The 57,671-nt window shown below is 62.7% G+C and carries 51 protein-coding genes (2 of these 51 cut by a window edge); 42 read left to right on the forward strand and 9 right to left on the reverse strand.

Annotated features, from left to right (window positions below; genetic code table 11):
• The 10 genes from KGB06_RS28225 to KGB06_RS28270 all read left to right on the forward strand — a co-directional run.
• Nucleotides 1–756, forward strand: partial view of a bifunctional MaoC family dehydratase N-terminal/OB-fold nucleic acid binding domain-containing protein gene (locus tag KGB06_RS28225; protein ID WP_223521590.1) — the 3' portion only. It extends 213 nt beyond the left edge of the window; only the last 756 of its 969 coding nucleotides appear in the window; its start codon lies beyond the left edge, outside the window; it ends in the stop codon at nt 754–756.
• A gap of 8 nt (nt 757–764) precedes the next feature.
• Entirely contained in the window at nt 765–1,898 is a 1,134-nt protein-coding gene (locus KGB06_RS28230) for an acyl-CoA dehydrogenase family protein (protein WP_223521592.1), read from the forward strand.
• Nucleotides 1,870–2,289, forward strand: a complete 420-nt coding sequence (locus tag KGB06_RS28235) for a MaoC family dehydratase (protein ID WP_223521594.1) — start codon at nt 1,870–1,872, stop codon at nt 2,287–2,289. Before KGB06_RS28230 ends, KGB06_RS28235 begins: the two co-directional genes overlap by 29 nt.
• Before the next feature lie 17 nt (nt 2,290–2,306).
• On the forward strand, nt 2,307–3,485 hold the full coding sequence (locus KGB06_RS28240; protein WP_223521596.1) for a lipid-transfer protein: 1,179 nt from the start codon (nt 2,307–2,309) through the stop codon (nt 3,483–3,485).
• 10 nt (nt 3,486–3,495) lie between these two features.
• Nucleotides 3,496–4,665 (forward strand): acyl-CoA dehydrogenase family protein, encoded by a 1,170-nt coding sequence (locus tag KGB06_RS28245; protein WP_223521598.1) that lies wholly within the window; start codon nt 3,496–3,498, stop codon nt 4,663–4,665.
• Nucleotides 4,666–4,730: 65 nt separating this feature from the next.
• On the forward strand, nt 4,731–5,936 hold the full coding sequence (locus tag KGB06_RS28250) for an acyl-CoA dehydrogenase family protein (protein WP_223521600.1): 1,206 nt from the start codon (nt 4,731–4,733) through the stop codon (nt 5,934–5,936).
• Nucleotides 5,933–7,075, forward strand: a complete 1,143-nt coding sequence (locus KGB06_RS28255) for an acyl-CoA dehydrogenase family protein (RefSeq protein WP_223521602.1) — start codon at nt 5,933–5,935, stop codon at nt 7,073–7,075. Before KGB06_RS28250 ends, KGB06_RS28255 begins: the two co-directional genes overlap by 4 nt.
• A gap of 243 nt (nt 7,076–7,318) precedes the next feature.
• Nucleotides 7,319–9,001 carry a class I adenylate-forming enzyme family protein gene (locus KGB06_RS28260; protein ID WP_223521604.1) on the forward strand — a complete coding sequence of 561 codons (1,683 nt, stop codon included), beginning with the start codon at nt 7,319–7,321 and terminating at the stop codon, nt 8,999–9,001.
• 92 nt (nt 9,002–9,093) lie between these two features.
• Nucleotides 9,094–10,476 carry a DUF1329 domain-containing protein gene (locus KGB06_RS28265; protein ID WP_223521613.1) on the forward strand — a complete coding sequence of 461 codons (1,383 nt, stop codon included), beginning with the start codon at nt 9,094–9,096 and terminating at the stop codon, nt 10,474–10,476.
• A 413-nt stretch (nt 10,477–10,889) separates the two neighbouring features.
• Nucleotides 10,890–11,348 carry an REP-associated tyrosine transposase gene (locus tag KGB06_RS28270; RefSeq protein ID WP_223521614.1) on the forward strand — a complete coding sequence of 153 codons (459 nt, stop codon included), beginning with the start codon at nt 10,890–10,892 and terminating at the stop codon, nt 11,346–11,348.
• A gap of 179 nt (nt 11,349–11,527) precedes the next feature.
• Here KGB06_RS28270 and KGB06_RS28275 read toward each other — a convergent pair whose 3' ends face one another.
• On the reverse strand, nt 11,528–11,962 hold the full coding sequence (locus tag KGB06_RS28275; protein WP_223521616.1) for a nuclear transport factor 2 family protein: 435 nt from the start codon (nt 11,960–11,962) through the stop codon (nt 11,528–11,530).
• Nucleotides 11,963–12,031: 69 nt separating this feature from the next.
• Nucleotides 12,032–13,360, reverse strand: a complete 1,329-nt coding sequence (locus tag KGB06_RS28280; RefSeq protein ID WP_223521618.1) for a spinster family MFS transporter — start codon at nt 13,358–13,360, stop codon at nt 12,032–12,034.
• A gap of 440 nt (nt 13,361–13,800) precedes the next feature.
• Here KGB06_RS28280 and KGB06_RS28285 point away from each other — a divergent pair, with 440 nt between their 5' ends.
• From KGB06_RS28285 to KGB06_RS28335, 11 genes are all read left to right on the forward strand, one after another.
• Nucleotides 13,801–14,886 carry an alkene reductase gene (locus KGB06_RS28285; RefSeq protein ID WP_223521619.1) on the forward strand — a complete coding sequence of 362 codons (1,086 nt, stop codon included), beginning with the start codon at nt 13,801–13,803 and terminating at the stop codon, nt 14,884–14,886.
• The gene (locus KGB06_RS28290) at nt 14,883–16,736 is read left to right on the forward strand and encodes a long-chain-acyl-CoA synthetase (protein ID WP_223521621.1); all 1,854 of its coding nucleotides are present in this window, start codon (nt 14,883–14,885) and stop codon (nt 16,734–16,736) included. Before KGB06_RS28285 ends, KGB06_RS28290 begins: the two co-directional genes overlap by 4 nt.
• On the forward strand, nt 16,729–17,814 hold the full coding sequence (locus tag KGB06_RS28295; protein ID WP_223521624.1) for an MBL fold metallo-hydrolase: 1,086 nt from the start codon (nt 16,729–16,731) through the stop codon (nt 17,812–17,814). The genes KGB06_RS28290 and KGB06_RS28295 overlap by 8 nt, the downstream gene beginning before the upstream one ends.
• 67 nt (nt 17,815–17,881) lie before the next feature.
• Nucleotides 17,882–19,549, forward strand: a complete 1,668-nt coding sequence (locus KGB06_RS28300; RefSeq protein WP_223521626.1) for a DUF1302 domain-containing protein — start codon at nt 17,882–17,884, stop codon at nt 19,547–19,549.
• A 93-nt stretch (nt 19,550–19,642) separates the two neighbouring features.
• On the forward strand, nt 19,643–20,854 hold the full coding sequence (locus KGB06_RS28305) for a thiolase family protein (RefSeq protein ID WP_223521631.1): 1,212 nt from the start codon (nt 19,643–19,645) through the stop codon (nt 20,852–20,854).
• Nucleotides 20,855–20,858: 4 nt separating this feature from the next.
• Nucleotides 20,859–21,800: an OB-fold domain-containing protein gene (locus tag KGB06_RS28310; protein ID WP_223521632.1), complete on the forward strand. Its 942-nt coding sequence runs from the start codon at nt 20,859–20,861 to the stop codon at nt 21,798–21,800.
• 333 nt (nt 21,801–22,133) lie between these two features.
• Nucleotides 22,134–23,120 (forward strand): WD40/YVTN/BNR-like repeat-containing protein, encoded by a 987-nt coding sequence (locus KGB06_RS28315; protein ID WP_223521633.1) that lies wholly within the window; start codon nt 22,134–22,136, stop codon nt 23,118–23,120.
• 14 nt (nt 23,121–23,134) lie between these two features.
• Nucleotides 23,135–25,567: an efflux RND transporter permease subunit gene (locus KGB06_RS28320; RefSeq protein ID WP_223521634.1), complete on the forward strand. Its 2,433-nt coding sequence runs from the start codon at nt 23,135–23,137 to the stop codon at nt 25,565–25,567.
• Between the two features lie 147 nt (nt 25,568–25,714).
• Nucleotides 25,715–26,950 carry a helix-turn-helix transcriptional regulator gene (locus KGB06_RS28325; RefSeq protein ID WP_223521636.1) on the forward strand — a complete coding sequence of 412 codons (1,236 nt, stop codon included), beginning with the start codon at nt 25,715–25,717 and terminating at the stop codon, nt 26,948–26,950.
• A gap of 335 nt (nt 26,951–27,285) precedes the next feature.
• Nucleotides 27,286–28,053 (forward strand): SDR family oxidoreductase, encoded by a 768-nt coding sequence (locus KGB06_RS28330; RefSeq protein WP_223521638.1) that lies wholly within the window; start codon nt 27,286–27,288, stop codon nt 28,051–28,053.
• 11 nt (nt 28,054–28,064) lie between these two features.
• Nucleotides 28,065–28,898, forward strand: coding sequence for an SDR family NAD(P)-dependent oxidoreductase (locus KGB06_RS28335; protein WP_223521640.1), 834 nt, complete (start codon nt 28,065–28,067; stop codon nt 28,896–28,898).
• 123 nt (nt 28,899–29,021) lie between these two features.
• On the opposite strand, the gene dmpG is transcribed toward KGB06_RS28335, so the two are convergent.
• The 4 genes from dmpG to KGB06_RS28355 form a co-directional block, all read right to left on the reverse strand.
• The gene (gene dmpG, locus KGB06_RS28340; protein WP_223521642.1) at nt 29,022–30,050 is read right to left on the reverse strand and encodes a 4-hydroxy-2-oxovalerate aldolase; all 1,029 of its coding nucleotides are present in this window, start codon (nt 30,048–30,050) and stop codon (nt 29,022–29,024) included.
• 10 nt (nt 30,051–30,060) lie between these two features.
• Nucleotides 30,061–30,987, reverse strand: a complete 927-nt coding sequence (locus KGB06_RS28345) for an acetaldehyde dehydrogenase (acetylating) (RefSeq protein WP_223521644.1) — start codon at nt 30,985–30,987, stop codon at nt 30,061–30,063.
• Nucleotides 30,988–31,018: 31 nt separating this feature from the next.
• Nucleotides 31,019–31,810 (reverse strand): fumarylacetoacetate hydrolase family protein, encoded by a 792-nt coding sequence (locus tag KGB06_RS28350; protein ID WP_223521648.1) that lies wholly within the window; start codon nt 31,808–31,810, stop codon nt 31,019–31,021.
• Nucleotides 31,811–31,884: 74 nt separating this feature from the next.
• Nucleotides 31,885–32,658 carry a glucose 1-dehydrogenase gene (locus KGB06_RS28355; RefSeq protein ID WP_223521649.1) on the reverse strand — a complete coding sequence of 258 codons (774 nt, stop codon included), beginning with the start codon at nt 32,656–32,658 and terminating at the stop codon, nt 31,885–31,887.
• Nucleotides 32,659–32,892: 234 nt separating this feature from the next.
• Between KGB06_RS28355 and KGB06_RS28360 the strand changes: the two genes are divergently transcribed.
• From KGB06_RS28360 to KGB06_RS28380, 5 genes are all read left to right on the forward strand, one after another.
• Nucleotides 32,893–34,080 carry an acyl-CoA dehydrogenase family protein gene (locus tag KGB06_RS28360; RefSeq protein WP_223521650.1) on the forward strand — a complete coding sequence of 396 codons (1,188 nt, stop codon included), beginning with the start codon at nt 32,893–32,895 and terminating at the stop codon, nt 34,078–34,080.
• Between the two features lie 80 nt (nt 34,081–34,160).
• On the forward strand, nt 34,161–35,183 hold the full coding sequence (locus tag KGB06_RS28365) for a ferredoxin--NADP reductase (RefSeq protein ID WP_223521652.1): 1,023 nt from the start codon (nt 34,161–34,163) through the stop codon (nt 35,181–35,183).
• A 31-nt stretch (nt 35,184–35,214) separates the two neighbouring features.
• On the forward strand, nt 35,215–36,831 hold the full coding sequence (locus tag KGB06_RS28370; protein ID WP_223521654.1) for a FadD3 family acyl-CoA ligase: 1,617 nt from the start codon (nt 35,215–35,217) through the stop codon (nt 36,829–36,831).
• Between the two features lie 94 nt (nt 36,832–36,925).
• Nucleotides 36,926–38,572, forward strand: coding sequence for a DUF1302 domain-containing protein (locus KGB06_RS28375; RefSeq protein WP_223521655.1), 1,647 nt, complete (start codon nt 36,926–36,928; stop codon nt 38,570–38,572).
• A gap of 74 nt (nt 38,573–38,646) precedes the next feature.
• Complete coding sequence (locus KGB06_RS28380) at nt 38,647–39,876, forward strand: NADH:flavin oxidoreductase (RefSeq protein ID WP_223521657.1); 1,230 nt, start codon at nt 38,647–38,649, stop codon at nt 39,874–39,876.
• 93 nt (nt 39,877–39,969) lie between these two features.
• Here KGB06_RS28380 and KGB06_RS28385 read toward each other — a convergent pair whose 3' ends face one another.
• Entirely contained in the window at nt 39,970–40,803 is an 834-nt protein-coding gene (locus tag KGB06_RS28385; RefSeq protein ID WP_223521660.1) for an alpha/beta fold hydrolase, read from the reverse strand.
• A gap of 274 nt (nt 40,804–41,077) precedes the next feature.
• Between KGB06_RS28385 and KGB06_RS28390 the strand changes: the two genes are divergently transcribed.
• Genes KGB06_RS28390 through KGB06_RS28400 form a run of 3 tightly spaced genes read left to right on the forward strand, consistent with a single transcriptional unit; the run spans nt 41,078 to nt 43,235 of the window.
• Nucleotides 41,078–41,812 carry an SDR family NAD(P)-dependent oxidoreductase gene (locus tag KGB06_RS28390; protein WP_223521662.1) on the forward strand — a complete coding sequence of 245 codons (735 nt, stop codon included), beginning with the start codon at nt 41,078–41,080 and terminating at the stop codon, nt 41,810–41,812.
• Nucleotides 41,813–41,826: 14 nt separating this feature from the next.
• Nucleotides 41,827–42,600, forward strand: a complete 774-nt coding sequence (locus KGB06_RS28395) for an SDR family NAD(P)-dependent oxidoreductase (RefSeq protein ID WP_223521664.1) — start codon at nt 41,827–41,829, stop codon at nt 42,598–42,600.
• A complete protein-coding gene (locus KGB06_RS28400) occupies nt 42,600–43,235 on the forward strand; it encodes a nuclear transport factor 2 family protein (RefSeq protein WP_223521666.1) in 636 nt (211 codons plus the stop codon). The genes KGB06_RS28395 and KGB06_RS28400 overlap by 1 nt, the downstream gene beginning before the upstream one ends.
• Before the next feature lie 312 nt (nt 43,236–43,547).
• Here KGB06_RS28400 and KGB06_RS28405 read toward each other — a convergent pair whose 3' ends face one another.
• Together KGB06_RS28405 and KGB06_RS28410 are read right to left on the reverse strand one after the other, a co-directional pair.
• The gene (locus KGB06_RS28405) at nt 43,548–44,741 is read right to left on the reverse strand and encodes an acyl-CoA dehydrogenase family protein (RefSeq protein WP_223521668.1); all 1,194 of its coding nucleotides are present in this window, start codon (nt 44,739–44,741) and stop codon (nt 43,548–43,550) included.
• A complete protein-coding gene (locus tag KGB06_RS28410) occupies nt 44,738–45,910 on the reverse strand; it encodes an acyl-CoA dehydrogenase family protein (protein WP_223521670.1) in 1,173 nt (390 codons plus the stop codon). The genes KGB06_RS28405 and KGB06_RS28410 overlap by 4 nt, the downstream gene beginning before the upstream one ends.
• A 265-nt stretch (nt 45,911–46,175) precedes the next feature.
• Between KGB06_RS28410 and KGB06_RS28415 the strand changes: the two genes are divergently transcribed.
• From KGB06_RS28415 to KGB06_RS28475, 13 genes are all read left to right on the forward strand, one after another.
• On the forward strand, nt 46,176–47,066 hold the full coding sequence (locus KGB06_RS28415; protein ID WP_223521674.1) for a VOC family protein: 891 nt from the start codon (nt 46,176–46,178) through the stop codon (nt 47,064–47,066).
• 12 nt (nt 47,067–47,078) lie between these two features.
• On the forward strand, nt 47,079–47,954 hold the full coding sequence (locus KGB06_RS28420; RefSeq protein ID WP_223521675.1) for a CoA transferase subunit A: 876 nt from the start codon (nt 47,079–47,081) through the stop codon (nt 47,952–47,954).
• A gap of 12 nt (nt 47,955–47,966) precedes the next feature.
• On the forward strand, nt 47,967–48,764 hold the full coding sequence (locus tag KGB06_RS28425; protein ID WP_223521676.1) for a CoA-transferase subunit beta: 798 nt from the start codon (nt 47,967–47,969) through the stop codon (nt 48,762–48,764).
• 16 nt (nt 48,765–48,780) lie between these two features.
• Complete coding sequence (locus tag KGB06_RS28430) at nt 48,781–49,689, forward strand: enoyl-CoA hydratase (RefSeq protein WP_223521682.1); 909 nt, start codon at nt 48,781–48,783, stop codon at nt 49,687–49,689.
• Nucleotides 49,686–50,798: an NAD(P)H-dependent flavin oxidoreductase gene (locus KGB06_RS28435; protein ID WP_223521684.1), complete on the forward strand. Its 1,113-nt coding sequence runs from the start codon at nt 49,686–49,688 to the stop codon at nt 50,796–50,798. The genes KGB06_RS28430 and KGB06_RS28435 overlap by 4 nt, the downstream gene beginning before the upstream one ends.
• Nucleotides 50,795–51,547 (forward strand): enoyl-CoA hydratase family protein, encoded by a 753-nt coding sequence (locus KGB06_RS28440; protein ID WP_223521686.1) that lies wholly within the window; start codon nt 50,795–50,797, stop codon nt 51,545–51,547. The genes KGB06_RS28435 and KGB06_RS28440 overlap by 4 nt, the downstream gene beginning before the upstream one ends.
• Before the next feature lie 9 nt (nt 51,548–51,556).
• Nucleotides 51,557–52,720, forward strand: a complete 1,164-nt coding sequence (locus tag KGB06_RS28445) for an acyl-CoA dehydrogenase family protein (protein ID WP_223521688.1) — start codon at nt 51,557–51,559, stop codon at nt 52,718–52,720.
• Between the two features lie 10 nt (nt 52,721–52,730).
• Complete coding sequence (locus KGB06_RS28450; RefSeq protein WP_223521689.1) at nt 52,731–53,789, forward strand: acyl-CoA dehydrogenase family protein; 1,059 nt, start codon at nt 52,731–52,733, stop codon at nt 53,787–53,789.
• A 3-nt stretch (nt 53,790–53,792) separates the two neighbouring features.
• Nucleotides 53,793–54,944 (forward strand): acetyl-CoA C-acetyltransferase, encoded by a 1,152-nt coding sequence (locus KGB06_RS28455; RefSeq protein ID WP_223521691.1) that lies wholly within the window; start codon nt 53,793–53,795, stop codon nt 54,942–54,944.
• 60 nt (nt 54,945–55,004) lie between these two features.
• Nucleotides 55,005–55,883 carry an SDR family oxidoreductase gene (locus KGB06_RS28460; RefSeq protein WP_223521693.1) on the forward strand — a complete coding sequence of 293 codons (879 nt, stop codon included), beginning with the start codon at nt 55,005–55,007 and terminating at the stop codon, nt 55,881–55,883.
• Between the two features lie 199 nt (nt 55,884–56,082).
• The gene (locus KGB06_RS28465; RefSeq protein WP_223521695.1) at nt 56,083–56,868 is read left to right on the forward strand and encodes an SDR family oxidoreductase; all 786 of its coding nucleotides are present in this window, start codon (nt 56,083–56,085) and stop codon (nt 56,866–56,868) included.
• Between the two features lie 10 nt (nt 56,869–56,878).
• Complete coding sequence (locus tag KGB06_RS28470; RefSeq protein ID WP_223521697.1) at nt 56,879–57,349, forward strand: MaoC family dehydratase; 471 nt, start codon at nt 56,879–56,881, stop codon at nt 57,347–57,349.
• 6 nt (nt 57,350–57,355) lie between these two features.
• Nucleotides 57,356–57,671: the 5' end (the start) of an acetyl-CoA C-acyltransferase gene (locus KGB06_RS28475; RefSeq protein ID WP_223521699.1), read on the forward strand. The gene runs 893 nt beyond the window's last position; the window shows 316 of its 1,209 coding nt (coding positions 1–316); its start codon is at nt 57,356–57,358; its stop codon lies beyond the right edge, outside the window.

Genomic DNA, 57,671 nt, shown 5'->3' on the forward strand with positions numbered 1-57,671 from the left:
ATGGAAGGCCTGCACGCCAACAACTATCCGCCGGGCTCCACCGACGAGAACCCTTACGAGGTGCTCAAGGAAATGGAAGCCTACGGCTATGCCTCCACGGTGGCGGTGAACTCGGAGCTGAGCTTTACCCGCCCGGTGCGACTGGGGGAAAAGCTCTACTACACCACGCGTCTGGATTCGGTTGGCGATGAGAAAACCACCGCTCTGGGTACCGGCTTCTTCGTCACTCTGGTGATGAGTCATTTCGTTGAAAAGGCTGGCGGTGACGAGCCGGTGGGTGAGTTGTTGTTTCGCGTCTTCAAGTTCCGCGCGGCCAATGCCCAGGCGCCAGCCAAGGTTGAGTCGACACCGGTCAAGGTCAAGCGCTCGCTGCCGGGCATCAGCGACGATACCCGCTTCTTCTGGGAAGGCTGCGACAAGGGCCAGTTGCTGATCCAGCGTTGCACCGCCTGCCAGACTCTGCGCCATCCACCGGCACCGGTGTGCATCGAATGCCACAGCTTCGACTGGGACACCCTGCAAGCCAGCGGCCGCGCCACCTTGTATTCGTTCGTGGTGATGCACTACCCCGAAGTGCCGCCATTCGATTACCCCAACCCGATCGGCCTGATCGAACTGGAAGAGGGCGTGCGCCTGATCGCCGGATTGATCGGTATCGAGCGTGAGCAATTGCAGATCGGCCAGCGTTTGCAGGTCGAGTTCCAGACCTTCGATGACCAGCTGACCCTGCCTTTGTTTCGGCCGGTAGAGGCATAGGAGCCACCATGGATTTCGAATTGAGCGAAGACCAGCGCGCCATTGCGCAGATGGCCGACGGCTTGTTTGTCGACCATTGCCATGACGACTACATGCGCCAGTGGGACACCAGCGGCGAGCCAATGATGGCGCCGCTGTGGGCGTTGTGTATCGAGACCGGGCTGCATGCCCTGGCGATTCCCGAAGAACACGGCGGCAGCGGTTTGGGCATGACCGAGCTGATGCTGGTGCTACAAGCCCAGGGCAAGGCCCTGGCCCAGGTTCCGTTGTGGCGCCATCAATTGGCGGCCGCAACCCTGGCCCGTTTCGCCGCTGGCGACAGTGCCGGTTGGGTGGCCAAAGCGGCATCCGGCGAGGCGTTGCTGAGCCTGTCGGTCGACGGCTTGAGCAGTGCGCGGGGCATTGAGTTGCAGGCGCAGGCAAATACCGGGGGCTGGTCGATCAATGGCCGGGTCGCGGCCTTGTCCCTGGGTGATCAGGCCAGCGCCGCACTGGTGCTGGTGCAGGCCGAGGGCCAGCCGCGCTTGCTGCTGCTCGATCTGTCGGCGTCTGAAATTCGACAGGTGTCGGCGGTGTTGACCCACGGCGAAGCGGTGGCTGACCTGCACATCGAAGGTTTGACCGTGAACGCCACCGCGCTGCTGCCGGCCGAGGCGGTCGCCTGGCTGGAGCTGCGCTGCACAGCGGCATTGGCTGCCCTGCAACTGGGGGTCAGCCAAGAGCAGATCCGCCGCACGGTGGCCTATGTCAGCGAGCGCCGGCAGTTCGAGCGTGTCATCGGCAGCTTCCAGGCGGTGCAGATGAGCATGGCCGACACCCATATCGCCGTCGAAGCCTTGCGCACCGTGCTGTGGCAACTGGCCTACCGCATCGATGCCGGTCTGCCTGCGCCCAGCGAAGCGCTGGCCGCCGCGTGGATGGCCTGTGAAGCGGGGCATCGCATCGGCCATATCGCGCAGCACGTGCATGGCGGCATCGGCGTCGACCTGACGTACCCTATCCACCGTTTTCTCTACTGGAGCCGCGGCCTGTGCCTTGCCCTGGGTGGCTCGGCGGCAAGCCTGGAACGCCTGGGCGACTGGCTCAACGATAACGACAAGCTGGGATGGAAATATGACCTCGAAGAACACCAAGCGCTTTGAAGACGTGCGCCCCGGCGAAGTACTGCCGGAGCTCGCCGTGCCGATCACCGTGACCCTGATCAACGGCGGCGCGATTGCCACCCGTGATTACTTCCCCGGTCACCACGACGCGGAGGCGGCGCGTGCTCTGGGTTCGCCCCACGTGTTCATGAACATCCTCACCACCAACGGGCTGGTGCAACGGTTCATCGAACAGTGGGCCGGGCCGCTGGCGCAATTCACCGCGCTGAAAATCAAGCTCGGCGCGCCGAACTACCCCGGCGACTGCATGACTTTCAATGGCAGCGTCAGCGGACTCGACGTCGACACCCGCACGGTGGAAATCACCTTGAGCGGCAAAAATTCCATGGGCAACCACGTGACCGGCACGGTCGCGCTGGTCCTGCCCTGATAGCCGGAGAGACACAGATGACTGATTCATCGATTTCCGGGCGTGCCGCGATCGTAGGTCTAGGCGCAACCGAATTTTCCAAGAACTCCGGACGCACCGAATTGCGCCTGGCCCTGGAGGCCACCTTGAGCGCGCTCAAGGACGCCGGCATCGATCCGTCCGAGGTCGAGGGCTTCAGCTCCTACTCGGTGGACAAGGTCCCGGAGTATGAAATCGCCCGACTGCTGGGGTGCAAGGACGTCAAGTTTTTCTCGCAAGTGCCCCATGGCGGCGGCGCGGCCTGCGGACCGGTGATGCACGCGGCGATGGCGGTGGCCACCGGGATGGCGAAAGTGGTGGTGGTGTATCGGGCCATGAACGAGCGTTCCTGGTATCGCTTCGGTACCGGCAGCTACGGCTTCGCTTCGGCACCGACCTTCGACAACGTCAACTACGGCTGGTACATGCCCCACGGCTTCCATACACCGGCGGCCTGGGTCGGGATGTTCGCCCAGCGCTACATGCACACCTATGGCGCCACCAGCGAAGACTTCGGTCGAATCGCGGTGGCGGCACGGGATTTTGCCGCGACCAACCCCCAGGCGTTTTTCCACGGCAAGCCGATCACCCTGGAAGAACACCAGGCCTCGCGCTGGATCTGCGAACCGCTGCACCTGCTCGATTGCTGCCAGGAATCCGATGGCGCCGTGGCGATGGTCATCACCTCGGCCGAACGCGCCCGTGACCTGCGGCAGAAACCGGTGACCATCAAGGCCGGCTCCCAGGGCATCAGCCACGGTCAGCAGAGCATGACCTCGTTCTACCGCGAGGACATCACCGGGCTGCCGGAAATGGGTGTGGTCGCCCGCGAGCTGTATCGCCAGTCCGGCCTCGGCCCCGAGTCTTTCCAGACTGCCGTGATCTATGACCACTTCACCCCGTTCGTGCTGCCACAGTTGGAGGAGTTCGGCTTTGCCAAACGCGGCGAAGCCAAGGAATTCATCCGCGCCGGGCACCACGCCCGTGGCGGCAAACTGCCGATCAACACCCACGGCGGGCAACTGGGCGAAGCCTATATCCACGGCATGAACGGCATCGCCGAAGCGGTGCGCCAGGTGCGTGGCACGGCGGTCAACCAGGTGGCGGATGTGCAAAACGTGCTGGTCACCGCCGGCACCGGCGTACCCACCAGCGGCCTGATTCTCGGCGCAGCCTAAGGAGCAGCAGATGTTCGTCGACCTCACTCCCGAACAACATGCCCTGCGCCACAAGGTGCGGGACTATTTCCAGGCCCTGATGACCCCGGACATGCGCGAGCAGTTGCGCGGCAAGGAAGGCGGCGACCTGTTTCGCCAGACCATCCGCCAGATGGGCCGCGACGGCTGGCTCGCGGTCGGCTGGCCGAAGGCTCATGGCGGCCAGGGTTACGCCGCCACCGAACAGTTGATCTTCTTTGAAGAAGCCAACATCGCCGGTGCACCACTGCCGTTCGTTACCATCAGCACCGTCGGCCCGGCCTTGATGGCTCATGGCAGCGAGCTGCAGAAAGAGCGTTTTCTACCTGGGATCGCCGCGGGCGAAATCATGTTCGCCATCGGTTATTCCGAACCCGACGCCGGTAGCGATCTGGCCGTGCTGAAAACCAGCGCCCGCCAAGACGATGAAGGCTTCCTGGTCAATGGCAACAAGCTGTGGACCTCGGGTGCCGAATCGGCCGATTTCGTCTGGCTGGCGGCCCGTACCGACCCGACCCAGGCAAGGCACAAAGGCATTTCGCTGCTGATCGTCGACACCACGACGCCGGGCTTCTCCCACACCCTGATTCCCACCACCAGCATTCCGACCACGGCCACTTATTACGACAACGTACGGGTGCCCAACGAGATGCTGGTAGGTGAGTTGCACGGCGGCTGGAAGCTGATCACCTCGCAACTGAACCACGAGCGCCTCGGCCTGGGTACCTGGTCGGACAAGGTAGTGGCGCTCTTTCGCCGGGTCTACCTGTGGGCGCGGGCCCGTGACGAGCAGGGGCATCGGGCAATGGATAAGGCCTGGGTGCGCAGTTCGCTGGCCGAGTGTTATGCGCGGCTGGAGGCGATGCGCCTGATCAATATGCGCATCGCCGCCGACCTTGAGCGCGAACGCATGGACGTGGCGCTGAGTTCGACCACCAAGGTTTTCGGCTCGGAGTCGGCCATCGAGATCCTGCGCAAGCTGGCGGCGATCCTCGGCGCCAATGGCTCAATGCGCAGTGGCTCGGTGGCGACCCTGCTGCAGGGCGAACTGGAATTCGAATTGCGCAGTTCACCGACTCTGACCTTTGGCGGTGGCACCAATGAAATCCAGCGTGAGCTGATCGCCCAGTTTGGCCTCGGCATGCCGCGCACCCAACGCTAACGCTGGTCCATCAAAAACAAAAACCGTACTCGCCCCGGATCCGGGGCGGGTCGAAGGGGACTTTCATGAGCACTATTGAACAATTCAGGCACGACACCCGTGCCTGGCTGGAGGCTAACTGCCCGCTGTCGATGCGCACCGGCATGGCTGAAGGCGACGTGGTGTGGGGCAGTCAGAACCCGCAGTTTCCCTGTGAAGACGCGCGCCTGTGGTTCGAACGCATGCGCGACAAACGCTGGTTCTGTCCCGAGTGGCCCGAGGAATACGGCGGAGTGGGCCTGAGCGAAGAACAACTGGCGGTGCTGGAAAGCGAGATGCGCCGCATCAAGTGCCGGCCGCCGCAGATCAACCTCGGTATCTGGATGCTCGGGCCGGTGCTGCTGGCCTTCGGCAGTGAGCAACAGAAACGCGACCTGCTGCCGCCGATTGCCCGCGGTGAAGTGCGCTGGTGCCAGGGCTTCTCCGAACCGAACGCCGGTTCCGACCTGGCCAGCCTGAAAATGGCCGCCCGCGATGCCGGTGACCACTTCGTCGTGGACGGCAGCAAGATCTGGACTTCCTACGGCGACAAATCCGACTGGATGTATGCCCTGGTACGCACCGACTTCAGCGCACCGAAACACGAAGGCATCAGCCTGATCGTGCTGGACATGCGCAGCCCCGGCGTCAAGCCGCAGCCGATCGATTTGATCAGCGGCAAGTCGGCATTTTGCCAAGTGTTCTTCGACGCCGTGAAAGTCCCCAAGAGCCAGTTGATCGGGCCGTTGAACGGTGGCTGGAACCTGGCCAAGTATCTGTTGCAGCACGAACGCAAGGCGATGTCGAAATTCGGTGAGTTCAGCCTGCCGTCGCACTTCGACCTGCTGGCCCTGATGCGCGAGTACCTGCCGGCGCCACAGACTCAGAGCGAGCACGCTCTGCAGGCGCGGGCCACGGCCTGCGCGATGAACGAGCATGTCTACAACCTGACTGTGCAGCGCATGGGTGAAGAGGCGCGGGCCGGCGATGACATCGGCGGCCTGATGTCGATCATGAAGCTGGTGCACACAGAACAGGAACGCGACAAGTTTGAAGTGCTACTCGATGCCATGGCCGGGCATGCCTTCGGTTGGGACAGTCCGGCGTTCAGCGAGCAGCAACAGGCGGTGACCCGTTCCTGGTTGAACAGCTATGCGCTGACCATTTCCGGCGGGTCCTCGGAGGTCCAGTTGAACGTCATCGCCAAGCGCGTGCTGGGCTTGCCCGACGCTAAAAAAGGAGTCACCCCATGAGCCTGCGTTATAGCGATGAACAGCGTTTGCTGGCCGACAGCGCCCGGGACTTTCTCGCGGCCCGCAGTCCGGCCAGTGCCCAGCGTCGACTGCGCGATGACGCGGTTGAAGCGGGTTTCGATGCGCAGTTGTGGCAGGGAGCGGTCGATCTGGGCTGGAGTGCGATTCCGTTTCCGGAAGACTTCGGTGGCCTGGATTTCGGTTGCAAGGGCCTTGGGCCGATCTTCGAATCCATAGGCCGCAACCTGTCCGCCACGCCGCTGTTGTCCAGCGTTGTACTTGGCGGTTCGCTGGTGCTTCTGGCAGGCAACTCCGCGCAACAGACGCGCTGGTTGCAAGCCGTGATCAGTGGTGAACAGCGCCTGGCCCTGGCCGTGGACGAACAGTCGCGCCACGACCCGAGCCGGATTGCCCTGGCAGCGAAAGTCGAAGGGCAGGGCTATCGCTTGCACGGCGACAAGTTCTGGGTGGTCGACGGGCTGGGTGCCGACGCCTATGTGGTGGCGGCGCGCACCTCCGGGAAGCCGGGCGACACGCACGGCATCAGCCTGTTCCTGGTGCCGGCCGATACACCGGGTTTGACCGTCAGCGCCTTGTCGTTGATCGACTCGCGCAACAGCGCACGCCTACAACTGGATCAGGTGCAATTGGGAAGCGAAGCGCTGCTGGGCACCCAGGGCGAGGGCTGGGCCGCGCTGGAAACCGCGCTGGACCGTGGCCGAACCTGCCTCGCGTCGGAGCTGTTGGGGATGGCCGAGCAACTGTTCGAAACCACCCTGGAGTACCTCAAGACCCGCGTGCAGTTCGACACACCCATTGGCACTTTCCAGGTCCTGCAACATCGCTGCGCTCAAATGTACGTCGACCTCGCGCTCAGCCGCAGCGCTCTGATGGCCGCGCTGGCGACGCTGGATGACGCCAGTCCCGATGCTCCGGCACGCGCTCGTCTGGTCAGCCTGGCGAAATGGAAGACCGGCGACACGGCGATCAAGGTGGCCAACGAAGCCGTGCAAATGCACGGCGGCATTGGCGTCACCGACGAGCTGGATGTCGGCCTGTACCTCAAGCGCGTTCGCGTCGCCCAGAGCTGCCTGGGCGATCGGGATTTCCATTGCGAACGCTATTCGGCCCACGCGTAAAACCCTGTGGGAGCGAGCCTGCTCGCGAAGGCGGAGTGTCAGGCAACGAGGATGCTAAATGTGCCGGCCTCTTCGCGAGCAGGCTCGCTCCCACATGGAATCGGTCGGGTACCCGCCACTTGAGTACAACACCACCCCCCTGTGGGAGCGAGCCTGCTCGCGAAGGCGGAGTGTCAGGCCATGAAGATATTGAATGCGCTGGCCGCTCCCACAGGCCTTTCGCCCGTTCTGGAGAAAACAAAAATGAGCATTGAACGCTGGCAAACCGCGTGGCGCGAACTGATCGCCCCCGGTGCGCCGTTTGAGGTGGTGACGCCCGATGATGGCGCTCCACGCTACTTCCGTCACGCCGCGGAAAACCTGCTGCAAGTGATCGACTCAGGTCGCGTCCACGGCGACCGCGAGTTTCTGATCTGGCAGTCGCAACGCCTGACTTTCAACCAATTCTTCGATCAGGTCGACCGCCTGGCCGGGCAGATGGTTGCCCGTTTCGGCTTGCAACCGGGCGAGCGGGTGGCGATTGCCATGCGCAACCAGCCAGCGTGGCTTGTGGCCTTTGCCGCTATCCAGCGCTGCGGTGCAGTGTGTGTGCCGCTTAACAGTTGGGGCCTGCGCGATGAGTTGCAATACGCGTTGCAGGACAGCGGTTCGCGCTTGCTGCTGTGCGACGAAGCACGTCTCGAAACCCTGCGAGAAGATCTGGCCCGTGAGCATCGGGCGACCATTGTCGTCGGGGCCCAGGGCGAGTCTTTACCCGAGCACTGCCTGCGTTTCGAGGACCTGATCAGCGTCCCTGCATTGCCCACACCAGCGCTGAAAATCGATCCCGACACGCCGGCACTGATTCTCTACACCTCGGGTACCACCAGTCGTGCCAAAGGCGCGGTATCCAGTCACCGGGCAATTTGTCAGGCGCTGTTTGCCCTGGATTTCCAGGGCGCGTTTTGCGCCATGAGCTCGCCCGAACGCATCGGCGCCGTGATCAATAGCGGCTATCCGCCGACTACCCTGGCAGCGGTGCCGATGTTTCACGTCAGTGGCTTGCATGCGCAGTTCCTCTGCGCCTTGCGCGGGGGGCGGCGCTTGCTGCTGATGTACAAGTGGGATGTGGAGCAGGCGCTGGACTTGATCCGCGACGAGCGCTGCACCCAGTTCAACGGGGCGCCGGTGATGATGCAGCAACTGCTGGCCTCACCGCGCTTTGCCAGCGAACACACCGCGAGCCTGTTCGGCCTTGGCCTGGGGGGTGGAGCCGCATCTGCCGGGGTGCTCGACAACATGCTCAAGCTCAAGCCCGACGCCATCGGCGGCGCCGGCTACGGCCTGACCGAAAGCAACGGTATCGGCGCTGCCATCGGTGGCGATCCGTTCATATACAAGCCGGCGACGGCGGGGTGGGCGTTGCCGATCGTCGATATTCGCATCGGTGACAGCCCTGACCAGCCGCAGCCGGCGGGCACGCGCGGGGTGATCTGGCTGCGTTCGCCGACGCTGATGAGCGCTTACTGGAATTTGCCAGAAGCCACTGCGCAAAGTCTGCGCGACGGTTGGCTCGACACCGGCGATATCGGCTACCTCGACGATGAGGGGTTCCTGAATATCACTGGCCGGGTCAAGGAGTTGATCAACCGTGGTGGCGAAAAGATTTCCGCCGCTGAAATCGAGACGTGCGTCCTCGATATGCCCGGAGTCCTGGAAGCGGCTGCATTTGCCATCGCCGACCCTCTGCTGGGTGAGACGGTGGGGCTGGCCGTGCATGGCATGGCATCGACGCTGCCCCAGGAGGCTCAAATCTGCGCATTCATCGCCGAACGCCTGGCCGCCTACAAAGTGCCAGCGCAGGTCTATCGGGTACTCGAACCCTTGCCACGCAATGCCACCGGCAAGGTACTCAAGGCACAACTGCAAGAAAAGTTGGGCGCATAACGCTTCCTTAGTCTTTCCGGACGATGCAGGGGCCGGCAGAACACGAACAATGGGTCTAAATCACAAAGCCTTATCAGCGAAGGAGGCATTACATGAAAATAACAAGAACAGGTCTCATGCTCGCGGTCGCAGTCACAGCCAATAGCGGGCTGATGGGTTATGCGCACGCCGCGGTGTCACCTCAGGAAGCCGCCAAACTGGGCAAGGAGCTGACCTGTGTCGGCGCCGAGCAAGCCGGTAACGCCGAGGGCACCATTCCGCCGTACACCGGCAAGTACCTGGGCGAAGTGCCGGGCTGGAATCATGTTAAGTTTTCCGGCGACCAGCCGGTTGATCCCTATGCTGCGGAGAAGCCAATCCTGGTGATTACCGCGCAGAACATGAGCCAGTACGAGTCGCACCTGACCGAAGGGCAGAAGGCCCTGCTGAAGAAGTACCCGACCACCTACAAGATGAACATTTACCCAGGCCATCGGGATTTCCGCTACCCCGATTACGTCTGCCGTCGTGCGATGGACAACGCGCTGCACGCGAAGCTGGTCAACGACGGTGCAGGTTTCGAAGGATTGGGCCAGGTGCCGTTCCCGATTCCAAAGAACGGCATGGAGCTGCTGTGGAACCATCAACTACCGGCCCGTGCCTACACCGAGGAAAAAACCAGCGACCTGGCTTCGGTCCTGCCCAATGGCAGCATCGGCTGGGGGCGTGCCTATGCACGTAACCTGTCGCAGGCCAACTCGCCAACCGTCGAACCCACTACGGATGGCAAGGTTCAGGCCATGAGTAACAACATGACCCTCAAGCCGGCCCGCGACAACGGCACACTCAGTATTTCCCATGAACCCTACAACTTCGCCGTCGAGTCGCGTCAGGCCTGGTCCTACAGCCCGTCGACCCGACGTGTGCGGCAACTGCCGGGGTATGGTTACGATCAGCCGATGATCGGCACCAACGGCACCATGACCGTTGACGAGGACCGCTTGTTCAACGGCTCGCCGGAGCGCTTCACCTGGAAACTCATCGGCAAGCGCGAGATCTACAGCCCGGCCAACGCCTTCAAGCCCAACGCCGGGACCGTCAAGCACGCCGACATGCTGACGCCCAACCATCCCAATCCCGATTTGATGCGTTATGAGTTGCGTCGCGTGTGGGTGCTGGAAGCCGACTTGAAGGAAGGCTATCGCCATGTCTACGGCAAGCGCGTGCTGTTTATCGACGAAGACACCTGGAACGCCGTCATGGCTGACAACTACGACGCCCGTGGGCAACTGTGGAAATACGCCATGGTCAACTATTACTACCACCCTGACATGAGCGGCTGGCAGGCCGGTTCGCAGTTCTTCATGGACTTGAACTCCGGCCAGTACACCGGCTACGGCATGACCAACGAGTCGAAGAAAGGTCCGATCCTCAACGAAGGAAAATTCACTCCGGACCAATACACCGCGGATGCGGCGCGGGCTATCGGGCGCTAAGACCGAGGTCGTTGCATTAACAAAAGCCCCATCGGTATCCGGTGGGGCTTTTTTTATTCACGACCCCGTGAACCGGACACGGCGGTGTACCTGCTGCACCGCGTTATCGTTCTTCGCTTTGTAGGAGCCAGGCTTGCCGGCGAACCAGGCGCCGCGGTGTATCTGAAATACCGCGTCATCGTTCTTCGCCTGTAGGAGCGAGCGGGCGGCGATCCGACTTGCCCGCGAACCAGACGCTACGGTGCATCTGTCGCACCGCGTTATCGTTCTTCGCGGGCAAGTAGATCGCCGCCCGCTCGCTCCTACGAAAGCAAACAGATCTCCACAGACACATCGGGAACAACATTTCACCGTCAATCCTCCTCCAGCGTTCTAGCCTGAACTGACAGCGCCATGATCAAGGAGGATCACCCATGCCAAACATTCGTCATGCACATCGACTGCGTACCGGTCGCTATTCAGCGCCGGGACAGGTTTATCTGGTCACCACTGTTGTCCAGAACCGCGACCCCGTATTTACAGAGTTTGCACAGGGTCGTCTGGTGGTTGATGCGTTGAGGAAAGCTCAGGAAGAGGCGTTCGCCATATCGCTGGCTTGGGTTGTCATGCCGGATCATCTTCATTGGCTGATCGAACTTGGGGATTGCACGCTCTCCTACGTAATGGCGAGGACAAAATCACGCATTTCGCTCGCGTTGAATCGCTCGATCGGGCGCAATGGATCACTCTGGCAGCATGGTTTTCATGACCGAGCCATCCGCAGGGAAGAAGACCTGCAGGCGGTGGCCCGCTATATCGTGGCCAATCCGTTGCGGGCGGGGTTGGTGAGAAAAATTGGCGACAATCCGTTATGGGATGCGGTGTGGTTATGAACCGATTGCAGCGAACACCGTCCTGTAGGAGCCAGGCTTGCCGGCGAATCAGGCGCTGCGGTGTATCTGTAATACCGCGTCATCGTTCTTCGCGGGCAAGCCACGCTCCTACAGGCGAACCAGGCGCTGCGGTGTACCTGTTGCACCGCGTCATCGTTCTTCGCCGGCAAGCCTGGCTCCTACGCCAACAAATGCCACCTCAAGTCCCCGATCATGTCCAGGTGCGAGTAGTCACGAAAGCTGAATCGCCAGACCCCGTCGACACGCTCGAACTCATCAACGTAGCGCCCGGCAGCGATGGGTTGCAGGGGCAGGGTGTCGGTGGCCTGAAGCACGGTGTAGCAGGAGCGCACCGTCGCCGTTCCCGCTGTTTCGTTGATGTCGATGATGGGGTTGCTGATGAGGTGTCGGGTACGGGGTGTACCGCAGGGGTAGATCTTGATTCGTTGCTGCCAGATCCCCAGCAGGGCAGCGTGATCAAGGAAGATCTCCTGGTTTTGTACCTTGATGCGGGCATGACGGAACAGCTCTGCGGCCTCGACCAATTGACCGCCGTCCAGGCATTCGGCGTAGCGGTAGAGCAGGTTGCAGATGTGTACGGCGTTGGTACTCATGGTGATCCTCATTAAAAAGCCGCTGGAACCTGACAAGGTTGCAGCGGCGCGGTGTTGCGGGAAAGCAGGTCAGGCAGTGGCGGCCTGGACCGGCGTGAGGAGCGGGGCGGGGTGCTTCATCTGTTGGCGGTAACGTGGCAGCGCCAGGGTCAGGAACACGCTGGCCAGCACCAGCAATGACACTGACGAAGCAAGGGCATAGCGTAGGGATTCACTGCCCAGGGTCGGCACGAAGAAGTCGCTGAGCATGCCCACCAACAGTGGCCCGACACCGACACCCAAGAGGGTCATGGACATCACGAAAATCGCCGTGGCCTGGGCCAGTCGTGTGGCCGGGAACAGGTGGGTAATGGCGCTCAGGCAAGGTGTTGCCCACCAGACGCCGAAGAAGCCGAAAGCGCTGTAGAACAGGAACGCTTGCGGCACAGCGATGCTGCCGATATGGAACGCCGTGCCTTGGGGCCAGAGGAAGTAAGCCAGGGCAAAGGGAATGCTGATCAGCGTTCCCAGCAGCGGCACGCCGATTTGCCAGCCAACATCGCGCCGCGCCATGCGGTCGGTGAGCATGCCGCAGACCAGGGTGCCGATGGTCGACCCGGTGCCGCCCACCACGCCCACCAGGAACCCCGCCTCTTGCAGGTTGAGGCCGTGGGAGCGGATCAGGAAGCTCGGGCTCCAGGTGCCGATGGCGTAACCGGCAATCGCCGCCGCGCCGCCGGTAAGTACCAGCCACAGGAACGAAGGCATGCGAAACAGCTCGACCAGGGTCTTAAGCCAGCCATCCTGTTGTGCCGCGACGTTACCCAGCGGTGCTACGCGCTTGGGCGCCCGCACGGTCAGCAGCAGAAGCAGGCCGAGGAAAATACCGGGGGCGCCGATCAGCAGGAAAGCGTAGCGCCAGCCATGGTGCTGGGCGATCCAGCCGCCCAGGCCCAGACCAACAATTGCCCCAAGGCTGGAACCGAGCATCAGAACCGACAGAGCAGTGGATCGGCGGTTCGCCGGGTACAAATCCGAGACCATGGCCACCGACGGCGCCGTGCCGCCGGCTTCACCAACCGCCACACCGATCCGCGCCAGCACCAGGGTCAGAAAGTTGCCGGCCATGCCGCAGAGCACGGTCATCAGGCTCCAGGCGATGCAGCTGAAAGCGATTACCGGTTTGCGCCCGATGCGGTCCGACAGGCGCCCCAGCGGGAAGCCGAACACGGTATAGAACACCGCGAAGGTCACCCCCGAAAGCAGACCGATGCCGGTATCGGAAATGCCGAATTCGAGCTTCACCGGTTCGATCAGGATCGCCATCAACTGGCGGTCGATGTAGTTGAACACATAGATGCTGGCGAGCACGAAAAGCGCGTAGTGCGTTCGCCATGTCACGGGGGTGGATTGGTTCACTGCGGGTGCTCCCGGTTTTTTTCTAGTTGACGCGATGCTCGGCGTGTCACGGTTTTTTCTCATCGTCCATTCAGACCATTTTTTCGTCCCCCGGACAAACCGCCGTACACGGTCTGCTCATGTAGGAGCGAGGCTTGCCCGCGAAGAACGATGACGCGGTGTGTCCGATGCACCGCGGCGTCCCGTTCGCCGGCAAGCCTGGCTCCCACAAGCGGTGTGTCCGATGCGCCGAGGCGTCCCATTCGCCGGCAAGCCCCATGTGGGTACAAACGATGCGGTACCGGGATCGACCTGTCGATAGCCGACCTAGTCTTGTCGGACGATGTTTCGCTCGTGCTCACGGTCAATCATTCAGCCCATATCCGCTGGCATATCAGCGCTTGCCCAAGCTACGGCAAGCCCTGCGACAGCCTGAAACAATAAGAAGCTGAGGAATTGAAATGAGCGTCTTGTTTGAGCCGGTCGCCCTGGGCGAACTGCAACTGGCCAACCGCATCGTCATGGCCCCCATGACTCGCAGCCGCGCCCTTGCCGATGCAGTACCCGGCGGCGATATGGTCGAATACTATCGCCAGCGTGCCGGTGCCGGGTTGATCGTGGCCGAGGGCACTGCGCCGTCCGCCAGCGGCCTGGGCTATTGTCGCACCCCGGCTATCTACAGCGACGAGCAGATCGTCGGCTGGCAGCGGGTCACCGAGGCGGTGCATGCCGAGGGCGGGCGCATCGTCCTGCAGCTGATGCATGTCGGCCGCGCCGCCAGCCAGCACAACAAACCGGCGGGGGCGGCCACGGTGGCTCCATCGGCATTGCGTGCACGCACGCAAGTGTTCAGCGACGCTGCCGGCCTGGTGGACACTGAAGAACCACAGGCCCTGACCTTGCAAGGTATCGGCGATGTCATCGAAGACTATCGCCAGGCCGCATTGAATGCACGCCAGGCCGGCTTCGACGGTGTAGAGCTGCACTGCACCAGCGGTTATCTGCCGATGCAATTCATGGCCTCTGGCAGCAATCAGCGCAGCGATGCTTACGGCGGCGATGTGACCGGGCGGGTGCGTTTTGCCAAGGAAGTGATCGAGGCTATGGCCAGTGCGATTGGCGCCGGACGTGTCGGCTTTCGCCTGTGTCCGGGAAATCCCTACAACGACATCGACGACCACGATCCGGCTGCCACGGCAGCCGCCTTGTGTGAAGCCGTGGCGCCGTTGGGTCTGGCTTACCTGCACATCATGCGTTCGCCGCTGGCAGACCTCGATGCCTTTGCCCTGGCGCGTCGGCACAGCCCCCATGCCTTGATTCTCAACGATGGTTTCGACGGCCCTTCGGCCAGTGCCGCTCTCGCATCGGGCGAGGGGGCTGCTGTGTCATTTGGCCGTCACTTTATCGCCAACCCCGATCTGGTGGAGCGCTTGAAGCGTGGCCTGCCGCTGAGTGGCTTCAACCGCAAGACGCTGTATACGCCGGGCCCGGCTGGTTACTCGGATTACTGCGCCTATCAAGAGAATACGCAGGAGGTGGCGCAATGAACCTCAACGACTTGACCCGCGTCCTGCCGACCCGCCCGGTACCACGGGAGCAGACCCAGGCGCTGCTCGACCAGCGCTCGGTCGCCGCCGGGCTGATCAAACCGGGCGACCTCTACACCCTGGCCGACCGCCTGGAACAACAAGCGAGCGAGCAAGGTGAGCGTACGTTCCTGATTTATGGCGAGCAGACCCTGAGCTACTTCGAGGTCGATGCACGGGCCAATCAGATGGCCCACACCTTTTATGCCAATGGCCTGCGCGCCGGCGATGTCTGCGCCCTGGCCATGGAGAACCGCCCGGCGTTTTTCTGCACCTGGTTCGGCCTGGTCAAGCTTGGAGTGGTAGTGGCCTTCATCAACACTCAGGTCAGCGGTCGACCGTTGCTGCATGCGTTGCAAGTCACCGCGGCCAAGGCGTTGGTGATCGGCGAAGAGTGCCTGGCCAATGTGCAGGCCACCGAAGGCTTTCCAGACCTGCCGTGCTGGCTGCTGCGCGACGCGGAAAATCCCTGGTCGGGAGCCCTGCCCAAGGGCATTGACGGGCATTTCGCTGCGCGTCTGGAAAAAGCCCCGCGCACGCCGTTTCCCCGGGATATCCGCGCGCACATCGATGCGCAGACCCCAACCCTGCTGATCTTTACCTCGGGTACCACCGGCTTGCCCAAGGCGGCGCGCTATAGCCACATGCGCTGGATGTCGTCGGGCGATGTGATGGAAGCCACCCTGCAAGCCACTTGCGAAGATGTCTTCTATTGCTGTCTGCCGCTGTACCACGGCGCCGCGGCCACCTCGGTGACCTCAACCGCGCTGCGCGCCGGTGCTGCCATCGTGGTGCGCCGCAAATTCAGCGTGCGCGAGTTCTGGAAGGACGTGGCACGGCATCAGATCAGCATCTTCCAGTACATCGGCGAGATCTGCCGCTATCTGCTCAATCAGCCGGTGCAAGCAGGCGAACGTGAGCACAGCCTGCGCTGCATGCTCGGCGCCGGTTTGTCGCCCGATTCCTGGCAACGCTGGCTGGAGCGCTTCGGTCCGATCCAGGTGTTCGAGGGCTGGGGCGCCACCGAGGCCAATGCCGCGGTGATCAACGTCGACAACTATTTCGGCTCCTGCGGACGCGTGCCCGACTGGAACAAGACCAACCTGCGGCTGGTGCGTTACGACGTTGAAAACGACTGCCACCCACGGGACGAAAACGGTTTTTATCAAGTCTGCAAAGTGGGCGAGATTGGCGAGGCCATGGGCTTCATTGTCGATCACCCGGAGATTGGCGGCGGGCGTTTCGAGGGCTACACCTCAGCAGAGGCCACCGAGAGCAAGATTCGCCGCAATGTACTGCGCGAGGGCGATGCCTATTGGAGTTCCGGCGACTTGCTGCGCGAGGACGCCGACGGCTACTGCTACTTCGTCGACCGCATCGGCGATACCTATCGCTGGAAGAGCGAGAACGTCTCGACCCAAGAAGTGGCCGACGCCCTGAGCGATCTGTCGGGTCTTGAACTGATCAACATCTACGGCGTTCATGTGCCGGGCCAGGAAGGACGCGCCGGCATGGCCGCCGTGCTCATGCAGGCAGGCCAGGCATTCGATCCGGACGCCCTGTACGCCTTGGCCGAAGCACGCCTGCCGCGTTATGCGGCGCCGGTGTTTGTGCGGGTCACTCAGTCGGCGGACCTGACGGCCAGCTTCAAACTGCGCAAGGTCGACCTGCAACGCCAGGGTTATTGCCCGAGTCTGTGCAGGGATCCACTGTTCATTCGCGACGATCAGGCCCGCACCTATGTGCCTTATTCGCTGGAGACGCTGACGCAGGCCGGGCTGGCGCCTTTCGCGGTGGCCGACCATGGCTGATCTCGACGACAACGGTCACGAACTTCGCAGCGGCCTGCGTTATCCCTGGCCGCAGGCACCCGATTCCGGTCAGGTGCGCGAAGTGGCACCGGGTGTGTGGTGGCTGCGTATGCCGCTGCCGTTTCGCCTGGACCACATCAACCTCTATCTGCTGCGCCACACCGATGGCTGGGTGGTGGTGGACACTGGCATGAATACCGAACAGACCCGCGAGGTCTGGGACCGGGTGCTGAATGAAGTGTGTGCCGGGCTGCCGCTGCTGGCGGTGGTCTGCACCCATTTTCACTCTGACCATGCCGGTGTGGCCGCGTGGCTTTCGGAGCGTTTTCACTGCCCGGTGTACATGACCGCCAGCGAGTTCCAGTCGTTGCATGTCAGGTTTCCCGGCGATCAGCCGCCGGGCTGGGACTTTCTCGATTTCTACCGCAAGGCCGGCGTCAGCGACGAGCAGAGTGCCGAGATGTTTGCGGTGATGAGCAACGCGCATTTTCTGCCTGCACCATTGAACCATTACCGCCGCTTGCATGAGGGCAGCCAGCTGCACATTGGTGGCCGCACCTGGCAGGTGGTCATCGGGCGCGGTCACTCGCCGGAACATGCCTGTCTGTATGCCGCCGATGACGGCTTGCTGATTTCCGGCGACCAGGTGCTGCCGCGCATCACCTCCACCGTCGGTGTGCATGCCACGGAGCCGTTAGCCAACCCACTGCGCGACTGGCTCGATTCCATCGAGCATTTGCGCAGCTTGCCCGACAGCGTGCTGGTGCTGCCGGCGCACGAGCGGCCGTTCTTCAATTTGCATCAGCGCCTGGATCAGCTGGAGGCCCATCACCGCGGGCATCTGGCGTTGATGCTGGCCAGCTGTGACGAGCCGCGCACTGTGCTCGAACTGATGGCCGTCTTGTTTCCCAAGCTGTCGGGTCGCTTCGACGAACTGATGGCGCTTGGCGAAACGTTGGCCCACGCCAACTACCTGGTGGCCGAAGGGTCGCTGGAGCGGGAAGAGGACCGGGGGCGATATCGCTACCGGCGTGCTGTAAGGGGAGCGTGCGCTGTTACACCGCTCAAGGTGTTTTGAGCGGACGGCACGGCAGCAGTGTTGAACATTCCAGGCAGCCAGCCGGTTGTCATTGAGGAGAATCAGTGTGATCAACAAAAACAACAATAACTCTACGGTCATTGGTTCGCGCGCATTTCAGGTCAGCAGCCTGGCGGCAGCCATTGCGCTGGTGTCCACACCCGTTTGGGCCGGTGACACGATCGAGTTCGACAACGGCGCGACCATGGATTGGTCGGTGACCACCAGCTACGGCATCGGTGTGCGCACTGGCAGTCAGAGCGATCGCTTGCTGACGATCAACGCCGACGATGCCAACCGTAACTTCGACAGTGGCAGCCTGACCACCAACCGCGTGGGCGCGCTGGCGGAAATGATCCTGCGCAAGGACAACTACGGCGCCGTGGTGCGCGGCAGTACCTTTTATGACGACGTCTACCACCGCAACAACGATAACGATTCGCCCGCCACCGTGAACAAAAACGGCAGCAACGACGAGTTCACCAGTGACACCCGCTATTACAGCGGCGGTCGCAGCAAACTGCTGGATGTCTATGCGTTCAGCGGCTGGCGCTTTGACAACGACACCATGCTGGACGTCAAGGCCGGGCGGCACATCGAATCCTGGGGCGAGAGTTTGTTCTACCCGGGTGTGAACGGCGTACAAAACCCGTCTGATGCGGTAAAAGCGAACCAGCCGGGTGTCGAGGTCAAGGAAATACTCTTGCCGGTGGGCCAGTTCTCCGGCTCGTTCCGACTGAACCCCCAGCTCACCTTCGGTGCATACGTGCAGTACGAATGGAAGGGCACTGAACTGCCGCCGGTGGGCAGCTACCTGTCGGGCACTGACGTGGTGGGGCCGGGGCGCGAGTTTCTCTACGCCAACGGCCGCAAGGTTCCCTACCTCGGTACCGACGAACCGAGTGATGGCGGCCAGTGGGGCGTGCAGGTGCGCTACCGCCCGGTACCGGCCCTCGAGCTGTCGCTGTTTCACGTCAACTACCACGACAAGAACCCGGCCACTGCCCTGGTCGGCTACGACCCGCTTCCAGTGGGCGGTGGTCTCAACGCCTTCGCCATCAATGGTTACCGGATCAAGTACTTCGAAGACATCAAGCTGACCGGCATCAGCGCCTCGACCAAGATCGGCGACACCCAGGTCGGCGCCGAATGGTCGTACCGCGACGGTGCGCCGGTGATGGTCAATACCGGCCTTGGCGCGGTGCCGGCCAAGGGCAAGGGCCAGCAAATGCAGATGTCGGCGATCCGTATCCTGGGGGACCGTCCCTGGGCCAGCCAGACCGCCCTGACTGCCGAAATCATCCGCGTGCAGGTCGACAGCGTCGAATCCACTTCGGCGGCGCCCAACCTGCAAGGCGTGAACCTGTTGCCCTCCCTAAAACCTCTAGTGGCGTCTTCCGATGACTTTACCTTCAGCACAGCCACGGGCTTTCGCACCAAGTCTTCCAGCGCCTACACCGTGGGAGCATCGTTCAGTTATCCGGGAGTTTTCCAAGGCTGGGATCTGGAAGTCCCCTTCAGCTTCTCCAACGTCTTCAGCGGCTCCACGCCCATGGCCGGAAGCATTTCCGGCGTCGCCGGTGACCGACGCCTGAGCGCGGGCACAACCTTCAAGTATCTGGGCAACCTCGAACTCGGTTTGAAATACATCTCCTACCTGGGTGAAGCCGACCCGATCAAGCGTCCGTTCGCCGACCGTGACTACGCCACGTTCTCGATGAAGTACACCTTCTGATCGACCACTCAAGGTCCGGGTCGCCTTGCTGCGCCCGAACCTTCATCAAAACCTGGAAATGGCCGCAGCGTAACGCTTCGGCATGGAGGCACTATGGGACTCAAAGGGCATGCAGCCATTGTTGGCAGCGCACAATACAAACCGGAGAAGTATTCGACCGCACCCAAGATGTTTCACCTGGAGCAAGTCGCCGACCTGGCGGCCCAGGCGCTGCGCGATGCCGGGCTCAAAGCCTCGGACCTCGACGGGTTGGTGATCAACGGCCCTCTTTTTCATGAAGCTTCGGTGTTCGTACCGGCGATGGCCGCCGAGTACCTGGGCTTGCGGCTGAACTTTGCCGAAGTGGTGGACCTGGGCGGCTGTACGTCGGTGGGCATGGTGTGGCGCGCCGCCGCCGCCATCGAACTGGGGTTGTGCCAGGCAGTGCTTTGCGTCATCCCCGCACGCATGGCGCCGTTGGGCCCCGACGAGGATCCTGGCTGGATGGCCCGATCCATGCGCTTTGGCGGGCACAGCACGGCATTCGGCGCGCCCGAAGCCGAGTTCGACTTGCCTTACGGGCACATGGGCCAGAACACCGGCTACGCCATGATCGCCCAGCGTTATGCCGCACAGTACGACTATGACCAGCGAGCGATGGCCAAGATCGCCGTCGACCAGCGCACCAACGCCCTGGCCAACCCGCAAGCGATGTTCTATGGCCAACCATTGACCATCGAGCAAGTGCTGGCGAGCAAAATGGTCGCCGACCCGTTGCATGTCCTGGAAATCGTCATGCCGGTGGCCGGTGGCGCCGCGTTGATCATCACCAACAAGGAAGTGGCGGCGCGGTCCCGCAAGCGCCCAGCGTTCATTACCGGGTTTGGCGAACACCTGGCATTCAAGTCGCCGTCCTATGCCGAGGACATGCTGCACACGCCTATCGGTCCGGCCTCCAAGCGGGCCTTTGCCATGGCCGGACTCAAGCCCAAAGACGTCGATGCCGCGCAGATCTACGACTGTTACACCATCACCACCTTGTTGACCCTGGAAGATGCCGGTTTCTGCGGCAAGGGCGAGGGCATGGCGTTCGTGCGTGAACACGACCTGACCTGGCGTGGCAATTTCCCGATGAACACCCATGGTGGGCAGCTGAGCTTCGGCCAGTCGGCCTCGGCCGGTGGCATGAGCCAGGTGATCGAAGCGGTGATGCAAATCGCCGGCACCGCCGGTGAACGCCAACTGGGCCGCTGCGACAGCGTCTACGTCTCCGGCACCGGCGGCGTGATGAGTGAGCAGGGCGCATTGATACTTCAGGGAGCATAAGCACATGTCCAACAACAAACCGATGCCGGTCGCGACGCAGATCTCCGCGCCCTTCTGGGAGGGCCTGAAGGCTCGCCGCCTGTTGATCCAGCAATGCAACGCCTGTGCGCACTGGAACTTCTACCCGCGCCGGCATTGCCCGGTGTGCCTGGAACATGACCTGGCCTGGCGCGAAGTCGACGGTGCCGCGACGCTGTACAGCTACACCGTGACGCGCATTGCGACCTTGCCCGACTTCATGGATGAGATGCCGCAGAAACTGGCTGTGGTCGAACTGGCCGAAGGGGTGCGCATCAACACCAACCTGGTCGGCCTTGAGGAAAACGAAATCGAGATCGGCATGTCCTTGCAGCCGGTGTTCGCCGAAGTCGACGCCAAGGGCACCCGCCTGCTGCGCTTCACCGGGGTGGACAAGGATGCGGCGGGCCTTGAGCCGCTGCCCGCGCAGGACAGCGAACCGGCGCCGGAGCAACCGCCCGCGCGGCAGATCGACCTCAACGATGGGCCGGCCTTGCAGTCCCTGGTCAGCGAGCAGTACAGCGACTGGAGCAACGTGGTGGTGGTCGACCAGGCACTGATCGACGACTTTGCCCGGTTGTCGGGTGACGATTACTGGATTCATACCGATCCGGAGAAGGCGCGCCTGCAAAGTCCGTTCGGCGGCACCATTGCCCATGGTGCGCTGGTGCAGGTGCTGCAGTCGCGGATGAAACTGGCGCTGGGCTTCGAAATCAGCGGTTTCACCACTCAGATCAACTACGGCTCCGATCGCCTGCGCTTCCCGGCGCCGGTACCGGCCGGTTCGCGCATCCATTCGCGGGCGCGGGTGAAAAAAGTCGAAATCCTGACCCGTGGCACCCAGCTGACCCTGGAACTCAACATTCATGTGGTGGGCCAGGATAGGCCGTCGGTGATCAACGACCTGGTGATCCTGTACATGGCCTGATCGCCACCCAAACCACTGAACGGGTGAGGTCCTGTGGGAGCGAGCCTGCTCGCGAAAGCGGTAGATCAGTCGGCCTGGATGGCGACTGGCATGGCCTTATCGCGAGCAGGCTCGCTCCCACAATCGCCTGCGCCGTACACAACAACCCGTCCCGTGCCATTCACGCCATTAAATAAGCCATTTGGACGATGTGCCTCCCAAGCCTTGCGCCGACTATTCCCCCAGAGGCAACGCCCATCTCGATTGCCTCGCATGCCTGGTGCGTGACAAAAACAAGAGGATCGGCCTTATGACTAGCCCTATGCACGTGTACCCCGAACAGGAGCGCTCCTCATGCGCTCGGTGATCGGCTACGCGGTTTGCCTGGTGGTCGCCCTGACCATTGGCTACACCTTTTCCCCAAAATCCCCGCCGCAAGTGGAGCTGTTGGCCACGCGTCCGGATCGGGTGCAGATCAACGGCCTGCTCAATCTTGGCTCACGGGTGATAGCCGTGGGCGAACGGGGCAGCATCCTGCTCAGTGATGATCAGGGCGTCAGCTGGCAGCCAGCCGCAGTCGGCACGCAACGTAACGCCACCCTGACTGCCGTGGTGGCGCTGGACGACAGGCGTTTGCTGGCCGTCGGGCATGACGGCTGGATTCTGCGTTCCGTGGACTCAGGCAGCAGTTGGCAGGAAATGCGCCACGACAGCGATTTGGGCGAACCGCTGCTGGGCATCTGGACTGGCGGTGGCGACAGTGTCTTGGCTTTCGGCAGCTTCGGTAAGTTCTATCAATCCGTTGATGCCGGGCAGACCTGGTCTCCGCAGGCCCTGGACATCGACAACGCACACTTGAACAGCATGGCCGGCGGCGACGATGGCCACCGCATGCTTGTGGGCGAGCAGGGCCTGGTATTGCGTACGGCCGACGCCGGTCAGCACTGGCAGACCTTGCCGGCGTTCTACAGCGGCTCGCTGTTCGGCATCGTGCGCCTGAGCGCGGATAACTGGGTGACCTACGGCATGCGCGGGCATGTTTTCGTCAGCCATGACTTCGGCGACAGCTGGACCCGGATCAACGTGGGTAACCAACTGCCTTTGTATGGCCATGTATTGCTGCCCGATAACTCGGGGCTGGTGATCGTCGGTGCCGGCAGCTCGGTGGTGCGTCTGGATGCACAGGGCGCGTTGGTCGGCGTCGGACGCCTGGCCGGGCTCGGTACGTTGACCTCGGCGACGATGGTTGGCCCGCGTCTGCTGGTGGGTGGCGAGCGCGGGGTATTGCAGGGTTCAGCTGGCAGCGTCGCTGCCTTAATGGCCACACAGGCCACCCAGTAAATGAGAGGCAGGCAATGAATCAAGGTAAACACTGGGTGACGCGCTGCGTCGAAACGTGTGCGGACCACTTGATGGCCTGGCGCAAGGGACTGCTGTTGCTGTTTGTTCTGGTGACGCTGGGCCTTGGCTACAGCGCCACCCACACGCAACTGGATCCGGGGTTCAACAAACAGATCCCCGTGCGTCATGAATACATGATCAATTTTCTCAAGTTCAGCCGCTACTTCACCGGCGCCAACCGCTTCCTGGTCAGCGTACGCTGGAAAGGCGAGGGTGATATCTATAACGCCGAGTACCTCGAGACCCTGCGTAAAGTTACCGACGACGTGTTTTTCATATCTGGAGTCAGCCGTCCCAGCGTGACGTCGCTGTTTACCGCCAACGTGCGCTACATCGAAATTACCGAGGAAGGTTTCTTTGGCGACGTGGTGGTGCCACCGCGCTTTAGCGGCACCCCCGAGGACCTGGCGCAGGTGCGCAGCAACACGGCAGCCTCCGGGCAGGTCGGTCGCCTGGTGGCCAACGACCTGAAATCGGCCATGGTCCGCGCCGACCTGCAGGACACCGACCCGAAAACCGGCCAGCCGGTGTCCTATGTCGACATCGCCAAGAGCCTCGAAGACATCCGCGCCAAGTACAACAGTCCCGATATCGACATCAACATCGTAGGCTTCGCCAAACTGGTGGGGGATGTGGTTGAAGGGTTAAACACGGTGATCGGCTTCTTTGTCGTGGCCTTCGTGATCACCGGGTTGCTGCTGTGGCTGTATTCGCGGTCCCTGCGCCTGACGGTGGTGGCGCTGGTGGTCGCATTGCTGCCGGTGGTCTGGTTGCTGGGCCTGTTGCCGCTGTTGGGCTTGGGCATCGATCCGATGTCGATCCTGGTGCCGTTCCTGATCTTCTCCATCGGCGTGTCCCATGCGGTGCAGATGACCAACGCCTGGAAGCAAGACGTGCTGGCCGGTAACACGTCGAAGGAGGCAGCGCGCTCGGCGTTCTGCAAAATCTTCATCCCCGGTTCCCTGGCCTTGCTGATGAACGCCCTGGGGTTCGCGGTGATCATGCTGATCGACATTCCCATCGTCCACGAACTGGGGGTGACCGCGTGCATCGGCGTGATGTTGATGATCATCACCAACAAATTGATGTTGCCGGTCATCATTTCCTACCTGCAGCTGGAGCCTGGGTTATTGCGTCGGGCGCAATCCAGACCCGCAGGCAAGCACCGCCTGTGGTGGCGCTTGTCGGCGCTTGCCGAACCGGGGCCGGCCCTGGGGGTGTTTGCCATCAGCCTGTTGCTGCTGTTGGCCGGGGCCTACAAGGCTCGCGACCTGGCAGTGGGTGATATCGGCGCGGGCGCGCCGGAGCTGCGGGCCGATTCGCGCTACAACCAGGACAACGCCAGGATCATCAGCAGCTACTCCATCGGGCTGGATGTGATGTCGGTGTTCGTCCAGGTCAAGGGTGTCGAAGAAGGTTGCTTGTCGCCTGCGGTGATGCGCGCGGTGGAAGCCTTCGATTTCCGCATGCGCACGGTCTCGGGTGTGCAGTCGATTCAGAGCGTGGCGGACATGGGCAAGCGGGTGATCGCTGGCAACAACGAAGGCAATCCGCGCTGGGCGGCGATTCCGGGATCACCTCGTGGCCTGAGTCAGGGCGCGCGGGCCTATATGCCGGATGACGGCCTGGTCACCGACGGCTGCCAGCAGATGCAGATCCTGGTGTTCCTTGCCGACCACGAAGGCAGCACCGTCAGCCATGCAATTGCTGAAGCCAGGCGGATCATTGTCGAAGTCAGCTCGCCGCAAGTCGAATTCCTCCTGGCCGGTGGCAACGTGGGGGTGATGGCGGCCTCCAACGAGGCGGTCAAGCGTGCCGAAGTGATCATGCTCGGGGCACTATTCGGATCGGTGGCATTGTTTTGCTGGCTGACTTTCTTGTCGATCCGCGCGGTGCTGTGCATTCTGGTGCCGCTGGCGATTGTCGCGATTCTGTGCAACGCACTGATGACCATGCTCGGGATCGGCCTGAAGGTCGCCACCTTGCCGGTGATGGCGCTGGGGGTGGGGGTGGGCGTCGACTACGGCATTTACCTGTACGAACGTATCCAGCACGAAATGCTGCGCGGATCCAATCTGCGAGAGGCGTTCTACCAGGCCATGTGCCAACGCGGTACGGCTGCGGTATTCACGGCCGTGACCATGTCCATTGGCGTCTGCACCTGGGCGTTCGCACCGCTGAAGTTTCAGGCTGACATGGGTGTATTGCTGTCGTTCATGTTTCTGGTCAACGTACTGGGGGCGATTTTCCTCCTCCCGGCGTTGGCAGCCTGGTTCAATCGCGGTCGACCGTTGGTCGCAGATCGGGTGCGCCAGCCGGCGCCAGCACAAGGGCAGTTCCGCCTGAAAAACAGCCCGGCGGCGCGTGATCCCGGTAGCGAAAAATAAACCTGTCGGACCTATTGTGGAGTCCGCAGGCGCTAGGGAAACTGGCAGGAAAGTAGCAGTCGAGAGGGGGGGGCGATGGGTTCCCCCAGCCGAAACTATAAAAATAACAAGGGAAGGGCGCAGTCCTTACCCGAGCGAGATAAGACTATGCAAAATGGTGTTTTGACCCATGAAGCCCTGGCCAGCCTTGGCCTCGACCTCACGCGCTACAACCAGTTGGTGGGCGAAATCTACGAAGGTGCCCTCGATCCGAAACTGATGGCCCATGCCCTCAGAAGCTTTCTCAAACTCTACGATGCCAACTACGTCACCTTGATCCTGCGGGTGCCAGATCAACCCGATACGGGCGTGATGATCATTGTCGGCGACATCGAAGGTGCCGGTGATGTCTGCTACATGACTTACCCGCAAACCAATTCGCCTTTCTCCAACCAGCCGCTGGACAGTGTGTTCACCGTCGATGACATCATGAGCTCCACTGAATGGGAACACTGCGCCTACTTCAAGGCGTTCTGCGGTCCCAATGATGTCTATCACGTGATGTGCGCCGACATTTCCACCCCGGACGGTGGCAAACTGCGCTTTCGCATCACCCGCCCCAAACGGGCCCCCAACTTTTCTGCCCACGACCGGGCGGTGTGCGCCAGTTTCCTGCCACACCTGCGGCGTGCCTCGCAGTTGCATAACCTGCTGGACCGCAGCGAATCGCTGAGCGAGCTGTACTCCCAGGCCATCAGCCGGTTATCGGTGGCGACTCTGGTGCTTGACGAGAGCGGCAGCGTGTTGCAGATCAATCCGGTGGCCCAGGAAATCCTCGCCCGTTCCGATGGCCTGAAACTGGTGGGCGGGCGCCTCGAGGCGACGTATCCCAGTGATAACCGTGAGCTGCAACGCCTGATTCGCGGCGCGTTCTGCCCGGATGCACCGAAAAGCGCCGAGGCCATGTCGGTGACGCGGCCCTCGGGGCTGGTCAACCTTGGCGTGGTGGTCGAATCGATTCCGTCCCTGGACTGGGCCGAAGAGAAGGGCCAGCCGGCGGCGCTGGTGTACATCCGCGATGCGTCGAGCAAGTCCCTGGCCAGCGAAGTGGTGACCAAGCAGCTGTTCAACCTGACCAAGGCCGAAACCGCCCTGGCCATGGAACTGGCCAACGGCCTGTCGCTGGAGGAAGCTGCCGAGGTTCTGAATATCCGGCGTAACACCGCGCGGGCGCACTTGCGCTCGATCTTCTCCAAGACCGGTGTGCGACGCCAGACCGAACTGGTGCGCATCATGCTCAACAGCGTGGTGGCCTTGGGCAAGCCGCAACTGGCGTTGAAGGTGGCCGAAAAAATCAAGGTGCCGCCACTGCGACTGGCCGTGCCGATCTATCGCCAGGCCTGACCTGTAGGAGCCAGGCTTGCCGGCGAAGAACGATGACGCGGTGCAACAGATGCACCGCGGCGTCCGGTTCGCCTGTAGGAGCGAGCGGTGCGGCGATCCGACTTGCCCGCGAAGAACGATAACGCGGTGTGACAGATACACCACAGCGTCTGGTTCGCCGGCAAGCCTGGCTCCTACAAAGCGAAGAACGATGACGCGGTGCAGCAGATACACCGCAGCGCCTGGTTCGCGCGCAAGTCGGATCGCCGCCCGCTCGCTCCTGCATAGTCCGCACAGACGATGCAATCCCGTGATCATCCTGTCGATACTGGGCGGACCTATCACGGAGAATCACAATGCCTATTACAGCCATTACCGGGAGTGCCTCGGGAATCGGTGCCGCCGTATCCGCCGCCATGCGCGCCGCCGGGCACCAGGTCATCGGTATCGATCGCAGCAACGCTGAAGTCATCGCCGACCTGTCCACTGCCCAGGGACGTGACGCCGCCATCGGGCAAGTGCTTGAACTCAGCGGCGGGGTCCTCGATGGGCTGATCTGTTGCGCCGGGGTCGGTGTCACCGCGCCAGACTGCGGCCTGGTCCTGGCGGTCAATTACTTCGGCGTCAGTCAGTTGCTCGACGGCCTACAGGGGGCATTGGCCAAGGGCCAACAACCGGCGGCGCTGGTGATCGGCTCAGTGGCGGCGACTCATTCGGGGCCCGAGGGCCAGCCGATGATCGAAGCGATGATCGCCGGTGATGAGGCCCGGGCGCTGGAACTGTCCAACAGCCTCGGCCAGCCGCACGTCGCCTATGCCGCTTCCAAATACGCCATCAGCCACCACGTCCGCAGCCTGGCTGTGGGGTGGGGCAAGCAGGGCATGCGGGTGAACGTGGTGGCGCCGGGCGCGGTAGAAACCCCGTTGCACCAAGCCTCACTGGACGATGCACGCTTCGGCAAGTCGACCCGCGAATTCGTTGCGCCACTGGGCCGCGCGGGGAAACCTGCGGAAATCGCCGCAGTGGTCGCATTCCTGCAATCGCCGCAGGCATCGTTTATCCATGGCAGCGTGCTGTTCGTCGATGGTGGCATGGACGCAATGGTCCGCGCCTCGCGCTTCTAAAAGGAACTCCCATGAACAAAGTGGCATTCATCACCGGCGCCAGCCGGGGTATCGGCCGCGAGGCGGCGCTGGCGTTTGCCCGCGCCGGTTTCGACCTGGCGATCAGCGCCCGCACCCTCAATGAGGGCGAACAACATGAACATGCCCTGCGCGACGCCGCCGGGGCGCCGCTGGCCGGCAGTCTCAACGGCACTGCGCAGGCGTTGCGCGAGCTCGGTTGCCGGGTGCTCGTGGTGCCGATGGACCTGCTCGACAGCGCTTCGGCCCTGAACGCCTGTCAGGCGGTACTGGCCGAATACGGGCGCATCGACGTGCTGATCAACAACGCGATCTACCAGGGCAGCGACCTCAACGCCGGGTTCATGGACCTGCAGGTGCAGGCTCTGGAGCGGATGTTCCAGGGCTACATCCTTACCCCGTTCCTGCTGACCCGGGCGGTGACCGAACACATGGTGACGCGCGGCGGCGGGGTGGTGATCAACGTCACCTCCGGCGCCGGCGAAAGCGACCCACCGGTAGCGGCGGGCAAGGGTGGCTGGGGTTATGCCTATGGCGCGGGCAAGGCGGCGGTGTCGCGACTGTCCGGGGTGCTGACCACGGAACTGGGCGAGGCCGGAGTGCGCGCCTATACCCTCAATCCGGGCGTGGTCACTACCGAAGCGCTCAAGGCAACCATCGGCGACAAAGGCCTGATCGCCCTGCGCGCCGGCAGCGCACCACCCCATGTACCGGCGGCCGTGATGCTGTGGCTGGCCACCGCCGAACAGGCGCCAGGGTTTCAACGCCGGACCATCGCCGCACAGCCGTTTGCGTTGGAACACGGGATTGTCGCCGATTGGCGTTAAAACCTATCCATTGACCCCTGTGGGAGCGAGCCTGCTCGCGATGGCGGTAGACCAGTCGCCAACAATGTTGACTGGTCTATCGCCATCGCGAGCAGGCTCGCTCCCACAGGGATAGTGCGGTCTTTACCCCTGCCGACGCTGACGGGCGAGGGTCATCGCGGTGTCTTCGATCATGTCTTCCTGGCCGCCGACCATGCCGCGACGACCCATCTCAACGAGGATCTCCCGGGCCGACACGCCGTATTTCTTCTCGGCGCGCTTTGCGAACAACAGGAACGAGCCATAGACCCCGGCATAGCCCATGGTCAGGGCATCGCGGTCGCTGCGGATCGGGAAGTCCATGATCGGCACGACAAGGTCTTCGGCCACGTCCTGGATGCCGAACACGCTGACACCTGTGTCGATACCCATGCGATCACACACCGCCACCAGCACTTCCATCGGTGTGTTGCCAGCTCCAGCACCAAGACCCGCGCAGGCGGCGTCGATACGGTTAGCTCCGGCGGCAATCGCGGCGATGGAGTTGGACACACCCATCGACAGATTGTGGTGGCCATGAAAACCGATCTCGGTCTCTGGCTTGAGGGCCGCGCGCATCGCCGCCACACGGGAACTGACGTCGTGGGGCAGCAGGTAGCCCGCCGAGTCGGTCAGGTAGATGCAGTTGGCGCCGTAGCTTTCCATCAGCAAACCTTGCTTGACCAGACCTTCGGGGCTGTTCATGTGGGCCATCATCAGGAAACCGACGGTGTCCATGCCCAGGCCGCAGGCGTGGGAAATGTGCTGTTCGCTGACGTCGGCCTCGGTGCAATGGGTGGCGACGCGAATGGTGTTGACCCCCAGTTCGTGGGCCATTTTCAGGTGATCGACGGTGCCGATGCCCGGCAGCAACAGGGCAGAAACCTTGGCCTTTTTCATCAGCGGGATCACCGCCGACAGGTACTCCTCGTCGGTGTGGGCCGGGAAGCCATAGTTCACCGAGCTACCGCCGAGGCCGTCGCCGTGGGTGACTTCGATCAGCGGCACGCCGGCCGCGTCGAGTCCGCAGGCGATGTCTTTCATCTGTTGCAGGCTGATCTGGTGACGCTTAGGGTGCATGCCGTCGCGCAGGCACATGTCGTGAACGGTGATGCTCTTTCCGCGAAGATCCATGGTCGGCTCCTTATGCGTGGGCGGGTTGGGTGGTGGCTTGCAGCACCAGTTCGCCCTTGAGGATTTCCTCGGCGAACATCTCGGCGGTGCGCGCGGCGGCGGCGGTCATGATGTCGAGGTTGCCGGCGTACTTGGGCAGGTAGTCGCCCAGGCCTTCGACTTCCATGAATATCGACACCCGATTGCCGTCGAACACCGGGCCGTTAACCAGCTTGTAGCCGGGCACGTAGCGCTGCACTTGCTTGATCATCGCCTCGATGGCGGCGGTGATTGCCGGCCGGTCGGGTTCGCTGGCGGTCAGGCAATGAACGGTGTCGCGCATGATCAGCGGTGGTTCGGCGGGGTTGATGATGATGATCGCCTTGCCTTTCTTCGCGCCGCCGACTTTTTCCACCGCGCTGGAGGTGGTGCGGGTGAACTCGTCGATATTTTTCCGGGTGCCGGGACCGACCGATTTCGACGCCGCGGTGGCGATGATTTCGGCGTATTCCACCGGCTGCACGCTGGACACCGCCGCCACCAGCGGAATGGTGGCCTGGCCGCCGCAGGTGACCATGTTGACGTTCATCACGCCGAGGCCCAGTTGCGCCTTGAGGTTGACCGGTGGCACGCAATACGGGCCGATGGCCGCCGGGGTCAGGTCGATCATCAACACACCCAGGGCGTTGAGCTTGCGTGAGTTCTGCGCGTGTACATAAGCCGAGGTAGCGTCGAAGGCGATCTGGATCTGGTCTTCGAGGACATGGGGCAGCAGGCCGTCGACGCCATCGGCGGTGGTCTTCAGGCCGAGCTCGCGAGCCCGCGACAGGCCTTCGGAGGTGGCGTCGATACCGACCATCCATACCGGTTCCAGCACCTCGCTGCGCATCAATTTGTACAGCAGGTCGGTGCCGATGTTGCCCGGCCCGATCAGCGCGCATTTGATCTTTTTGCTCATGTTTTTTTGGCTCCTGAAGAAGGAAGGGCGATCAAGGGACAAAGCGCAGGCTGGTTTCGCCTAACCCGCTCATGGACAGGCTGATGCGGTCGCCGGCGACCACTGGAACCAGCGGCGCCAGGGCACCGGAAAGAATGATTTCGCCACGGCGGAACGGGATGCCCAGCTCGCCCAGGGTATTGGCCAGCCAGGCCACTGCCGCGCAAGGATGACCTTGCACCGCCGAACCCAGGCCAGAGCCTGCCGGCTGGCCGTTTTTCAGCAGTTGCATGTGCACGGCGGCCAGGTCCAGCGAGCGCGGGTCGATCCGCTGGCTGCCGAGGGCGAACACACCGCAGGACGCGTTGTCGGCCACGGTGTCCTGGATGCGGATCTGCCAGTCGTCGATCCGCGAATCGACGATCTCGAAGCACGGCACCACCCATTGGCTGGCGGCCAGCACGTCCTCGGCGCTGATGCCAGGGCCTTGCAAGTCTTCGCCGAGGATAAAAGCGATTTCACCTTCGGCCCGTGGCTGGATCAGGTTGTAGCGGGCCAGGCTGACATCGCTGCCATCCTCGACCTGCATGGCATCGGTGAGGAAACCGAAGTCCGGTTGATGGACATCGAGCATTTCCTGCACGGCGCGGCTGGTGACCCCGATTTTCTTGCCGATCACCCGCTCGCCGAGGGCTTCGCGGCGTTGCAGGAAGTGCAGGGAAATCCGGTAGGCATGTTCCAGGGTGATCTGCGGATAACGGCGGGTCAGGGGCGCCAGGGTCTGGCGGCTGCGCAAGGCGTTGAACAGTTCGTCACCGAGGGCGTTGATCAAATGGGCGTCCATGGCGAGGGCTCCAGATGGGTGGGAGAAAAAAAGGCCCACCCCAAGCTCATCGAGGGCGGGCCCAAAGGAGTCGGTCAGCCGGGCCAGACCGACGAGTCGGCGCCGCCATCGACATCGATGATCTTGCCGGTCACCCAGGCCGACGCCGGGCTGGCCAGGTACAGCGCGGCGGCGGCAATGTCTTGTGGGGTGCCCAGGCATTTGAGTGGGGTGTTGGCTTCCATGACCTCGCGCATGGCGGCGGGCATCACGCCGTTCAACGCTTCGGTCAGGGTGGGGCCGGGGGCGACGGCGTTAACCCGGATCTGCGGTGCGAAGTCCTGGGCCAGCAAGCGGGTCAGATGGCTGAGGGCGGCCTTGGCGGAGCCATAGGCGCTGAAATGGCGCTGGGCATAGCGCGCCGCCACCGAGCTGATATTGATGATGTTGCCGCCACCGGCCTCGCGCATCAGCGGCACACACAACTGGCAGAAGGCGTAGCTGGTGGCGACGTTGAAGGTCAGCACCTCGGCGAATTGTTCGGGCGTCATCGTCAGCGGATCGTTGGGACCGCCACCGCCGACGTTGTTCACAAGATGAGTGATCCGGCCCATTTGCTCAACGCTTTGACGCACCAGCGCCTGGCGTTGCCCGGCATCGTTGACGTCACAGGCGATGGCCAGGGCGCGCCGGCCCAGGCCACGAACCTCTTCGGCCACAACCTCTACCTCGTCCAGCGAACGCGCCGAGCACACCACATCGGCGCCGGCTTCGGCATACGCCAGGGCAATCGCCCGACCAATACCCCGGCCGCTGCCGGTGACAATGGCGACGCTGCCGTGCATTTGGAAACGTTGCAATATACTCATGGGCCCTTGCTCCGTGGGGTCGATTGTTGATGGATTTAATATCGCCGCCACGGCTGCTGCCAGCATCGTCTCAATGGACTAGCGATGTAGCTGTGATACCGCATCATCGTTCTTCGCCGGCAAGCCGGGTCCTACAGAACCCCTAGTCCGCTTTGACGATGAATGATTGTTCGCTCGATCCGATGATCCATCTCAACTTGCGCAATGGCGCAGTGAGATCGGGAGAATTGAGTGATGCACAGCATGCGTGAAAAGACCCAGGACGAACGTGATCTGCTTGAACGTGCACGGCGCCTGGTGCCCGCACTCAAGGCACGCACGGCACAGGCCGACAAGGACTTGAAGGTGCCGCAGGAAAGCGTTGCCGAGTTGCAGTCCGCCGGTTTGCTGCGAGCTTTGCAGCCAAGGGCGTTCGGTGGCTACGAAGTCGATCCGCGGACCTTCTTCGAAATCCAGACCATCCTCGCCGAGGGTTGCATGTCCACGGCCTGGATCTACGGCGTGATGGGGGTTCACCCTTGGCAACTGGCGCGTTACCCGATCGAAGCGCAGCGCGAAGTCTGGGCCGATGATCATGACTCGCTGATCTGCTCGACCTATATGCCGGCGGCCAAGGTCACGGTGGTCGAGGGCGGTTACCGCATCAGCGGGCGCTGGGGTTTCTCCAGCGGCAGCGAGCACTGCCAATGGGTGTTCCTGGGCGGCATCCTGCCAGCCGATGGCGAACTGGCCACCGAGCACGGCACCTTCCTGCTGCCGCGCCGCGACTATCAGATCGAACGTAATTGGGACGTGATGGGGCTGCGCGGCACCGGTAGCCATGACATCGTGGTCGAGGATGTATTTGTCCCGGCCCATCGCGTGCAACGCACCAATAACTGGACCCTCGAAGCGACGCCAGGGCGCCTGGTCAACACCAACCCGATCTACGCGATCCCCTTCGCCCAAGTGTTCTCGCGCGCGGTCTCGACCTCGGCCATCGGCGCCCTGCAAGGTGCGATCAACGAGTTCCGCGATAACGCCGCCAAACACATCGGCAAGCACGGCGCCCGTACCGCTGACGATCCGGTGGCGCAAACCGCGATTGCCGAAGCGATGATCACAGTCGACAGCCTGCGCCTGGTGCTGGAGCGCAACTACGAGCACCTGATGAGCCTGGCCCGCGCCGGCGAATACCCGGATACCGAAACCCGCCTGTTGTATCGCTACCAGTCGGCCTATGTGACCAACATCTGCGCCGAACGGGCCAACGACCTGCTGCGCAGCATGGCCGCCTCGGGCTTGTACAACACCAACCCGGTGGCGCGGCTGTTCCGCGATCTGCACCAGGCACGCGGGCACATCGCCAACAACTACATGGCTTACGGGCGCAGCTACGGCGCAGTGATGCTGGGCCTGCCCAACCCGGACCCTTACGTCTGAGGCCATGGCGTCCGTTTATCGACTCCTTGGGTTTACACCTGCCGGTGATTCACGGGCAGGTGGTCATGAGTATCTGACCTATGAACAATTATTTTGCCCTGCGCGTGGCGCGAGTGATCGAGGAAACCGCCGATGCGCGCTCCCTGGTGTTCGACGTGCCGGAGCATCTGGGCGAACGTTTTCGCTATCAACCCGGCCAGTTCCTGACCTTGCGAGTGCCTTTCGAGGACGGCTGGCTGCCCCGTTGTTATTCATTGTCCAGCACGCCATTGCTGGATGAGCCGTTGCGGGTAACGGTCAAACGTGTGCACGAGGGACGCGCCTCGAACTGGCTGTGCGGCGAATTGCAAGCCGGCCAGACCCTGGAGGTGCTGCCACCGGCCGGGGTGTTTGTGCCGCGCAGCCATGACGGCGACTTGCTGCTGTTCGGCGGCGGCAGTGGCGTGACCCCGGTGCTGTCGATCCTGCGTTCGGCGTTGCTCGCCGGAACAGGCCGGGTCCTGTTGATCTATGCCAACCGCGATGAGTCCTCGGTTATTTTCAAGGATGAACTCAGACACCTGGCAAGCGCTCATCCGCAACGCCTGCAAATCGTCCATTGGCTCGATTCGGTGCAGGGCATCCCGAGCGTCGGACAGCTGGCCGAACTGGCGCGGCCGTTTATCGATGCCCAGGCATTCATTTGTGGTCCGGGCCCATTCATGGACGCGAGTGTCAGCGCGCTCAAGAGTCTGGGCATGCCGGATCGCCGAGTGCATGTCGAGCGTTTCGTCTCGCTGCCCGGCGAAGGCGAACTGCCGTTGGTGACCAGCAGCGAAGCGGCAGTGGCCGCGCAGTTGGCGGTGCGCCTGGATGGCGAGGACCACCTGCTGGCCTGCGACAGCGGCGAGACCGTGCTGGCCGCCATGGAGCGGGCTGGCCTCAAGCCACCCAGCGCCTGTCGGGTCGGTGGCTGCGCTTCGTGCATGTGCACCCTGGAAAGCGGCGATGTCGAACTGCTGCACAACGATGCACTGGACGCAGGCGACCTGGCCGAAGGCTGGATTCTTGCCTGTCAGGCGGTGCCCACCAGCGCGCAACTGCGTATCCGCTTTCCGGAATGAAGCCCTCAATGATGCCAAGCCAGAGCACACAATGAATCAGAGCCTGAACTTTGTTGCGCCGCTGAGCGCAGCCCCTTTGACCCTTGCCCAGTTGGTCTTTAGCAGTGCCGAACGTTTTGCCGGGCGCACGGCCATCGAGGAAGACGGCCAGTGCATCGACTACGCCGATCTGCCCGAGCGCGTCATGGCTTTTGCCCGGGGCTTGATGGCCCTGGGGATCCAGGCCGGTGACCGGGTCGGTATCTGGGCGCCGAACAGTGGTGACTGGATCCTCGCAGCGCTGGGTATTCAGTGTGCCGGTGCGGTGCTGGTGCCGATCAACACGCGTATGAAGGGTCAGGAAGCCGCCGATGTGCTGGAACGCAGCGGCTGTCGGCTGTTGTTTGTCCAGCAGCGGTTTCTCGACGTCGACTACCCGGCGCTGCTCGCGCCCCATCGGCCTGCGAGCCTCGAACACCTGGTGATTGTCGATGGTGACACGCCTGCGCTGCCGTCGGACCTGACGCTTGCACAGTTCCTGAGTGGCGCGGCGACCATCGATGCCGACAGCGCCAGGCGCCGTGCATTGGCGGTCGACCCCGAGTCGATGTGCGACCTGCTGTTCACCTCTGGCACCACCGGCAAACCCAAGGGCGTGATGAGCGGCCATGGACAGAACCTGCGAGCCTTCACCGAATACGTCAAGGTCATCGGCCTGGTGCCGGGCGACCGTTACCTGATCGTTAACCCGTTCTTTCATGCCTTTGGCTACAAGGCTGGCTGGCTGACCTGCCTGATCGCCGGAGCGACCATCCTGCCCCATGCGGTGTTCGACGCAGAACAAGTGTTCCAGCGCATCGCCCGTGAGCGCATCAGCGTCTTGCCCGGTGCGCCGACCCTGTACCTTTCGCTGCTGGCCCATCCGCAGCTCAAGCAGACCGACCTGTCGAGCCTGCGCATCGCGGTGACCGGTTCGGCGAGTATCCCGCCGAGCCTGATCGAGCGCATGCGCAACGAGTTGGGGTTTGCCGTGGTGACCACCGCCTACGGCCTGACCGAATGCGGCGGACTGGCGACGATCTGTGACCCACAAGATTCGGCGCAGGTGATCGCCGGCACCAGCGGGCGGCCGATTGCCGGCACCGAAGTGAGCATCCGCGATCCGCAAAACCAGGCACTGGACCCAGAGCAAACCGGTGAGATCTGCCTGCGTGGCTTTCACATCATGCAGGGCTATTTCCAGAACCCCGAAGCGACCCGCGAAGCCATCGACGCCGAAGGCTGGCTGCACACCGGCGATGTCGGGCGCCTGGACGAGGCGGGCAACCTGATCATCACCGACCGCCTGAAGGACATGTTCATCGTCGGCGGTTTCAACTGTTACCCGGCGGAAATCGAAGCAGCGCTGATCAGGCACCCGGCCATTGCCCAGGTGGCGGTGGTCGGCATCGCCGATGAGCGCATGGGCGAGGTCGGGTGTGCCTGCGTGGTCCTGCGCGAAGGTAGAGAACTCGACGAGGCGCAACTGATCGCCTGGAGCCGAGAGCAAATGGCCAATTACAAAGTGCCGCGCCAGGTGCGCTTCTTCAACGCCTTGCCATTGAATCCGTCGAGCAAGGTGGCGAAGAACGAATTGCGCGCGGTGGTGGCCAACAGCGTTCAGGCATGACGCGCAGCCATCTCACCAAACGGACGATGTGCAGGGGAGCTTTTTTTTTCATGCTGCGGCGACACCAGCAAACAACAACAAAAAGGAGAGGAGCATGTTCACTCGAAACCTGGTTACGCGCCGTCCGGGGAGCCCGATCGATGGTCGCTGCCTGTTGGCAACGGCCATTACCTTCATCAGTGCGACGGCCAGCGCTGCGCCGACCCTCGAACTGGGGGAAGACACCACCCTGGATTCGTCGCTGACGGTCAACTACACCGCATCCATGCGTACGGCCAAGCAGGCCAGTCAATACCTCAACGACCCGAACAACGACGACGGCACGCGCAACTTCAAGCGCGGCTCGTTGATCAACAACCGCCTGAGCCTGTTCGGCGAGTTGCAGCTCAGGCACGACAACCTTGGCGCGGTGTTGCGCGGCAGTCAGTTCTACGACGATGTCTACAACCAGAAAAACGCCAACGACTCGCCGCAGACGGTGAACAAGACCGGACACAACGATGGCTTCAGCGACGAAACCCGCAGGCTCAGTGGCAGCATGGCGCGACTGCTCGATGCCTATGTGTATGGCAACTTCGATGTCGGCGAGACCCAGTACCTGTCGCTCAAGGCCGGACGGCATCTGGTGGCCTGGGGCGAGAGCCTGTTCTGGCCTAACATCAGCCAGGGCCAGGCCCCGGTGGACGCGACCAAGTTCAACGTTCCGGGTACCGAGGCCAAGGACTCGTACCTGCCGGTAGGGCAGGTGTCCGGGTCGTGGTCGCTGAATGAAAACCTGGCGCTGGTGGGCTATTACCAGTACGAGTGGGAAAAGACTCAGCTCAACCCTGTGGGCGATTACTTCGGCAGCGATACCTTCGGTCCCGGTGCCGAGTTCTTTCGTCTGGGCAGCGGGGTAGTCGACAGCCTGCCCAATGGCCTGGCGGTCGGTTATGCCGGTGAAAAAGACGCCAGCGACAGCGGCCAATGGGGTCTGGGCGTGCGCTACCGAATCACCGAGAACACCGAAGTGGGGCTGTTCCATTACCGCTATAACGAGCGCATCGGCTCATTGTTCTTCGACTTTACTGGCACCACCCAATACTCGTCGCTCAAGGGCATTGGTCATGACGGAACTGCGCCGACCTATCGCCTGGGTTATTTCGAAGACGTCAAGCTGACCGGGATCAGCTTCAGCTCCAAGGTCGGCGACTCGGTGCAGTACGCCGGTGACCTGAGCTACCGCGATGGCTCCTCGGTCTACCTGAACAACGGCGCGCCGACCACCGGGCAGATCTGGCAAGGCAACCTCAACGCCATGTACATCCTGGGCCCAAGCCTGCTCGCCCAGCAGACCACCTTCATGGGCGAAGTGGTGCATCAACACATCGACGGGGTGGACAGCCTGACGATCACCGGCGGCGGCGCCGGCGTGGATGGCACCTTCGACACGTTCGAGTCGAAGACCCAGACCCGTGGCTCGACCCTGCTGGGCATTGGCGCCTACATGGACTACCCGTCCATCACCAACGGCCTGGACCTGAGCACCAAGGTGGTATGGACGCAGAATGTCGACGGCAGCGCCTATCAGGGCTTGGGCCGCGACGAGAAGCGCCTGACCGTGGGTGGCGACTTCAAGTACCTGGGGAACCTCCAGGTCGGCATGACCTATATCGCCTACTTGAGCTCGCCGGATGTCGCCCAGGGTCGCTTGCTGGCTGACCGCGATTACCTGTCATTCAACGCCAAATACACCTTCTGATGATCATCGCTGTGTCGCGATGTGGCGACGCAGTCCTTCGTTTGTAGCCTGATAACAATAAAGAGAGGCCTGTCATGAATCCTCGTTCAACCCCATCACCGTTCAGTCCCGTCGAGATTGGCCCACTGACTCTGAAAAACCGTTTTATCAAGGCCGCCACCAACGAAGGCATGAGCGCCCAGGGCGTGCCTTCCAAACAACTGGTCAAGCTGCACTCGGCCTTGGCCGCTGGTGGCACCGCCCTGACCACCGTGGCTTATTGCGCGGTGAGCAGCGATGGCCGCACCTTGCCCAACCAGTTGATCCTCGCTGAATCCAGCGTGCCGCACTTCAAGGCCTTGACCGACGCCGTGCACCAGGCCGGTGGCCTGGCCAGCGCGCAGATCACCCACGGCGGCTGCTTTACCTTTATTCGCGAGCGCTCGACCAAACGTCCGCTGTCGGCCAGCGGTGGCTTCAACAAGATCGGCCTGATGAGCGGCATGTTCCTCAAGCAGGCGATGAACGAAGCCGACATGCAACAAGTGGTGCGCGATTTCGCCCAAGGCGCGCGCCTGGCACGCCAGGCGGGTTTCGATGCCGTGGAAATCCACATGGGCCACGGCTACTTGCTGAGCCAGTTCATTTCGCCGATGTACAACAAGCGTCGCGACCAGTACGGCGGCAGCCTGGAAAACCGCCTGCGTTTTCCGCGCCGGGTGCTGCGCGCGGTGCTCGATGCGGTGGGCGAGGAAATGGCGGTGATCTGCAAATACAGCATCACCGAAGGCGTACGCGCCGGTAACAGCGCCGAAGACGGGGCACAGATCGCCCGCATGCTGGAAGAAGAGGGCGCGCACTTGCTGGTGCTCAGCGCCGGGATGAACGCCGAATCGATCACCACCATGTTCGGTTCTTCCTTCCCCAAGGAAAACCGCGTGCAGCAGAAGAACAAGATCATCGCCCTGGCGATGGCTATCCAGCGTCGCAAAGAGCCGACCGTGGAATTCCGTGAGCTGTATCTGCTGGAACATGCGCGCAAGGTGCGGGCGGCGGTAAAGATGCCGCTGGCTTATCTGGGCGGCGCCAAGAGCCTGGCGAGTATCGAACAGATCATGGCCGAGGGCTTTGACCTGGTCGCGATGGGGCGGGTGTTGCTGGCTGAAAATGACTACGTCAACAAACTCGCCAGTGGCGCCAGTCGCGACTCGATCTGCACTGCCTGTAACCGTTGCGTGGCAATGATGTACACCCCCGGTGGCACCTCTTGCGTACTGGGCCAGCCCGGCGACGCCGAATTGAACCGCCAGCCGGCGGCGGGGTGACAGATACACCGCAGCGCCTGGTTCCTTTGTAGGAGCCAGGCTTGCCGGCGAAGAACGATAACGCGGTGCAGCAGGTACACCGCGTCGCCCGGATCAACCGTGTTGCAGGAAGTCGATGCAGCTGCGGTTGAACAGTTCGCGGTGTTCCACCTGGACCCAATGCCCGCAACGGTTGAGCACGATGAACCGGGCATTGGGCGCGCCGTCGATGATGCGCTGGGCGCCACTGATCGGGTTGAAGTGATCGTTGGTACCCCAGAAGCCCAGGATCGGGCACTGGATCTCACCCAGGCGCGCTTGCATATTCGGGACCATCATGGTGCTGAACAGGTTCTTGGGCTGGGTCACTGCCACCGCCACGCGTTCTTGCAACAGGCTTTCCGGCAGAATCGAATCATCGAATAGCTGCAGGCGCATCATGCTGCGCATCTCCTCCATTCCAATGGGGCCAGCGCTGAACAGGCTGACCATGCGCACGATGCCTTCCATCTTGAAGTAGGTTTCCCGTTCCTCGACACCGCCCGGAGCCAGCAGGATCAGGCTCTGTGGCAGTTGCGGCAGACGCAAGGCCAGGCCGAGGGCGATCGCGCCACCCAACGAATTACCCAGCAGCGTGCAACGCCGCACACCGATGCACTCCAGGAACGCCGCCACGCAGTCGACGAAGAAATCCAGGTTGTACTGGACGTCCTCGGGTTTGTCCGAGCGGCCGAAACCTGGGAGGTCAAGCACGATGTTGCGATAGCCCGCGGCGACGAATTGCGGGTAGTTGCCCTTGAAGTTGCTGAAGCCACTGGCGCCCGGCCCGCTGCCGTGCAGCCACAGCACCACGGGGCCTGCGCCCTCATCCAGATAGTGCAGACGCAAGCCGTTTGGCAGGGTCGCGTAATGGCCGACGGGCAGGGGCAAGTCTACGGGTTGATTCATGGGGTTCTCCATTGTCTGCGGATTCATGAAGCACAGCCGCGTCAGGCGCTGCAGCAGATTGAATGCAGCGACTTGAAGGGAAACGCAGCGACTGGCGTGGTGCGCGCAATGTGAATGCTGGGCTCTGATCGGGTTATTCACATCGTCCGTTCAGACCACGCGGCGGTAGTCCCATCGGACGATGTCTGCCCTGGCGCTTACCGCTAATCATGCACGGGACGGCTCCACTGCAAGGGCAGCGGGCTGCAGCGTATTTGCACATTCGGAGATTGCTATGAAGTTACTCAATAAAGTGGCCTTTGTGACCGGCGCCGCGCAGGGCATGGGCCAGGCCATCGTGCGTGGTTTTGTCGCCGAAGGCGCCAAGGTGGTGGCTGTCGACCTGAATCAGGCAGCCCTGGCCGAGAGCCTGGCAGATTTGGGTGACAAGGTACTGGCTCTCGCCTGTAATGTCGGTGATGGTGCCTCCGTGGCCGATGCCATGGGGCAGGCCGAGCAGCACTTCGGCGGCCTCGACATCCTGGTCAACAACGCCGGCGTGGGCGCGCTGGACAGTTTCCTCGAAACCCCGGATGAGAGCTGGGCGCGGGTGATCGGCGTGAACCTGGGCGGCACCTTCCTGTGCTGCCGCGAAGGCGCCAAACTGATGGTCAAGGGTGGTCGCAAGGGCGCGATCATCAACCTCTCCAGCACCGCCGCGCTGACCGGCGACGGCCCAAGCCACTACTGCGCCTCGAAAGCCGGGGTGATGGGCCTGACCCGTTCGATTGCCCGTGAACTGGCGGCCAGCGGCATACGTGTCAACACCCTGGTGCCGGGGCCGACCAACACCCCGATGATGGCCGGCATCCCTGATGACTACATGCAAACGCTGCTGAAAAACGTGCCCTTGGGCCGTATGTGCGAGACCGACGAGATCGCCAGGGTCGCGGTGTTTCTGGCCAGCGAAGACGCCAGTTTCATGACTGGGCAGAACATCGCCGTCAACGGTGGCATGGCCTTTATCTGATCAGGGAGACACCCATGAGTAAGCGTTTACAAGGAAAAATCGCCTTTGTTACCGGCGCCGGTTCCGGCATCGGCGAAGCCACCGCGCTACGATTCGCCGAGGAGGGCGCCACGGTGGTGCTGTGTGGCCGACGCATTGAGCCGCTGCAAGGCGTGCAGGAAAAAATCCGGACCCAGGGTGGGCAGGCCGAGATCGCCGTGGCCGATGTCAGCGATGAACAGGCCTACGTCGGCGCACTTCAAGCTACTGCGCAACGCCACGGACGTCTGGACATTCTGGTCAACAACGCAATGGCCTACACCTGGGGCGGTATCGACACGATGACCACCTCAGACTGGCACGCCAATTTCGCTACTACGGTGGACGGCACCTTCTGGGGCACCCGTACCGCGATGCAGTTGATGAAAGAGCAGGGCGGTGGTTCGATCGTCAATATCGCTTCGATCTGCGGCCTGTTCGGCACAGCCTGGATGGCCGGTTACTCGGCGGCCAAGGCGGCGGTGATCAACTTCAGCCGGGCGGCGGCCAGCGAAGGAGCACCGCACAACATCCGCTGCAACGTGATCATCCCCGGCGTGGTCGACACTCCTGCTACAGCCGGCATGCTGGGCGACGCCAAGACCCGTACCAACACTGAAAAAGTGATCCCGATGAAACGGGTCGGCCTGCCGGTGGAACTGGCCAACGCCATTTTGTTTCTGGCCAGCGACGAGGCTTCGTATGTCACCGGCGCCAGCCTGGCGGTGGACGGCGGGCGGGGTTCGGATCTGTACACGGTGCTCGACTGATGAGCCAGGACCCGAGCGCATTGCTTGCGCGCATTGACCGACTGGAGTCGCTGGACGCGATCCGCCAACTGGCTGGCAAATATGCCCTGGCGCTGGACATGCGTGATATGGATGCCATGGCCAACTGCTTCGCCCCGGACGTGCGCGTGGGCCGCGACAAAAGCGGTCGCGCGCACCTCAAGGTGTGGCTGGACGAAACCATGCGCAAGCAGTTTCACGGCACCTCCCATCACCTGGGGCAACACATCATCGAGTTCAGCGATGCCGATCACGCCACAGGCGTGGTCTATTCGAAGAACGAGCATGAGACCGGTCCCGAGTGGGTAATCATGCAGATGCTGTACTGGGACGACTATGAGCGAATCGATGGGCGCTGGTGCTTCCGTCGCCGCTTGCCGTGCTATTGGTACGCGACCGACCTGAACAAACCACCGATCGGCGGTTTGAAAATACGCTGGCCAGGGCGCGAGCCGTACGCCGGCTCCTTCCACGAGCTCTTTCCATCCTGGGATGCATTCTGGGCGCAACGCCCGGACAAGGACGCCTTGCCGCAGATCGCCGAGCCGGCACCGCTGGAAGGCTTTCTCAAAACGCTGCGCCGTGGGGCGGATGACCCGAAGATTCGCGTGCGCTGAACAATCGGGCGGCCCGTGCAGGATTGCCGCCTTGTGCAACACCCAACGAATGTGGGAGCGGGCTTGCTCGCTCCCACAAAGTAATGCTGTTCACTTAGGTTTGGTGCTTCAGGCGCACATAGGGATCTTCCAGCGAACCAGAATCTCGCGGCTGTAGACGATCCTTTGTGGGAGCGAGCCTGCTCGCGATGGCTTTGTGTTGGGCGACATGTTTTTTGATGGTGTACATATCCATTGCTGCGGTAACGGATATGTACACCATCCCACCACGTCTTAAGTGAACAGCATTAGTTCCTACAAAGGGCTTTTGGTTTAGTTCGTGACTCGTGGCTCCCGCGGCATGCCCAGTGCCCGCTCGGCAATCACGTTGCGCTGAATTTCATTGCTGCCGCCATAGATGGTGTCGGAGCGGGTGAACAGGAACAGCGACTGCAGGCGGCTGAGCTGGTAGGGCGCGGCGTCGAGGATTTCTCCAGCATCACCCAGCACGTCCATGGCCAGTTTGCCCAGGTCGCTGTGCCAAGTGGACCAGGCCAGTTTGTAGATCATCGCTTCGCGACTGAGGCTGCCGTCTTGCGGGCCCGAGAGCATGCGCAGAGAGTTGTAGCGCAACACCTTGAGCCCGCTCCAGGCCTGGGCGATGCGCTGGCGCAGCAGTGGGTCGCGCGCGGCGCCGTTGGCGCGGGCGATGCGGATGACTTCGTCGAGTTCGTTGTGAAACTGCATCTGCTGACCCAGTGTTGATACGCCGCGCTCAAAACCCAGCAGCGCCATGGCGATCTTCCAGCCATCGCCCGGTTGGCCGATCAGGTTGTCGGCACTCGTGACGGCCTGGTCGAAGAACACCTCGTTGAATTCACTGGTACCGGTCAGTTGCTGGATCGGTTGCACGCGGATGCTGTCCTGGGCCATCGGCACCAGAAGGAACGACAAGCCGTGATGTCCCTGGCTGCCGGGCTCGGTGCGCGCCAGCACGAAACACCAGTCGGCCTCGTGAGCCAGGGAGGTCCAGACCTTCTGCCCGCTGATCAGCCAGTGTTCGCCCGTGGCATCCAGTTTCGCCCTGGTCTGTACGTTGGCAAGGTCCGAACCTGCCCCCGGCTCCGAATAGCCCTGGCACCAGAATTGGCTGCCGTCGAGGATGCCGGGCAACAGGCGCTTTTGCTGGGCCGGGGTACCGAAGGCGGCGAGTGTCGGGCCGACCAGGCCTTCGCCGATATGACCCATGCGCCCGGGTCCACCGGCGCGGGCATATTCCTCATGGAAGATCACCTGCTGACTGATGGAGAGTCCTCGTCCGCCGTGTTCCCTGGCCCAGCCGACGCCGATCCAGGCACCTGCGGCAAGCCGACGCTCCCAGGCTTTGCGCTCCTCAGGAAAACTGTGTTCATCCCCCGGGCCGCCGCGAAAACGCAGTGGTGCAAATTCGCTGCTCAGGTGCTCGGCCAGCCACAGGGCGACTTCTTCGCGGAACACTTCATCTGCGCGACTGAAACCGATTTTCATGGTTGTTCTCCCAATAGATGCTTAGCCAGGCGCTCGCGGTGCAACGCCGGGCTGCCCAGTAGATGCTCGCCGGCGCGGGCACGTTTGAAGTACAGGTGCGGATCGTATTCCCAGGTAAACCCGACGCCGCCATGCAGTTGGATCGACTCGGCGGCGCAGTGAAAAAAAGCTTCGCTGGCATGAATCTTTGCCGTGGCGGCGGCCTGCTCAAGCTCCTGGGCCACGGCGGCATCGCCTTTCGGGTCCAGACGTTCCTGGGCTACACAGGCGGCGTAGTAGGCCGCCGACCGGGCGCATTCGACTTGCAGCATCATGTCGGCACAGCGGTGCTTGATCGCCTGGAAGCTGGCGATGGTGCGTTTGAATTGCCGGCGTTCGGCAATGTAGGCCAGGGTCAGGTCCAGGGCCTGTTGCGCGCCGCCAGCCTGCTCGGCGGCAAGCCCGATGGCGGCGATCAGCAGGGTGTCACGCAGCACAGCCCAGCCTTGCTCGGGGCCGCAAAGTTGTTGTGCCTCGCTGACCTGCACGTGATGCAATTCAATGCGTGCCAAGCGACGGGTCTGGTCCAGGGTTGCCAAGGAGGTACGCACCACGCCCGGCGTATTGCCAGGCAAGACGAACAGGCAGATGCCCCGTTCGCCCTGAGTGTCGGGGGCGCGAGCGGCGACGATCAACAGGTCGGCCGAGGCGCCATCGATGACCTGTGCGTATTGGCCGTCAAGGGTCCAGCCTCCTGAGCGCGGCGCAGCCACGGCTTGCACACTGCAAGCCTCCAGCCCTGGAACGCTGGCGAAGGCCAGGGTGGCACGGGTTTCACCTGCGGCAATCGCCCCCAGCCAGTGCTCCTGTATGGGCTCGTTGTGCCCCAGCAGCAGGGCCGGGGTGGCCAGGCACGCAGTGGCGAACAGCGGCGAACCCAGCAGATAGCGACCGCTTTGTTCCAGCAGAATCGCCAGTTCGACAAACCCCAGGCCCATACCGCCAAAGCGCTCCGGCACCATCAGCGCCGGCCAGTACAGTTCCTGGCCGATCCGTTGCCAGACCTCGGGATCATGAGCGTCCGGCCGGTTCATGGCGGCGCGCACGGCATGCGAGTCGCTGACCTGGGCAAGAAAACGCTCGGCGCTGTCGCGAATCATCAGGTGTTCTTCGGTAAAAGCGAACTCCATGGGGGGCGGTCTCTGCAATGCGGATGGATGCGCAAAGTCTGAGGGAGTGGGAGCGGTGTTCGAATCACTAAAACGGACTAGGGACAGCGCGTCATCGTTCTTCGCCCTGTAGGAGCCCGGCTTGCCGGCGAAGGCGTCCGTGAAATCGCCTTTGCTGGCAAGCCGGGCTCCTACAGGGTGCTTAGTCTCAACGGACGATGAAGCGCCCGGTGGCGCTTAGCACAATGCCAGCCACGTAAGCCATTCAGCCAACGAGGACCAAGGCATGATCGACATTCGCGGTTTGAGCTATTTCGTCTCGCAGATCGAAAACCTCAGCCATTGGCAGCGTTACGCCGAAGACGTGCTGGGCATGCAAGTGAACCCGGCGCCGGGCGGAGGCTTGTACGTGAAAATGGACGAGCGTCCGTTTCGCATGCTGATCGTCGAAGGCAGCGAGGCGCGTTACCTGGCCTCTGGCTGGGAGTTGGCCAACGAGCCGGCATTCAATGCCGCCCTCGAGCACCTGAGCGCTGCCGGCATTGAATGGCAGCCGGGCTCCGCCGCCGAGATCGAGCAGCGCGGTGTACAGGCGCTGATCAAGGTCACCGACCCGTCGGGCAACTGTCATGAACTGAGCTGGGGCCATCGTTCCGATTGCCTGCCGTTTGTCTCGCCTCAGGGTGTGCCGCGCTTCATCACCGGCGACATGGGCCTGGGTCATGCGGTGCTGCCAGCGCCAAATTTCGACGCCACCCTTGCGTTCGCCAAGGATGTGTTGGGCTTTAAGTTGTCGGACATTTTCAACTTCCGCCCCGACGCGTCGGTGCCGCCGATCCGCATTCACTTCCTGCATTGTCAAAACGCCCGCCACCACAGCCTGGCACTGGCCGAGTACCCGGTGCCGTCAGGTTGCGTACACGTGATGGTCGAGGTCGATTCGATGACCGAAGTCGGTCGTGCCCACGACCGTCTGCACGCCCATGACGTGAGCCTGTCGGCCACCCTCGGCCAGCACCTGAACGACCGCATGACCAGTTTCTACATGAAGACGCCGTCCGGTTTCGATCTGGAGTACGGCTTTGGCGGTTTGCAAGTCGACTGGGCCGAACATTCGGCGTTCGAGTTCACCCGCGTGAGCATTTGGGGGCACGACTTTTCGGTCGGCCAACAGTAAGGAATGATCAAAATGAACAAACAACTGACAGCGGCCGATGCGGTCGCTCAATTGCGCGATGGCATGACCATCGGTTTCGGCGGCTGGGGCCCTCGGCGCAAGCCGATGGCCATCGTGCGTGAGATCCTGCGCTCGCCAGTCAAAGACCTGACTGTGGTTGCCTATGGTGGCCCGGAAGTGGGCATGCTGTGCGCCGCCGGCAAGGTCAAGAAGCTGGTGTTCGGCTTCGCCACCCTCGATGCCATTCCGCTGGAACCTTACTACCGCAAGGCCCGCGAAGCCGGCGAGCTGGAGCTGATGGAACTGGACGAAGGTATGTTCCAGTGGGGCCTGCGCGCCGCCGGCATGCGCTTGCCGTTCCTGCCGACCCGTTGTGGCTTGGCCACCGATGTGACGCGCCTGAACCCGGAACTCAAGACCATCCAGTCGCCCTATGTCGATGGCGAGGTGCTGCTGGCAATGCCTGCGCTCAACCTCGACGTGGCGTTCCTGCATGTCAACGTCGCCGACCGCCTGGGCAACTGCCTGGTGACCGGGCCGGACCCGTATTTCGATCACCTGTTCGCCCGCGCCGCCAAGCAGTGCTTTGTCTCGTGCGAACGCCTTGAAGAGCGCCTGGAACTGAGCGCCGATCAGGCCCGCTTCAATACCTTCGAACGCTACCTGGTGACTGGCGTGGTGCATGCACCCCTCGGTGCGCACCCGACGCTCTGCGCCCCCGACTACGGCTGGGACCTCAAGCACCTGAAAAACTATGTCGCCAGCAGCCAGGTGGAAAACGGTTGGCAGGACTATGTGCAGACCTACATCGCCGGTGGCGAGCAGGCCTATCAGGCACAGAACGGCGGTGCCGATTCCATGGGCGTCTTGCCCCTTCCCGTGTTCTGAGGATAAGCGACTATGTCTGCAACCTGTGATTTCACCCTCGCTGAACTGATGATCGTCGCCGCCTCCGAGGCTTGGCGCGGCAATGGTGAAGTGATTGCCTCGGGCCTGGGCGTGATCCCGCGCCTGGGCGCCAGTCTGGCCAAACTGACCCACAGCCCGGAACTGTTGATGACCGACAGCGAGGCGTTCCTGGTCGAAGAACCGATCCCGCTGGGCCCGCGTGGCGACTACGTGCCGCGCTACTCGGGCTACATGTCGTTCGAGCGGGTCTTCGAATGCGTGTGGGGCGGGCGCCGTCACGCGATGATCGGCCCGACCCAGATCGACCGCTGGGGCCAGACCAACTTGTCCTGCGTCGGCGACTATCAAAAGCCCAGGACGGCGATCCTCGGTGTGCGCGGCCTGCCAGGCAACAGCATCAACCACCTCAACTCGTTCTTCGTGCCCAGCCATAACACCCGGGTGTTCGTCAGCGGCGAAGTGGACATGGTCTCCGGTGTGGGTTTCAAGGCCGAGCGCTGGCCCGAGGGTGCGCGCCGCGACTTGATGGACATCCATTGCGTGGTCAGCGACCTCTGTGTCCTCGATTTCAATGGCCCGGAACGTGCGGTGCAGGTGCGCTCGTTGCACCCCGGCGTGAGTTTCGAGCAGGTCCAGGACAACACCGGCTTCCCGTTGCTCAAGTCGGCGCAGTTGCATGAGACCGCGCACCCCACTCAAGAACAGTTGGCGCTGATCCGTCGACTCGACCCCCACGATTACCGCGCCACGGCGATCAAGGGCAATCCGCCCGGCATCCGTACGGCCTGAGGCAAGGACAGCGACCATGCACAGCAGCGACAGTGAATTCATCGTCCGCCAGGACAACGCCGTCTACGAGACGGACACCCCGGTGCTGTACATCGTGGCCGAGGGTATTGCCACGCTGACGCTGAACCGGCCGACCTTCAACAACGCTCAAAACTCGCAGATGACCTACGCCCTGGACGCCGCCTTTCGCCAGGCGGTCAACGATGACAGCGTCAAGGTCATCGTCCTGCGGGGTAACGGCAAACACTTCTCGGCTGGCCACGATATTGGCACGCCCGGGCGCGATATCGACAAACCGTTCGAGCGCGCGCACCTGTGGTGGGACCACACCAACAAACCCGGTGGCGAGCAGCTGTATGCCCGCGAGCAGGAGGTGTACCTGGGCATGTGCCGGCGCTGGCGGGAACTGCCCAAGCCGACCATCGCCATGGTCCATGGCGCGTGTGTAGCGGGCGGGCTGATGCTGGCCTGGGTCTGCGATTTGATCGTCGCCAGCGACGACGCATTCTTCCAGGATCCGGTGGTACGCATGGGCATTCCGGGGGTGGAGTATTTTGCCCATCCCTATGAAATGAACCCGCGCATCGCCAAGGAATTCCTCTTCACCGGCGACCGAATGAGCGCCAACCGGGCCTGGCAAGTGGGCATGGTCAACCGCCTGGTGACACGTGAAGAACTGGAGTCGGCGACCTATACCCTGGCCGCCGGCATCGCCCGCCAGCCACGCATGGGCCTGGCCCTGACCAAGCAGGCGATCAACCACGTCGAAGACCTGCAAGGCAAGCGCACGGCGATGGATGCGGTGTTCGCCTGGCACCACTTTGCCCATGCCCATAACGAGCTGTTGTCCGGCGACAAACTGGGCGGCTTCGACGCCAAGGGCATGGCCCGGGCCAACAAGCAGGCCGAGGACAAAAGCCAATGAACCGCTGGCTGGATACGCCATTGACTGAGGCCCTGGGTTGCCGTTACCCGATTGTGCAAACCGCCATGGGCTGGGTCGCCGACGCCAACCTGGTAATCGCCACGACCCAGGCCGGGGGCTTCGGTTTCCTGGCCGGGGCGACCATCCCGGCCGATGAACTGGAAGGCGAAATCCGCAAGGTGATCGACGCCACCGGCGGCAGCAACTTCGGGCTCAATTTCCATATGTTCCAAGACAACGCCGCGCAGTGCGTCGACCTGGCGATCGAGTACCGCTTGCGCGCCGTGAGCTACGGACGCGGCCCGGACAAACAGACCATCGCACGCTTCAAGGCGGCGAACGTGCTGTGCATCCCCACCGTCGGCGCCTTGAAACATGCCCTGAAGGCGGTGGAACTGGGTGCCGATCTGATCACTATTCAGGGTGGCGAGGGCGGCGGCCATACCGGCGGCGTGCCCAGTTCGATCCTGCTGCCCCAAGTACTGGCGGCGGTCAGGGTGCCGGTGATCGCGGCCGGTGGGTTCGCCACCGGTCGTGGCCTGGCCTCGGTGCTGGCTGCCGGTGGCGCCGGCATCGCCATGGGCACGCGGTTTCTCATGACCCGCGAATCGCCGACTCCGGCTGCGACTCTCGAACGCTACCTGAAGGTCAACGATCCGCAGCAGGTGCGTGTGACCACGGCGGTGGATGGCATGCGCCACCGCATGATCGAAAACCGTTTCATTAACCACCTGGAGCAGGCGGGCTCCTTCGGGCGGCTGCGTATTGCCCTGGGCAGCGCCTGGCAGTGGAAACAGCAGACCGGCATGAGCCTTGGTCACATGGCTTCAGTCTTTTTCCGGGCGTTGCGTGAAGACCCTTCGGCACTGTCGCAAGTGGTGATGGCGGCCAACCAGCCGGTGCTGTTGCAACGCTCTATGGTCGATGGCGCCCCGGACGAGGGCATCCTGCCCAGTGGCCAGGTCGCGGCCGCCATCGGCGAGTTGCTCAGTTGCCGTGAAGTCATCGAAGGCATCGCCAGCGAGGCCCAGCAATGCCTGGACACGCTCCTGGCACGCAGCCAGACCCGCCCCTCGAACCATCCAGCCAGCATTGGAGAACCCCTTTGAACCAGGCATTCACGACACAACTCAATCAGGGGATCGCTGAATTGGTGATCGCCAAACCACCGGTCAACGCCCTCGACAGCCAGGAATGGCAGGCCCTGGCGCAACAGATCGAAGCCCTTGGGGCCAATCCTGAGGTGCGGGTGATTGTGATCCGCGCCGAAGGCCGGGGCTTTTGCGCCGGGGTCGACATCAAGGAACTGGACAAGTACCCGGAGCGGATCGTTGAGGTCAATGCCGGCAACTACGCCACCTTCAAGGCCGTGCACCGCAACCCGGTGCCGGTGATTGTCGCAGTGCATGGTTTTGTCCTGGGCGGCGGCATTGGCATCACCGGGGCGGCGGACATTGTCGTCGCCTCCGAATGTGCGACCTTCGCCCTGCCGGAAGTCGACCGCGGCGCCATGGGTGGCGGTGCGCATCTGCAGCGCCTGTTCCCGGTGCAAAAAGTCCGCTACCTGTTCTTTACCGGCGACAGCATCGGTGCCCCCGAAGCTCTGCAATACGGCTTTATCGAGCGGATCGTCAGCAAGGACCAGTTGCGCGAAACCGCCCTCGGCATCGCGGCAAAAATTGCCGAAAAAAGCCCGGGGATGATCCGCATCGCCAAGGAAGCCTTGAACGGCATCGAAGACGGCAACCTGGAAGATAAATACCGCTGGGAACAGGGCTTCACCATGCAGGCCTACAGCAGCCCGGACTCCGCGGAAACGCGCCGGGCCTTCGTCGAAAAACGCGACGCCAAGTTCTGAGATAACGCCATGGACCTGACATATACCCCCAAGCAAAACGCCTTCCGCGCTGAAGTACGCGCCTGGCTGGCGGCCAACCTGCCACGCGAGCCCCTGGCCAGCTACGACACCCGCGAAGGCTTTGAACAGCATCGCGCCTGGGAGGCCAAGCTGTTCGAGAGCCGCTGGTCGATGGTGATGTGGCCCGCGGAACTGGGCGGTCGCGGTAGCGACTTGATCGAGTGGCTGATCTTCGAGGAAGAGTATTACGGCGCCGGAGCACCGATGCGCGTCAATCAGAACGGCCAGCTGTTGCTGGGGCCGACCCTGATGGAATTCGGCACCCCGGAGCAGAAGCAGCGCTTCCTGCCGCGCATGGCCGAAAGCCTGGACATGTGGGCGCAAGGCTGGTCGGAGCCCAACGCCGGTTCCGACATGGCGGCAATCACCAGCAAGGCGCTGCTCGACGGCGACCATTACGTGATCAACGGGCAGAAGACCTGGTCGACCCGGGCGATCTACGCGGATTGGCTGTTCGGCCTCTTTCGCAGCGAGCCAGGATCGACTCGTCACCACGGCTTGTCGTTCGTCATGGTGCCGCTGGACACGCCGGGGGTGAGCATTCGCCCGATCAAGGCGCTCAACGGCAAGGACGCCTTTGCCGAGGTGTTTTTCGACGACGTGCGAGTGCCGGTGGCTAACCGCATCGGTGAGCAAGGGCAGGGCTGGCATGTGGCGATGGCCACAGCCGGTTTTGAGCGTGGCCTGCTGCTGCGTTCACCGGCGCGCTTTCAGGCCACGGCGCGCAAGCTGGTTCAGCTGTACAAGGCGAACCGCGTCAGCGCCGACCGCGATCCGAGCCTGCGCGATGCCGTGCTGGAGACCTGGATGGGCGCTGAAGCCTATGCGTTGTCGGCCTATCACACTGTGGGCCGCTTGAGTCGGGGCGAGCAGATCGGCGCGGAGTCGAGCATCAACAAGGTCATCTGGTCGGAGCTGGATCTGAAGATGCACGAGACCGCCATGCGCATTCTCGGTGCACGCGGCGAGTTGGTTGCAAAAGGCGCGGAGGCGGGCGATGCGGCGGGCTGGCTGGAGGGCTTCCTGTTTGCCCAGTCCGGGCCGATCTATGCCGGCACCAACGAAATCCAGCGCAACATCATTGCCGAGCGCATGCTCGGCTTGCCGAAATAAGGAACCGCCCATGGACTTCACTTTTAACGATGACCAGTTGGCGTTCCGCGAAGCCATCAGTCGTTTCCTGATGACCGAAGCCGCCCCGGAGATGCTCCGGGAAATCTGGGAGACCGATGTCGGGCGCTCCCGGGACCTGCGCAACAAGATCGCCGAGCAGGGCCTGACCGCCTTGTCGGTGCCCGAGGCCGAAGGCGGCATGGGCATGGACGACGTGACCTGGGCACTGATGACCCAAGAGCTGGGTTACTACGCCATTCCCGATTTATTGGCTGACACCGCTTATGTCGCCAGTGGCTTACTCGCCGGTCTGCCCGCAGGGCACCCGGCCCGCGCCGACCTGTTGCCTCGGATCGCCGATGGCAGTTTGCGCATGGCGATCAGTCATCCGGTCAATGCACTGGTCAGCGACGCGCAATTGGCCGAAGTGTTGATTCTCACCGACGGCAATGACATCCATGTGGTGCCGCGCTCCCAGATGGAGGTGGAAAACCATCTGAGCATCGACGCCTCGCGCCGCTTGGGTCTGGTGACGTGGACCCCGTCGTCGGCGACCTGCGTGGCCAGTGGCGAGCAGGGGCGCGCCTTGCAAGATCGCATGCTGGACCGCGGCGCGCTGTCGGTAGCCGGACAGTTACTGGGGCTGGCGCAACGCATGCTGGACCTGTCGGTGGACTACGTGGCCCAGCGCAAACAGTTCGGCAAGCCGATCGGCAGCTTCCAGGCGGTCAAGCATCACCTGGCCGATGTCGCCCGTTACATCGAACAGGCCAAACCGGTGCTGTACCGCGCCGCCCATGCCTTGGCCCGGGGCGACGTCAACGCAGGCGTATGGGTTTCGCAGGCCCGCCTGGCGGCGAATGAGGCGAGCTGGATCGCAGCCCGTAAAGGCATCCAGGTGCACGGTGCGATGGGGTACACCTGGGAAGTCGATTTGCAGATGTTCATGAAGCGTGCCTGGGCCCTCGATGCGTCTTGGGGCGACCGCGGCTTTCACAAAACCCGTGTCAGCGACTACCTGTTCGCCGACGCTACCGGCCTTGGGCCGGGACACACTTTCGAGGAATGAGTCATGGCACAGGCTTACATTGTTGATGCACTGCGCAGCCCCACGGGCAAGCGCAAGGGCTCATTGAGCGAGATCCACGCGATTGACTTGGGCGCCCATGTGCTCAAGGCACTGGTGGAGCGCAATGTGATCCCCGCTGAAGACTACGACGACGTGATATTCGGTTGTGTTGACACCATCGGCTCCCAGGCCGGCGATATCGCCCGCACCAGTTGGCTGGCCGCCGGCTTACCGCTGACGGTCCCCGGCACCACAGTGGATCGCCAGTGCGGTTCATCGCAACAGGCGCTGCATTTCGCCGCGCAGGCGGTGATGAGCGGCACTCAGGATGTGGTCGCGGTGGGCGGGGTGCAGACCATGACCCAAATCCCTATTTCCTCGGCGATGCTGGCCGGCCAGCCCCTGGGCTTTGCCGATCCATTCTCGGGTAGCGTTGGCTGGCGCGCGCGCTTTGGCCAGCAACCCGTGAACCAGTTCTATGCCGCGCAACGGATTGCCGATCATTGGCAGATCAGTCGCGAGCAAATGGAAGCCTTTGCTCTGCAAAGCCACGAACGCGCACTGGCGGCCATCGCCAGTGGGCGATTTGCTCGGGAAATCGTTGCATGCCAGGGGCTGACGGTGGATGAAACCCCGCGCCAGAGCAGTCTGGCAAAGATGGCCGAATTGCAGCCGGTGGACCCTCAGTTCCCGTCGATCACCGCTGCCGTGTCCAGCCAGACTTGCGATGCCTCGGCGGCGCTGTTGGTGGTCTCCGAGGCGGCGCTTAAACGCTACGACCTGACGCCACGGGCGCGGATTCATCACCTGACGGTGCTCGGTGACGATCCGATCTGGCACCTCACCGCACCGATTGCCGCTACCCGTCGGGCCTTGGCCAAAAGCGGGCTGAGCATGGCCGACATCGACCGGGTCGAGATCAACGAGGCCTTTGCCTCGGTGGTCATGGCCTGGGCCAAAGAGCTGGATTACGACCCGGCGCGCACTAACGTCAACGGCGGTGCGATTGCCCTGGGCCACCCGTTGGGTGCCACTGGCGCAAGACTGATGACCACGCTACTGAACGAACTGGAATGCAGCGGCGGTCGCTACGGCCTGCAAACCATGTGTGAAGGCGGCGGCCAGGCCAACGTGACCATCATCGAACGCCTGTAATTCTTTCCATGTGGGCCGCCGCTTCGGGTGCGCGGCCACCCAAATCCTGAGGAGTCAAACATGGCTATTTGTGCAGACCGCACCGTGATCATCACCGGGGCCGGTGGCGGGCTCGGTCGCGCCTACGCCCTGGCGTTCGCCGCGCAAGGGGCCAATGTCGTGGTCAACGATATTCGCGCCGATGCCGCAGAAGATGTGGCGGGCGAGATTCGCGCCAGCGGTGGCCAGGCCATCGCCAGCAGCGACGACATCACCACACTGGCCACTGCGCAGCGCATCGTCGATGCGACGTTGGCGGCATTCGGTGAAGTACATGTGCTGATCAATAACGCCGGCGTATTGCGTGACCGCATGTTCATCAGCCTCAGTGAAGAAGACTGGGACATGGTCATGCGCGTCCACCTCAAGGGCCATTACTGCCTGGCCAACATCCTCGGCCGCCGCTGGCGCGACCTGGCCAAGGCCGGCACGCCGGTTGACGCCCGCATCATCAACACCAGCTCCGGCGCCGGTTTGCAAGGTTCGGTGGGACAGTCCAATTATTCGGCGGCCAAGGGCGGCATCGCTTCGCTGACCCTGGTACAAGCGGCGGAACTGGCGCGCTACGGCGTCACCGCCAACGCGCTGGCACCGGCCGCACGGACCTCGATGACCGAGAGTGCGATGCCCGAAGTGGTGAAAAAACCCGAAGACGGCAGCTTCGATGCCTGGGCTGCAGAAAACGTCGCGCCGCTGGTGGTGTGGCTCGGTAGCCCGGCGTCGGCCCACGTCAGCGGTCAGATCTTCGAAAGCCAGGGCGGGCGAATTTCCTTGGCTGACGGCTGGCGCACGGGCGTCACCCGCGACAAAGGCGCGTTGTGGCAAGTTGAAGAAATCGGTGCGGCAGTGAATGCGATCCTTGCCGAAGCGCCGAAGGCGCAGAAAGTCTGGGGAAGCTAAGAACCCCCACCCTGTAGGAGCTGGCTTGTCGGGTCGCCGCATCGCAGCGAAGGCGGTGTGTCAGGCAGGCCGCCTTCGCTGGCAAGCCAGCTCCTACAGTAAGCCTTGTTTTGCCGTCGCCATACCCCATTTTGACGATGTGCCCGCATCGCCCCCTCCGTACAAATACAGCGTATTGATTTCTTCGGAGGTAGACGCTGTGAAACAAGCCCCCCCTTATGTTCCCGGTCATCAATTGCTGGCCGGCAAGTCGGTGTTGATAACCGCCGCAGCCGGTGCCGGTATCGGTTACTCAGCGGCCCGACGCAGTGCCGAGGAGGGTTGCCGGGCGCTGATGATTTCCGACGTGCATGCGCGGCGCCTGGAAGAGGCGGTGGAACGCCTCAAGGCCGAGACCGGTTTACAGGCGATTTATGGCCAGCTGTGCAATGTCACGATCGAAGGCGAAGTCCAGGCCCTGGTGGCGGCGGCCGAAGAGGCACTGGGCGGTGTCGACGTGCTGATCAACAACGCGGGCCTGGGAGGCCAGAAGCGTGTAGTGGAGATGAGTGACGAAGAGTGGTTGCGGGTGCTCGATGTGACCTTGACGGGCACCTTCCGTATGACTCGGGCGATGTTGCCGCACATGCAGCGCCGCGGCGCAGGGGCCATCGTCAATAATGCCTCGGTGCTCGGTTGGCGGGCACAAAAGGAGCAGGCCCATTACGCCGCCGCCAAGGCCGGGGTGATGGCGCTGACCCGCTGCAGCGCCCTGGAAGCCGCCGAGTTCGGCGTGCGTATCAATGCGGTATCGCCATCGATTGCCCTGCACGATTTTCTCAAGAAAGCCTCCAGTGAAGAATTGCTCGCCAACCTGGCAGGGCGCGAAGCGTTCGGTCGCGCCGCCGAAGTCTGGGAAGTGGCCAACGTGATGATGTTCCTGGCTAGCGACTATGCCTCCTACATGGTAGGTGAAGTGTTGTCCGTCAGTTCACAACAAGCTTGAGGGCGCGCTCATGAATCACGTTTTCAGCAGTGCCCGGGCGTTGCTTGCGGCCGAAGGCCTGGACCTGGGCCACACCGAATGGCTGACCATCAGCCAGCAACGCATCGATCTGTTCGCCGAAGCCACAGGTGATCACCAGTGGATTCATGTCGACCCGATACGCGCCGCCAGCGGTCCCTTCGGCGCCTGCATTGCCCACGGCTACCTGACCCAATCCCTGGCCAATCTGTTCATGCCGCAGTTGTTGACCCTTTCAAACATGGCCATGGGGGTCAACTACGGCAGCGATCGTGTGCGCTTCCCGGCGCCGGTCAAGGTCGATTCGCGGGTACGCGGCAGCGGCCTGATCATCCGTGCCGAGCCAATGGGCGACGCCGTACAACTGGTAGTGCGTATCACAGTGGAAGTCGAGGGCCAGGCGCGTCCGGGCTGCGTGATCGACACCATCAGCCGCTACACCTTCAACCCAATTTCCGAGTGAGTTTCCATGGACCTGAATGAAGTCGTCATCGTTGCCACCGCCCGTACCGCGCTGGCCAAATCGTTTCGTGGATCGTTCAACGATACCGAGGCCCCGGTGCTGGGTGGCCATGTGGTGCGCGCGGTGGTCGAACGAGCCGGCATTGAGCCTGCTGACGTAGAGGATGTGATCATGGGCGCGGCGGTTCAGCAGGGCACCCAGGCCTACAACATCGGTCGGCTCTGTGCCTACACCGGTGGCTTGCCGGACAGTGTGCCGGGCATGGCCCTGGACCGCATGTGCGCCTCGGGTCTGATGAGTATCGGCGTGGCTGCCAAGGGCA

Origin of the sequence: Pseudomonas sp. GL-B-19, assembly GCF_019956415.1 — a bacterium.
Taxonomy (GTDB): Bacteria; Pseudomonadota; Gammaproteobacteria; order Pseudomonadales; family Pseudomonadaceae; genus Aquipseudomonas.

Excerpts from the sequence above, each read along its gene's own strand:
- dmpG (WP_223521642.1), bottom strand. The coding sequence starts at position 30,050 with ATGGATCTTCGCGGAAAGAGCATCACCGTTCACGACATGTGCCTGCGC.
- KGB06_RS28405 (WP_223521668.1), bottom strand. The coding sequence starts at position 44,741 with ATGAAAATCGGTTTCAGTCGCGCAGATGAAGTGTTCCGCGAAGAAGTC.
- KGB06_RS28385 (WP_223521660.1), bottom strand. The coding sequence starts at position 40,803 with ATGAATCAACCCGTAGACTTGCCCCTGCCCGTCGGCCATTACGCGACC.
- KGB06_RS28250 (WP_223521600.1), top strand. The coding sequence starts at position 4,731 with ATGAGCACTATTGAACAATTCAGGCACGACACCCGTGCCTGGCTGGAG.
- KGB06_RS28240 (WP_223521596.1), top strand. The coding sequence starts at position 2,307 with ATGACTGATTCATCGATTTCCGGGCGTGCCGCGATCGTAGGTCTAGGC.
- KGB06_RS28255 (WP_223521602.1), top strand. The coding sequence starts at position 5,933 with ATGAGCCTGCGTTATAGCGATGAACAGCGTTTGCTGGCCGACAGCGCC.
- KGB06_RS28265 (WP_223521613.1), top strand. The coding sequence starts at position 9,094 with ATGAAAATAACAAGAACAGGTCTCATGCTCGCGGTCGCAGTCACAGCC.
- KGB06_RS28415 (WP_223521674.1), top strand. The coding sequence starts at position 46,176 with ATGATCGACATTCGCGGTTTGAGCTATTTCGTCTCGCAGATCGAAAAC.
- KGB06_RS28260 (WP_223521604.1), top strand. The coding sequence starts at position 7,319 with ATGAGCATTGAACGCTGGCAAACCGCGTGGCGCGAACTGATCGCCCCC.
- KGB06_RS28295 (WP_223521624.1), top strand. The coding sequence starts at position 16,729 with ATGGCTGATCTCGACGACAACGGTCACGAACTTCGCAGCGGCCTGCGT.
- KGB06_RS28455 (WP_223521691.1), top strand. The coding sequence starts at position 53,793 with ATGGCACAGGCTTACATTGTTGATGCACTGCGCAGCCCCACGGGCAAG.
- KGB06_RS28450 (WP_223521689.1), top strand. The coding sequence starts at position 52,731 with ATGGACTTCACTTTTAACGATGACCAGTTGGCGTTCCGCGAAGCCATC.
- KGB06_RS28325 (WP_223521636.1), top strand. The coding sequence starts at position 25,715 with ATGCAAAATGGTGTTTTGACCCATGAAGCCCTGGCCAGCCTTGGCCTC.
- KGB06_RS28345 (WP_223521644.1), bottom strand. The coding sequence starts at position 30,987 with ATGAGCAAAAAGATCAAATGCGCGCTGATCGGGCCGGGCAACATCGGC.
- KGB06_RS28350 (WP_223521648.1), bottom strand. The coding sequence starts at position 31,810 with ATGGACGCCCATTTGATCAACGCCCTCGGTGACGAACTGTTCAACGCC.
- KGB06_RS28285 (WP_223521619.1), top strand. The coding sequence starts at position 13,801 with ATGAGCGTCTTGTTTGAGCCGGTCGCCCTGGGCGAACTGCAACTGGCC.
- KGB06_RS28435 (WP_223521684.1), top strand. The coding sequence starts at position 49,686 with ATGAACCGCTGGCTGGATACGCCATTGACTGAGGCCCTGGGTTGCCGT.
- KGB06_RS28445 (WP_223521688.1), top strand. The coding sequence starts at position 51,557 with ATGGACCTGACATATACCCCCAAGCAAAACGCCTTCCGCGCTGAAGTA.
- KGB06_RS28370 (WP_223521654.1), top strand. The coding sequence starts at position 35,215 with ATGAATCAGAGCCTGAACTTTGTTGCGCCGCTGAGCGCAGCCCCTTTG.
- KGB06_RS28420 (WP_223521675.1), top strand. The coding sequence starts at position 47,079 with ATGAACAAACAACTGACAGCGGCCGATGCGGTCGCTCAATTGCGCGAT.
- KGB06_RS28470 (WP_223521697.1), top strand. The coding sequence starts at position 56,879 with ATGAATCACGTTTTCAGCAGTGCCCGGGCGTTGCTTGCGGCCGAAGGC.
- KGB06_RS28275 (WP_223521616.1), bottom strand. The coding sequence starts at position 11,962 with ATGAGTACCAACGCCGTACACATCTGCAACCTGCTCTACCGCTACGCC.
- KGB06_RS28425 (WP_223521676.1), top strand. The coding sequence starts at position 47,967 with ATGTCTGCAACCTGTGATTTCACCCTCGCTGAACTGATGATCGTCGCC.
- KGB06_RS28390 (WP_223521662.1), top strand. The coding sequence starts at position 41,078 with ATGAAGTTACTCAATAAAGTGGCCTTTGTGACCGGCGCCGCGCAGGGC.
- KGB06_RS28315 (WP_223521633.1), top strand. The coding sequence starts at position 22,134 with ATGCGCTCGGTGATCGGCTACGCGGTTTGCCTGGTGGTCGCCCTGACC.
- KGB06_RS28460 (WP_223521693.1), top strand. The coding sequence starts at position 55,005 with ATGGCTATTTGTGCAGACCGCACCGTGATCATCACCGGGGCCGGTGGC.
- KGB06_RS28230 (WP_223521592.1), top strand. The coding sequence starts at position 765 with ATGGATTTCGAATTGAGCGAAGACCAGCGCGCCATTGCGCAGATGGCC.
- KGB06_RS28320 (WP_223521634.1), top strand. The coding sequence starts at position 23,135 with ATGAATCAAGGTAAACACTGGGTGACGCGCTGCGTCGAAACGTGTGCG.
- KGB06_RS28290 (WP_223521621.1), top strand. The coding sequence starts at position 14,883 with ATGAACCTCAACGACTTGACCCGCGTCCTGCCGACCCGCCCGGTACCA.
- KGB06_RS28395 (WP_223521664.1), top strand. The coding sequence starts at position 41,827 with ATGAGTAAGCGTTTACAAGGAAAAATCGCCTTTGTTACCGGCGCCGGT.
- KGB06_RS28355 (WP_223521649.1), bottom strand. The coding sequence starts at position 32,658 with ATGAGTATATTGCAACGTTTCCAAATGCACGGCAGCGTCGCCATTGTC.
- KGB06_RS28235 (WP_223521594.1), top strand. The coding sequence starts at position 1,870 with ATGACCTCGAAGAACACCAAGCGCTTTGAAGACGTGCGCCCCGGCGAA.
- KGB06_RS28360 (WP_223521650.1), top strand. The coding sequence starts at position 32,893 with ATGCACAGCATGCGTGAAAAGACCCAGGACGAACGTGATCTGCTTGAA.
- KGB06_RS28245 (WP_223521598.1), top strand. The coding sequence starts at position 3,496 with ATGTTCGTCGACCTCACTCCCGAACAACATGCCCTGCGCCACAAGGTG.
- KGB06_RS28400 (WP_223521666.1), top strand. The coding sequence starts at position 42,600 with ATGAGCCAGGACCCGAGCGCATTGCTTGCGCGCATTGACCGACTGGAG.
- KGB06_RS28330 (WP_223521638.1), top strand. The coding sequence starts at position 27,286 with ATGCCTATTACAGCCATTACCGGGAGTGCCTCGGGAATCGGTGCCGCC.
- KGB06_RS28335 (WP_223521640.1), top strand. The coding sequence starts at position 28,065 with ATGAACAAAGTGGCATTCATCACCGGCGCCAGCCGGGGTATCGGCCGC.
- KGB06_RS28365 (WP_223521652.1), top strand. The coding sequence starts at position 34,161 with ATGAACAATTATTTTGCCCTGCGCGTGGCGCGAGTGATCGAGGAAACC.
- KGB06_RS28270 (WP_223521614.1), top strand. The coding sequence starts at position 10,890 with ATGCCAAACATTCGTCATGCACATCGACTGCGTACCGGTCGCTATTCA.
- KGB06_RS28410 (WP_223521670.1), bottom strand. The coding sequence starts at position 45,910 with ATGGAGTTCGCTTTTACCGAAGAACACCTGATGATTCGCGACAGCGCC.
- KGB06_RS28380 (WP_223521657.1), top strand. The coding sequence starts at position 38,647 with ATGAATCCTCGTTCAACCCCATCACCGTTCAGTCCCGTCGAGATTGGC.
- KGB06_RS28305 (WP_223521631.1), top strand. The coding sequence starts at position 19,643 with ATGGGACTCAAAGGGCATGCAGCCATTGTTGGCAGCGCACAATACAAA.
- KGB06_RS28430 (WP_223521682.1), top strand. The coding sequence starts at position 48,781 with ATGCACAGCAGCGACAGTGAATTCATCGTCCGCCAGGACAACGCCGTC.
- KGB06_RS28375 (WP_223521655.1), top strand. The coding sequence starts at position 36,926 with ATGTTCACTCGAAACCTGGTTACGCGCCGTCCGGGGAGCCCGATCGAT.
- KGB06_RS28310 (WP_223521632.1), top strand. The coding sequence starts at position 20,859 with ATGTCCAACAACAAACCGATGCCGGTCGCGACGCAGATCTCCGCGCCC.